Source organism: Marinobacterium sp. MBR-111 (assembly GCF_040547585.1).
Classification (GTDB): Bacteria; Pseudomonadota; Gammaproteobacteria; order Pseudomonadales; family Balneatricaceae; genus Marinobacterium; species Marinobacterium iners.
In genome coordinates, this window is record NZ_JBEPQA010000009.1 from 55,618 (window position 1) to 113,288 (window position 57,671).

Annotated in this window: 49 protein-coding genes and 5 tRNA genes (2 of these 54 only partly in view); 28 read left to right on the top strand and 26 right to left on the bottom strand. The window is 57.2% G+C overall.

Annotated features, from left to right (window positions below; all coding sequences use genetic code 11):
- Positions 1-524 carry the 5' portion of a helix-turn-helix transcriptional regulator gene (locus tag ABIE61_RS08470; RefSeq protein ID WP_091827297.1) on the bottom strand. It extends 256 nt beyond the left edge of the window, so 524 of the gene's 780 nt are visible here — the first part of the coding sequence; the start codon lies at positions 522-524; its stop codon lies off the left edge, out of view.
- 186 nt (positions 525-710) lie between these two features.
- On the opposite strand from ABIE61_RS08470, the gene ABIE61_RS08475 reads away from it, so the two are divergent.
- The 4 genes from ABIE61_RS08475 to ABIE61_RS08490 are packed head-to-tail and all read left to right on the top strand — an operon-like array spanning position 711 to position 4,497.
- A complete protein-coding gene (locus ABIE61_RS08475; RefSeq protein ID WP_354408535.1) occupies positions 711-1,850 on the top strand; it encodes an aromatic ring-hydroxylating dioxygenase subunit alpha in 1,140 nt (379 codons plus the stop codon).
- 2 nt (positions 1,851-1,852) lie between these two features.
- Positions 1,853-2,173: a 2Fe-2S iron-sulfur cluster-binding protein gene (locus tag ABIE61_RS08480; RefSeq protein WP_354408537.1), complete on the top strand. Its 321-nt coding sequence runs from the start codon at positions 1,853-1,855 to the stop codon at positions 2,171-2,173.
- Between the two features lie 24 nt (positions 2,174-2,197).
- A complete protein-coding gene (locus tag ABIE61_RS08485; protein WP_354408538.1) occupies positions 2,198-3,406 on the top strand; it encodes an NAD(P)/FAD-dependent oxidoreductase in 1,209 nt (402 codons plus the stop codon).
- Positions 3,407-3,450: 44 nt separating this feature from the next.
- The gene (locus ABIE61_RS08490) at positions 3,451-4,497 is read left to right on the top strand and encodes a TRAP transporter substrate-binding protein (protein ID WP_091827293.1); all 1,047 of its coding nucleotides are present in this window, start codon (positions 3,451-3,453) and stop codon (positions 4,495-4,497) included.
- Positions 4,498-4,614: 117 nt separating this feature from the next.
- On the opposite strand, the gene ABIE61_RS08495 is transcribed toward ABIE61_RS08490, so the two are convergent.
- The 8 genes from ABIE61_RS08495 to ABIE61_RS08530 form a co-directional block, all read right to left on the bottom strand.
- A complete protein-coding gene (locus tag ABIE61_RS08495) occupies positions 4,615-7,458 on the bottom strand; it encodes a transporter substrate-binding domain-containing diguanylate cyclase (protein ID WP_354408539.1) in 2,844 nt (947 codons plus the stop codon).
- 240 nt (positions 7,459-7,698) lie between these two features.
- Positions 7,699-7,774: transfer RNA gene (locus ABIE61_RS08500), tRNA-Lys, on the bottom strand.
- Between the two features lie 15 nt (positions 7,775-7,789).
- Positions 7,790-7,865, bottom strand: a tRNA-Lys gene (locus ABIE61_RS08505).
- A gap of 44 nt (positions 7,866-7,909) precedes the next feature.
- Positions 7,910-7,985, bottom strand: a tRNA-Asn gene (locus ABIE61_RS08510).
- Positions 7,986-8,008: 23 nt separating this feature from the next.
- Positions 8,009-8,096, bottom strand: a tRNA-Ser gene (locus tag ABIE61_RS08515).
- Between the two features lie 78 nt (positions 8,097-8,174).
- Positions 8,175-10,967 carry an EAL domain-containing protein gene (locus ABIE61_RS08520; protein ID WP_354408541.1) on the bottom strand — a complete coding sequence of 931 codons (2,793 nt, stop codon included), beginning with the start codon at positions 10,965-10,967 and terminating at the stop codon, positions 8,175-8,177.
- Complete coding sequence (locus ABIE61_RS08525; protein ID WP_354408542.1) at positions 10,951-11,925, bottom strand: ABC transporter substrate-binding protein; 975 nt, start codon at positions 11,923-11,925, stop codon at positions 10,951-10,953. Before ABIE61_RS08525 ends, ABIE61_RS08520 begins: the two co-directional genes overlap by 17 nt.
- A gap of 516 nt (positions 11,926-12,441) precedes the next feature.
- Positions 12,442-12,903 (bottom strand): C40 family peptidase, encoded by a 462-nt coding sequence (locus ABIE61_RS08530; RefSeq protein ID WP_354408544.1) that lies wholly within the window; start codon positions 12,901-12,903, stop codon positions 12,442-12,444.
- 139 nt (positions 12,904-13,042) lie between these two features.
- Here ABIE61_RS08530 and ABIE61_RS08535 point away from each other — a divergent pair, with 139 nt between their 5' ends.
- The 5 genes from ABIE61_RS08535 (at position 13,043) to acnA (ending at position 22,835) form a co-directional block, all read left to right on the top strand.
- A complete protein-coding gene (locus ABIE61_RS08535) occupies positions 13,043-14,404 on the top strand; it encodes a DEAD/DEAH box helicase (RefSeq protein WP_354408545.1) in 1,362 nt (453 codons plus the stop codon).
- Positions 14,405-14,731: 327 nt separating this feature from the next.
- Positions 14,732-16,246: a succinyl-CoA:acetate CoA-transferase ScpC gene (scpC, locus tag ABIE61_RS08540; protein WP_354408548.1), complete on the top strand. Its 1,515-nt coding sequence runs from the start codon at positions 14,732-14,734 to the stop codon at positions 16,244-16,246.
- A 158-nt stretch (positions 16,247-16,404) separates the two neighbouring features.
- Positions 16,405-17,655, top strand: coding sequence for an MgtC/SapB family protein (locus ABIE61_RS08545; protein ID WP_354408550.1), 1,251 nt, complete (start codon positions 16,405-16,407; stop codon positions 17,653-17,655).
- A gap of 23 nt (positions 17,656-17,678) precedes the next feature.
- A complete protein-coding gene (locus tag ABIE61_RS08550; protein WP_354408552.1) occupies positions 17,679-20,072 on the top strand; it encodes a Lon protease family protein in 2,394 nt (797 codons plus the stop codon).
- Between the two features lie 45 nt (positions 20,073-20,117).
- A complete protein-coding gene (gene acnA / locus ABIE61_RS08555) occupies positions 20,118-22,835 on the top strand; it encodes an aconitate hydratase AcnA (protein WP_354408554.1) in 2,718 nt (905 codons plus the stop codon).
- Here acnA and ABIE61_RS08560 read toward each other — a convergent pair whose 3' ends face one another.
- Together ABIE61_RS08560 and ABIE61_RS08565 are read right to left on the bottom strand one after the other, a co-directional pair.
- Positions 22,836-24,467 carry a methyl-accepting chemotaxis protein gene (locus tag ABIE61_RS08560; protein ID WP_354408557.1) on the bottom strand — a complete coding sequence of 544 codons (1,632 nt, stop codon included), beginning with the start codon at positions 24,465-24,467 and terminating at the stop codon, positions 22,836-22,838.
- A 105-nt stretch (positions 24,468-24,572) separates the two neighbouring features.
- Positions 24,573-25,835 carry a pyridoxal phosphate-dependent aminotransferase gene (locus ABIE61_RS08565; RefSeq protein ID WP_354408559.1) on the bottom strand — a complete coding sequence of 421 codons (1,263 nt, stop codon included), beginning with the start codon at positions 25,833-25,835 and terminating at the stop codon, positions 24,573-24,575.
- A gap of 192 nt (positions 25,836-26,027) precedes the next feature.
- Here ABIE61_RS08565 and ABIE61_RS08570 point away from each other — a divergent pair, with 192 nt between their 5' ends.
- Positions 26,028-26,933 carry a MurR/RpiR family transcriptional regulator gene (locus ABIE61_RS08570; RefSeq protein WP_354408560.1) on the top strand — a complete coding sequence of 302 codons (906 nt, stop codon included), beginning with the start codon at positions 26,028-26,030 and terminating at the stop codon, positions 26,931-26,933.
- On the opposite strand, the gene ABIE61_RS08575 is transcribed toward ABIE61_RS08570, so the two are convergent.
- The 8 genes from ABIE61_RS08575 to ABIE61_RS08610 form a co-directional block, all read right to left on the bottom strand.
- Positions 26,908-28,689: a sensor domain-containing diguanylate cyclase gene (locus ABIE61_RS08575; protein WP_206836070.1), complete on the bottom strand. Its 1,782-nt coding sequence runs from the start codon at positions 28,687-28,689 to the stop codon at positions 26,908-26,910. The two genes, ABIE61_RS08570 and ABIE61_RS08575, sit on opposite strands and share 26 nt — an antisense overlap.
- Before the next feature lie 166 nt (positions 28,690-28,855).
- Entirely contained in the window at positions 28,856-29,857 is a 1,002-nt protein-coding gene (locus ABIE61_RS08580) for a dihydroorotate dehydrogenase-like protein (protein WP_354408562.1), read from the bottom strand.
- Positions 29,850-33,494: a pyruvate:ferredoxin (flavodoxin) oxidoreductase gene (nifJ, locus tag ABIE61_RS08585; protein WP_354408564.1), complete on the bottom strand. Its 3,645-nt coding sequence runs from the start codon at positions 33,492-33,494 to the stop codon at positions 29,850-29,852. The genes ABIE61_RS08580 and nifJ overlap by 8 nt, the downstream gene beginning before the upstream one ends.
- Before the next feature lie 128 nt (positions 33,495-33,622).
- A complete protein-coding gene (locus ABIE61_RS08590) occupies positions 33,623-34,213 on the bottom strand; it encodes a CBS domain-containing protein (protein ID WP_091827279.1) in 591 nt (196 codons plus the stop codon).
- A gap of 52 nt (positions 34,214-34,265) precedes the next feature.
- Entirely contained in the window at positions 34,266-34,646 is a 381-nt protein-coding gene (locus ABIE61_RS08595; protein WP_354408568.1) for a hypothetical protein, read from the bottom strand.
- Positions 34,647-34,692: 46 nt separating this feature from the next.
- Entirely contained in the window at positions 34,693-35,112 is a 420-nt protein-coding gene (locus ABIE61_RS08600) for a hypothetical protein (protein WP_354408571.1), read from the bottom strand.
- A gap of 143 nt (positions 35,113-35,255) precedes the next feature.
- On the bottom strand, positions 35,256-35,606 hold the full coding sequence (locus tag ABIE61_RS08605) for a putative quinol monooxygenase (RefSeq protein WP_091827276.1): 351 nt from the start codon (positions 35,604-35,606) through the stop codon (positions 35,256-35,258).
- A gap of 23 nt (positions 35,607-35,629) precedes the next feature.
- The gene (locus ABIE61_RS08610; protein WP_206836084.1) at positions 35,630-36,199 is read right to left on the bottom strand and encodes a hypothetical protein; all 570 of its coding nucleotides are present in this window, start codon (positions 36,197-36,199) and stop codon (positions 35,630-35,632) included.
- Positions 36,200-36,418: 219 nt separating this feature from the next.
- On the opposite strand from ABIE61_RS08610, the gene ABIE61_RS08615 reads away from it, so the two are divergent.
- Genes ABIE61_RS08615 through ABIE61_RS08640 form a run of 6 tightly spaced genes read left to right on the top strand, consistent with a single transcriptional unit; the run spans position 36,419 to position 42,686 of the window.
- A complete protein-coding gene (locus ABIE61_RS08615; RefSeq protein WP_091827274.1) occupies positions 36,419-37,543 on the top strand; it encodes a high-affinity branched-chain amino acid ABC transporter substrate-binding protein in 1,125 nt (374 codons plus the stop codon).
- A gap of 57 nt (positions 37,544-37,600) precedes the next feature.
- Positions 37,601-38,527: a high-affinity branched-chain amino acid ABC transporter permease LivH gene (livH, locus tag ABIE61_RS08620; protein WP_091827273.1), complete on the top strand. Its 927-nt coding sequence runs from the start codon at positions 37,601-37,603 to the stop codon at positions 38,525-38,527.
- A 12-nt stretch (positions 38,528-38,539) separates the two neighbouring features.
- Positions 38,540-39,796, top strand: coding sequence for a high-affinity branched-chain amino acid ABC transporter permease LivM (locus tag ABIE61_RS08625; RefSeq protein WP_091827272.1), 1,257 nt, complete (start codon positions 38,540-38,542; stop codon positions 39,794-39,796).
- Positions 39,793-40,557: a high-affinity branched-chain amino acid ABC transporter ATP-binding protein LivG gene (livG, locus tag ABIE61_RS08630; RefSeq protein ID WP_206836087.1), complete on the top strand. Its 765-nt coding sequence runs from the start codon at positions 39,793-39,795 to the stop codon at positions 40,555-40,557. The genes ABIE61_RS08625 and livG overlap by 4 nt, the downstream gene beginning before the upstream one ends.
- The gene (locus ABIE61_RS08635) at positions 40,557-41,258 is read left to right on the top strand and encodes an ABC transporter ATP-binding protein (RefSeq protein WP_091827270.1); all 702 of its coding nucleotides are present in this window, start codon (positions 40,557-40,559) and stop codon (positions 41,256-41,258) included. The genes livG and ABIE61_RS08635 overlap by 1 nt, the downstream gene beginning before the upstream one ends.
- A gap of 12 nt (positions 41,259-41,270) precedes the next feature.
- On the top strand, positions 41,271-42,686 hold the full coding sequence (locus tag ABIE61_RS08640) for an MFS transporter (RefSeq protein ID WP_354408575.1): 1,416 nt from the start codon (positions 41,271-41,273) through the stop codon (positions 42,684-42,686).
- On the opposite strand, the gene ABIE61_RS08645 is transcribed toward ABIE61_RS08640, so the two are convergent.
- Both ABIE61_RS08645 and ABIE61_RS08650 read right to left on the bottom strand, forming a co-directional pair.
- Entirely contained in the window at positions 42,650-43,465 is an 816-nt protein-coding gene (locus tag ABIE61_RS08645) for a metallophosphoesterase family protein (RefSeq protein ID WP_354408577.1), read from the bottom strand. The genes ABIE61_RS08640 and ABIE61_RS08645 overlap by 37 nt on opposite strands.
- Entirely contained in the window at positions 43,456-44,385 is a 930-nt protein-coding gene (locus ABIE61_RS08650; RefSeq protein WP_206836104.1) for a diacylglycerol/lipid kinase family protein, read from the bottom strand. The genes ABIE61_RS08645 and ABIE61_RS08650 overlap by 10 nt, the downstream gene beginning before the upstream one ends.
- Before the next feature lie 171 nt (positions 44,386-44,556).
- On the opposite strand from ABIE61_RS08650, the gene ABIE61_RS08655 reads away from it, so the two are divergent.
- From ABIE61_RS08655 to ABIE61_RS08675, 5 genes are all read left to right on the top strand, one after another.
- Complete coding sequence (locus tag ABIE61_RS08655; protein WP_354408580.1) at positions 44,557-44,688, top strand: hypothetical protein; 132 nt, start codon at positions 44,557-44,559, stop codon at positions 44,686-44,688.
- Positions 44,689-44,763: 75 nt separating this feature from the next.
- Positions 44,764-45,651: a DMT family transporter gene (locus ABIE61_RS08660; protein ID WP_091827266.1), complete on the top strand. Its 888-nt coding sequence runs from the start codon at positions 44,764-44,766 to the stop codon at positions 45,649-45,651.
- A gap of 11 nt (positions 45,652-45,662) precedes the next feature.
- Complete coding sequence (locus ABIE61_RS08665) at positions 45,663-46,169, top strand: SixA phosphatase family protein (protein WP_354408583.1); 507 nt, start codon at positions 45,663-45,665, stop codon at positions 46,167-46,169.
- Between the two features lie 47 nt (positions 46,170-46,216).
- Positions 46,217-47,179, top strand: coding sequence for an AEC family transporter (locus ABIE61_RS08670; protein WP_242530018.1), 963 nt, complete (start codon positions 46,217-46,219; stop codon positions 47,177-47,179).
- A gap of 27 nt (positions 47,180-47,206) precedes the next feature.
- A complete protein-coding gene (locus ABIE61_RS08675) occupies positions 47,207-47,830 on the top strand; it encodes an ankyrin repeat domain-containing protein (protein ID WP_354408586.1) in 624 nt (207 codons plus the stop codon).
- 4 nt (positions 47,831-47,834) lie between these two features.
- Here ABIE61_RS08675 and ABIE61_RS08680 read toward each other — a convergent pair whose 3' ends face one another.
- Genes ABIE61_RS08680 through hemA form a run of 5 tightly spaced genes read right to left on the bottom strand, consistent with a single transcriptional unit; the run spans position 47,835 to position 52,251 of the window.
- Positions 47,835-48,257, bottom strand: coding sequence for a CoA-binding protein (locus tag ABIE61_RS08680; protein WP_354408588.1), 423 nt, complete (start codon positions 48,255-48,257; stop codon positions 47,835-47,837).
- Positions 48,247-49,011: a molybdopterin-synthase adenylyltransferase MoeB gene (gene moeB / locus ABIE61_RS08685; protein ID WP_206836119.1), complete on the bottom strand. Its 765-nt coding sequence runs from the start codon at positions 49,009-49,011 to the stop codon at positions 48,247-48,249. Before moeB ends, ABIE61_RS08680 begins: the two co-directional genes overlap by 11 nt.
- On the bottom strand, positions 49,001-49,873 hold the full coding sequence (prmC, locus tag ABIE61_RS08690) for a peptide chain release factor N(5)-glutamine methyltransferase (protein ID WP_354408591.1): 873 nt from the start codon (positions 49,871-49,873) through the stop codon (positions 49,001-49,003). Before prmC ends, moeB begins: the two co-directional genes overlap by 11 nt.
- Positions 49,866-50,951 carry a peptide chain release factor 1 gene (gene prfA, locus ABIE61_RS08695; RefSeq protein WP_354408594.1) on the bottom strand — a complete coding sequence of 362 codons (1,086 nt, stop codon included), beginning with the start codon at positions 50,949-50,951 and terminating at the stop codon, positions 49,866-49,868. The genes prmC and prfA overlap by 8 nt, the downstream gene beginning before the upstream one ends.
- Positions 50,952-50,976: 25 nt before the next feature.
- On the bottom strand, positions 50,977-52,251 hold the full coding sequence (gene hemA / locus ABIE61_RS08700; RefSeq protein ID WP_091827258.1) for a glutamyl-tRNA reductase: 1,275 nt from the start codon (positions 52,249-52,251) through the stop codon (positions 50,977-50,979).
- Between the two features lie 199 nt (positions 52,252-52,450).
- On the opposite strand from hemA, the gene ABIE61_RS08705 reads away from it, so the two are divergent.
- The 7 genes from ABIE61_RS08705 to ychF all read left to right on the top strand — a co-directional run.
- Complete coding sequence (locus ABIE61_RS08705) at positions 52,451-54,166, top strand: tetratricopeptide repeat protein (RefSeq protein WP_354408595.1); 1,716 nt, start codon at positions 52,451-52,453, stop codon at positions 54,164-54,166.
- Positions 54,163-54,738: a lipoprotein insertase outer membrane protein LolB gene (gene lolB / locus ABIE61_RS08710; protein WP_354408597.1), complete on the top strand. Its 576-nt coding sequence runs from the start codon at positions 54,163-54,165 to the stop codon at positions 54,736-54,738. The genes ABIE61_RS08705 and lolB overlap by 4 nt, the downstream gene beginning before the upstream one ends.
- A 105-nt stretch (positions 54,739-54,843) precedes the next feature.
- Positions 54,844-54,918 (top strand) — tRNA-Gln (locus tag ABIE61_RS08715).
- 63 nt (positions 54,919-54,981) lie between these two features.
- Positions 54,982-55,923, top strand: a complete 942-nt coding sequence (locus ABIE61_RS08720) for a ribose-phosphate pyrophosphokinase (RefSeq protein ID WP_354408600.1) — start codon at positions 54,982-54,984, stop codon at positions 55,921-55,923.
- 118 nt (positions 55,924-56,041) lie between these two features.
- Positions 56,042-56,632, top strand: a complete 591-nt coding sequence (locus ABIE61_RS08725) for a 50S ribosomal protein L25/general stress protein Ctc (protein ID WP_354408603.1) — start codon at positions 56,042-56,044, stop codon at positions 56,630-56,632.
- Positions 56,633-56,653: 21 nt separating this feature from the next.
- On the top strand, positions 56,654-57,241 hold the full coding sequence (gene pth, locus ABIE61_RS08730) for an aminoacyl-tRNA hydrolase (RefSeq protein ID WP_354408605.1): 588 nt from the start codon (positions 56,654-56,656) through the stop codon (positions 57,239-57,241).
- A 20-nt stretch (positions 57,242-57,261) separates the two neighbouring features.
- Positions 57,262-57,671: the 5' portion of a redox-regulated ATPase YchF gene (gene ychF / locus ABIE61_RS08735; protein WP_354408607.1), read on the top strand. 682 nt of this gene lie beyond the right edge of the window; 410 of the gene's 1,092 nt are visible here — the first part of the coding sequence; the start codon lies at positions 57,262-57,264; its stop codon lies off the right edge, out of view.

Genomic DNA, 57,671 nt, shown 5'->3' on the forward strand with positions numbered 1-57,671 from the left:
TCCGTCGAAAGACTGATATGACGCTCCAGTGTGGCGGCTATCAGTGCCGTGTTGTCCTGTAGAGCTCCCATCAGTAGACCTTTACGCTGGCGCGATTTGAGCCGGTACAGGTTCAGGCAATAAGCTTGCTCGCGGCCATGGCCTATAAACGCCAGTTTTTCACGGATGCCACAGCGCTCAATCAGGGTACGACGATACTCCGGGTCACTCAACTCTTCCGGGCGTAGCGTGAGAAGTTGTGTTGAGGGTTCATGTGCACCGGCATCCAGTAAGGCCCGGTTCGGGTCGCGCTCGTAATAGACCTCGTCGTACAGGCGGCGGCATTCCTGTGCCAGTGGCTGATCGATGGCTCCAGATGAAAACAGCGTTATGGGCGCTGTACGGCTGGCATCATAACTGATCAGAACACAATGGTCGGCACCGGTCAGTTCATGCATGCACTGCATCAGGCGGTGTTCAAATCCCTGACGGCCAATCTCACCCACAAGGCTAGCCAGGCTGTGTTGTACGGTTGTCGGGTTCATTGTCAGACCTCCAGGGCCCTGTTCTTGTTATGCATGGTATCTCTGGCGGACACCTTGAGCCGAGTATTACATGCAGTTGCCACAATTTCGAGTACAGCTCACAAGATCCTGTGAGTGCCGGGCCCTTCCCGCCCGAGTAGCCTGAAACCACGTTTAAACAAGAATAAGAACTCGGAGGGATGCCTTATGGCTCTTACCAAAGTACAGCGAGCAGCTCAGGCCGCTGGCAAGACACTGGCCAATCGACAAACCCCGTTCATCTTCAACGAGTGGTATGTGGCCGCCCTTGGTCATGAGATTGGGCGGGAACTCAAGGCTCGCACCATTCTGGGCCGTCAGCTGGTTTTTTACCGTCAGGAAAACGGCGAACCCGTGGCGCTGGATAACCGCTGCGGCCATCGCTCCTTCCCTCTATCACGCAGCAGTCTTGAAGGTGACACTATTGTCTGTGGATATCATGGCCTGCGCTATGATGCCAGCGGCAGCTGTATCGAGGTGCCATCACAGTGCAACTGCGCCGGTATCTCGATCCGCAGCTATCCACTTGTCGAGCAGGGACCCGTTGTCTGGATCTGGATGGGTGAGCCTGATCAAGCTGATCCGAAACAGATTCCCGCCATGCCGATGCTGGACGAGGGTTGGATCACCTCCTGCGACTACATGCCTCTTAAGGCCAGCTACGTGTACCTGCATGAAAACCTGCTTGATCTGACTCATCTGAGCTTCCTGCATGCCAACACCTTCGGTACACCCGACTATGCCGCCGCCGAGTTTGATACCGAAATCAGCGAAGATCGTTTTATCCTCAAGCGCTACGTGGTACCCACACGGTTGCCACCGGTTTGGGCCAAGCCCACCGGCCTTGAAGGACGGGATGCGGCACGGATCACCACGTCAGATTTCGTGTCACCGGCACTGCATATCGTACATGCTCAATTTTATGACATCGCCTTGCCTGAGTCTGAGCGCCCCGATACCCGTATCAAGACGGCCCATATTCCCACGCCCGAGACCGCGACTTCTACCCATTACTTCGTTGTTCATGGGCGCAATTTTGCCCCCGAGGACGACAGCATCACCGACTTCATGCACCAACAACTAATGGCTGCCTTCCATGAAGACATTGTGGGACTGGAAGCGATGGAAGAACTGCTCAGCAATATGTCACCTGAAGATGAGTTCTTTGAAATTTCGGTAAAGTCCGATATTGCCAGCGTAGCCATGCGCCGTTACCTCAAGCGCCGTGCCGAGGCTGAACGCAGTCAGCACTCCGCACCAGGGGCAGTTCAGTCACAGCCTGCCATCAATACAGCGGTAGAGGTGTAAACATGAGCATCCAAATCCATGTAATCGATGCCAACGGCCATCAGCAGCGGTTGCAAGCCGATCCCGGCAGCAGCCTGATGGAACTGCTGCGGGATCAATCCTCGGGCGTTGAAGGCATCTGTGGCGGCTGCTGTGCCTGCGGTACCTGCCACATCGTACTGGAGAGCGACTGGCAACCCTTGCTGGGTACAGCCCAGCCGGAAGAAGAAGCACTGCTGGACGCACTGGATGAGCGCACCTCAGGCTCACGCCTGAGCTGCCAACTGCGGCTGAGCCAAGAGATGGATGGTCTTAGCCTGCGCATTGTGCCGGCTGAATGTTGAGCCTTAACTTTCGGGAGAGTCGGCATGCAACATCTGGTTATTGTGGGCGGTGGGCATCTGGCTGCCGCCTTGATTACGGGGCTGTACAGGCAGGGTTTTGACGGTCGAGTGACACTGCTCAGCGCAGAAGACTCGCTGCCCTGCAACCGCCCGGTCCTGTCCAAGGAATACCTCAAGGGTGAACTGACAGAGGAGGAACTGGCACTGGTTGCACAACACGTCTGGGACGACCCGCGCTTCACCTGTCAACTCAATACTCGAGTCAGTGAAATTGATCGACAGCAGAAAACCGTGGTGGCCAACGGCCACCTCGTACCGTACGACCAACTGGTTCTGGCTACAGGGACAACGCCGCGTCGGCTGGATATCCCCGGTCATGAGCTGACAGGTATTCATTACCTCAAGACCCTGTCTGACGCCAGACAGTTACGCGGCGCACTGCAGCCCGGCAAACGTCTAGTCGTGATCGGTGGCGGTTTTATCGGACTGGAGATAGCAGCTGCCGCACGTCAAAGCAGCATGGACGTGACGGTTCTGGAAGCTGGCGAGCGGATTCTTGGACGTGTGGTAGCTCCTGAGGTGTCCGACTGTTTCATGCAGCTGCATCAGAATCATGCCGTTGATATCTGCACGGGTGTCGGTGTGGAGAACTTTATGGGCCAGCAAGCGATTGAGGCGGTACGTCTGACAAATGGGGAAATGTTGGCCGCGGATCAGGTTGTGGTGGGGATCGGGGTAGTCCCGGAGGTTTCACTTGCGCAGCAGGCAGGCCTTGAATGTGACAATGGCATTGTGATCGATCAATGCTGTCGCACCTCTGACCCCGCCATCCATGCCGGTGGTGACTGTGCTGTGCAGTTCAGCCCCCTTTACAACCGTAACCTGCGGTTGGAGTCGGTTCAAAACACCAGCGCCCACGCTCAGACCATCCTGGCACAGCTGACCGGGCAACCAATACCCGAGCCAGCTGTTCCCTGGTTCTGGTCAACGCAGTACGAAGCACGCCTGCAAATTGCAGGTCTGAATCCGGATTACGACCAGCTGATCGCGCGTGGTCAAGATACTCAGGCGCGCAGCTGGCTTTATCTCAAACAGGGCCGACTGGTTGCATGCGATGCAATCAATCGACCGGCGGACTTTTTGCAAGCCAAGAAAATGATCATGACGGAAACCCAAATCGACATCCCAAAAGCGGAGGATATCAACATTCCATTGAGCCAATGTATCGCCTGATTCCAGCAATTTCATCACGAGATAACAATAAAAAGGATGCACCTATGCTGACATTCAAACGCACCAAGATTGCACTGCTTGCCTGTTCCATCTGCCTGCCGGTCATGGCAGAACCGGTCACACTTCACTTTGCAACCGCGGGTCCTCCTGGCCATGTTCAGAACAGTGTAGTTCTGCCGACATGGGCGAGTTGGGTGGAGGAGGCAACGGAAGGCCGGGTCAAAGTAAAGCTAGAGTATAATCTGGGAGATCAAAGCACCTATTTTTCAATGGTGGAAGATGGTGTGGCGGACGCCGCATGGAGTTTTCACGGCTATGTTCCCGGTCGATTCCAACTGTCAGAAATGGTTGAGCTGCCCGGCCTGGGTGTCAACGCTGAACTGGCGTCACAAGCCTATTGGGAGACCTATAACCGCTATTTTTCAGACTCACCTGAACACCAGGGGCTTGTCCTGATGGGACTGTTTACTCATGGCCCGGGCCAGATCCACAGCCGCAAGCCGATCAACTCCATGAGTGATCTCAAAGGTGCCAAAATCCGTCTTGGCGGTGGTGTTCAACAGGAGTTGGGCAAGCGTCTGGGGATCACGCCAGTTGCGGCACCTGGCCCCAAGGTGTACGAGATGATGCAACAGGGCATCGTGGACGGTGTATTCATGCCGGCAGCCAGTCAACGTGATTTTCGCTTGGCCGAAGTATCGTCCCACCTGACACTGCTGCCCGGAGGACTTTATCTGGGCAGCTTTGCAATCATTGCCAATGAAGATTTCATGGATAGCCTGAGCCCTGAAGATCGTGAAGCAATCATGTCAGTATCCGGGGCACGCCTGTCAGCCATGGCCGGTAAGGCCTGGGATCAGTCTGACCGAGAAGGTATTGAAATGGCAAAGAAAGAAGGTGTGAATATACATTTTGTCGATGCCAACGATCCACTAATGAAGGAGATTCAGCAAGCGACATCAGGTATGGACCAGGCTTGGAGCAAAAAGGTCGAGCGTGATCATCCGGACGCGGCAGAAGCATTAGAACATTTGCGTCACCTGGCATTGGAGCTTAAACAAAAAATGCAGGGTACTGCCACCAGCAATTAAACACCTCAGCCCCCTCCTGATTGCACGGGAAGGGGCTTTCGTGAAAGGTTGTTAGAATCGAAGCTTAGTCACGCAAGCCCGGTTTGACCAAAGCCCAAGACCCGCACCGCGCCCGCTCTAGACAACATCCTTTCCCGCATCAACAACACGATTGCGTCCCTTGCGCTTGGCTTCGTAAACCGCTCGGTCTGCCATGCGCAGCCACTGTTCAGAGCGCTGCCCTATTTCAGGCACCAGTCGGCAATAACCGATACTGACACTCACACGAACCTCCTGACCATCAGAGGTTGGCACTCGCAGTTGCTCAATACCGCGCCTGAGTGTTTCCAGCCGCTCAGCGGCATCAGCAGGCGAATTGGCCACTGCAAAAATAACGAACTCTTCCCCGCCAAAACGAATCAGATAATCGGTTTCGCGCCGGAAGTGTTCACGCATGGTACGGCTGATTGCACGCAGGCACTCGTCTCCCACGGCATGTCCAAACCGGTCATTGACCTGTTTGAAGTGATCAGCATCCACCATGGCCACCATAAACGACAAGCCGTTGCGCTGACATACCTGGTAACAGGCTTCATAGTGTTGCTCAAAACTGGTTCGATTTCCGAGGCCGGTCAGCTCATCCGTTGTACTTGTAACAGCAAGTCGTTCATTGGCAGCTGCCAGCTCTCGGTTGAGGGCACCCAGCTTGCGATTCCAGTAAAACAGCATAAACAGGACAATGGCTGTTATCGACAGAATCTGCCACAACAGGGAGTAGTCCACCCTCTGCTGGAGCCTGACGGTACGCCACTCACTGTCCATTCGATGCAGGTCTTCACTGCTCAGGCTTAATACCAGCTTTTGCATCAGCGTACCCAGATGTTGTTCAGCCGCCGGGGTCGCCAAGGCTAGCTCAAGATCCATGGGGACTCGGCCAATAACACGAATATCAGCCAGCCCAAGGTCCTGCAGCTTCTGACTGGCCGTTGCCAAGGTGCTGATGTAACCATACCACTCCCCACGCTGCAGCCCTTGCACCCCTTCCGTTTCATTGTCTACTTCTATCAGGTTCAGACCCGGGTAGCTTCGACGCAACTCTGACAACAATGGTGAATCGCGCACAATTGCGATCGGGTGCTGGTCAATATCACTCAGACTGCCGATAAAGGGAGCCTCAATGCGACCAAGTACAATGCTTGGCAATGTGTAAAATGCAGAAGTGAGGGCAAGCCCTTCAGACTGCCCCTCTGATCGCCCAATAAGCGGCACCAGATCACATTGCCCCTGCTTCAACGCCGCGAGGGAATCTCTCCAACTCCGGGTCGGACGCAAATTAAAGGTCACCCCTGAGCGGTGGCTAAAGATATCCAACAGTGTGGCTGAAAGCCCCTGGTGCTGACCTTTGCTATCCAGCCCCTCAAGCGGCATCCAGTCAGGATGAATGCAGTAGCTGAGACTGTTGCTGCGTGTTTCAAGAAAATCCTGTTCTGCAGCACTTAGCCCCGTAAACGCCGAGTTGGTCTCAAGCTGTGCACCCAACCAGCGGTTCTCGATAGTTCGCATTTCCGTTGGCGTAATGGCGGCAAGGGCCGCATCGATGATCGGAACCAGTGGCTCAAGCTCGGGACGCAAGCCGAAGCGCAGATCCTCGCCACTCACATCGGGCAGGCTCAGCTCACCGGCGATGCGGACATCTGTAAGGCCCAATTCACGTACCCAATGATTGCCGTTTGGAAGGGCAGCCAGTACCAGATCCACCGTGCCGGAGGCCAAAGCCCGGAACATGGAGGCCTGATTGTCAAAGCTAATGACCCCTTCAGACGCCAGATCACGTACCTTGCGTTCGTAGAAGATGCCGGTACTGATAGCGATTTTCTGACCACGGAAATCATCGGGCGAGTTCAGGCGGAAGCCAGGCTTGCGGGTAAAAACCACGATAGGCACGTGGTGGTAAGGTTGTGTGAAACGCGTGAAGCTCCTGCGTTCTTTCAGATCGGAGATATTCGCGATGACATCTATTTCACCTTGTTGAAACAATTCAATCAGGACGCTCCATTGATCAACCACAGGCGTTGCCTGCAAGCCGGTCAAATCCATCACGCGTGTCAGGATGTCCACCGAGAGTCCCTGCACGCGCCCACCGTCCTCAAAACTCAGTGGCGCGTAATCGCTCATCAGTCCCACTCTCAGGGGTGCCTGTTGACGCACTGTCAGCTGCTGCGCCGGTGTAAGCTTCAAGGCCTTGTCATCCAAAGCCTTGCCGCCGAACTCCTGCCAGCGTTCGCGCAAGGCTTCAATCCAGTGCGGGTCGATGGCCGCCAGTCCTTCATCAAGCCTCTGGTACAGCTGGGGCTGATCCAGGTGAACGGCAATTCTGAAATCTTCTGTTTCCTGCCCACCCAAGGGCGCTGCAGCCAGGGGCTCGATATTCACAAACCCCTGCTGGCGAGCCATGTAGCGTAATGTCACTTCCGGGCCGATAATCCCATCAACCCAGCCAAAGGCCAATGCACGTACCAAATCCGGCTGCAAGCCATATTCCACAATCTCAAGACCGGACTCTTTCAAGAGGCCTGCGTAATAGATATCAGTCAGAGTGCCAATCCGATATCCCTTCAGGTCGGACAGCGTCTCGATGGCGGGCAGCGGTCGATTTTCATCATGCATGATAACGGTATGGCGCAGATGGTAAGGCCGAGTGAACAACATTTTGTCAGCTCGGTCTTCGCGCCATGAAATCTCATCTACCGCATCCAGCTCACCACGCAAAAAAGCGCCATAGATTTCCGACCAACTCCCGACGCGATACTCAAACTCAACACCACTGGTGCGACTCAATTCTTCGAGGATATCAATGGAGAAACCACGCAGGCCGCCGGGCCCAAGGCTTGAATAGGGTGCATTGTCAGCAACAATGCCGATGCTGACCGGAGAGTGCTCAGGCTCCGCCCTGACCTGGATCGTCAACAGGCACAGAGCCATTGTTATGAGCACAGCAAAATGAAGTTGAAAGGGCTTCATAAAATCCATTATTGATGCCACAGCCTCTTATTCACACCAGGCAACCCTGTGGTTATGGAGCCGTTAGCGGATAAAACAGCCACTATGATGTGAACAGCACAACAAAATTAGACATGCAAAGGCATATGCCAATCACGCTCTGAACATGATAACGGCTTTGGCAGGAAAAACGATGGCTTGGATCAGAAAGGAATCCGGAAATGGTGGGTCGTATAGGACTTGAACCTATGACCAATTGGTTAAAAGCCAACTGCTCTACCAACTGAGCTAACGACCCTCCGGCAGCGAAGAGTGGTGGGTCGTATAGGACTTGAACCTATGACCAATTGGTTAAAAGCCAACTGCTCTACCAACTGAGCTAACGACCCGCTCTTTGCAGTGACCATGCCAGACAGGCAAGGTCATCATGATTTGGCTCCTCGAGCTGGACTCGAACCAGCGACCAATAGATTAACAGTCTACTGCTCTACCAACTGAGCTATCGAGGAACTGTCCAAATCATCATCCTTAATGGCGGAGGGACAGGGATTCGAACCCTGGGGGCCTCTCGACCCGTCGGTTTTCAAGACCGGTGCTTTCGACCACTCAGCCATCCCTCCAAAGGATGGGCGCAGATTTTACAGTCCTGCGCCGAAGTGTCAAGCGCGAAGGCCAAATTATTTTGCAAGTTACCGAATTCACTGCCTTTTTACGGCTGTATCGCCCAGTTCTTCAAGCCTTCGCGGTGGAGCAAACAGATAGCCCTGTAGCTCATCGCAGGCCTGCTGCCCAAGGAATTCCGCCTGTTCAGGTGTTTCAACCCCTTCGGCCACCACCTTCAACCCCAACGAGTGGGCCAGCAGGATGATGGTTTGCACAATAATCCTGTCATCAGCATCAGTACTAATGTCACGCACGAAAGAGCGATCAATCTTGAGGTAGTCAATGGGCAAACGCTTGAGGTACTCCAGTGATGAGTAACCGGTGCCAAAGTCATCAATCGCCACTTCAACACCGAGTGCCTGCACCTCGGAGAGCTGCGCCACAGTGGTGTTGAAGCTTTCCACCAGCGCGCTCTCCGTCACTTCGATACAGAACTGCTCTGGCCCAAGGTGGTACTCTTCCAAAACCTCACGCAGTGCATCCACCCAGCTGCCACTCTGGAACTGGCGTGGCGACAGGTTGATAGCGACCTGCAGGCCTTTCAGCGGCGTTTGTTGCAGGTCTCGCCCCACCTGATGCAACAGCCAGACCGTCATCGACTCCAGCGCCTGGCTGGCTTCGGCAATGGGAATGAACTCAGCCGGCGATACCAGCCCCAACTCATGGCTGTGCCAGCGCATCAATGCCTCGTAGCCGCAGACTGCGCCGCCAGGCAGTACCTTGGGCTGATAGACCAGATACAGCTCGTCACGCTCAAGCGCTTCGTTCAACCCAGTTTTGATGCGCATATTGCGCTGGTTACGAGCATTGATTTGTGGATCGAAGAACGCATAGCGCCCTCGACCCTGCTCTTTGGCAAAGTACATGGCGGCATCGGCATGGCCTACCAGAGTGTCCTGATCCTCGCCATCACGCGGATAACTGACGATGCCGATACTGGAGCCGATGCGCACAGCATGCCCTTCGACTTTGAATGGGGTTTTCAGCTGATCGATCAGTTTGTTGGCGACCGCAGCCAGGCTGTCATCCCCTTCCGGCTGCGGCAGCAGTACAGTGAACTCGTCCCCCCCAAGACGGAAGGCACTGTCCGACTCCCGCAGGCAACCCTTGAGTCGCTCGGCCACCTGACACAGCAGTTGGTCTCCCACGGCATGGCCATGGCTATCGTTGACTTCCTTAAACAAGTCCAAGTCGATGAACAATAAACCGAAAGGTTCATCGTAACGCTTGCCTCGGCGAAGTGCTTCTGACACTCGGCGCATGAACTCAGTGCGATTGTAGAGGCCGGTCAGCGTATCGTGGTAGGCAAGATGATGCAGGTTGCGCTCTGCGTTTTTCTCTTCGGTGATGTCCTGAAAAATGCCAAAGTAACCATCCAGCTCACCCTTGCGATTGAGTATGGTGCTGATTGACAGGCGCACGGGATAGACCGTTTTGTCAGCTCTGCGGTTCCACAGTTCACCGTTCCATTTGCCATTGCGCTGAATGTCCTGCCACATGCGGGCGTAGAATGCCGCGTCCTGATGCTCGGATTTCTGAACTGATGGAAGCTGCCCAAGCAGTTCTTCGCGACCGTAACCGGTCATATCAAGCAACGACTGGTTCACGTCCACAATGCGGTTTTCAGCATCGGTAATCATGATCCCTTCGGCTGTGTGTTCAAAAATACGCTGGGCGATACGTGCCAGATTCTCGTTGCGCTCCTGCTCAGTCACATCGGTGGCAACAGTGCATAAGGCATAGGGCATGCCATCTTCACCCACCAGGGGAAACTTGACCATAAACCAGTTGTGCATCTCCCCGTTGACCGGAAAGTTTGCCTGAAACTGCATTGCCTTGCCTGTTTGCATCACCTCGCGATCACGCTTTGCAACCTCTCCTGCCCAGGGCTCGGGAACCAGATCAAACACGGTTGAGCCATTCTCGTCAGGTTCTCCAAGGGTTTCGATAAACCGTTCGTTGACCATGCGGTAGAACCCCTTGGGGTCCTTGATGTACACCATGGAGGGGATAAAACGCAGGATATTTTCCATCTGTCGATTGGCCTGCAGCAATTGCCCTCGGCTTTGCTCAAGTCGCGCCGCCATCTTGTCGATAGCCTGCCCGATCAGGCTCAACTCATCACGCCCCTTGAGGCCCGTACGCTGCCCCAGCTCATCGGCAGCCAATGCCGCCGCCGTATTGGTGATCAACAGCAGGCGCCGACTCACTGCTCGCTCAATCAACACCCATGCCAGGGTCGCCAACAGCACCACAGCCAATGCTACCCACACAAAGAGCCGGTCCAGCCGGTGCAACAAGGGTGCCATGGAACGCTCCAGATCCAGCTCAACCAGCACCAACCCCCAGTTGTCCTGCAGAGAGGCGCTCTGATCGAAGTAGATGTAGGGCATCAAGCCATAGAGCGTGTTTTCTCCCACGCTCTGATGCTGATAGATCGGTTGCCGAGAGGTTGTCGCTTGAGCGATCAGCTCAGGGGCAAAATGCAGTCCAAGACTGTTAAGTGGCCGACCCACTTGGGCAAGGCGACTGGAGGCAATCACCTGCCCCTGAGGATCGGTCACTAACAGGTATTTGACTTCACGATGTGCGCTGCTGGCAGCGACTTCGCGTTTTACACCTTCCAGATCACCGCGACCCAACATGTACTCGGTCGTACCCTGCAATCGATTGAGTGTGTAGCGCAGACTGTCTTCCATGTTCTGATGCAGAAGCTGGCCCAGATAGGGTTTGATCAGACCGAAGGCCAATACCAGCATCAGAAGTGCAAACAGCACGATGGTGATAGGAATGATACGCCGCAGCGGCAACTCAGTGATCAGTTTCATAGCTCGGATAATCCGCGTAGACCAGCCCTGACAGGTCAGGCAACTGTTGCATCAGTCCCTGCTCAAGCATCAGCCTTGCCAGCGCCTCTGCCTGCTTTTGCAGCTCAGGAGGCTTGCCGCTCATCAGGACTGAGGAGCGTTTCGGGCCCGGCAGTTCCAGTTGTTGCAGGCTTCTGAGTACTTCAGCGGCCGAACCGCCAATACGGGCCGTCATCACCTCGGCCGCCGGCTCTGGCGACTGATGCAGATACTCCAACGCCCGATGCCAGGCATCTATAAGATGATGGATCTGCCTGCGGTGGGATTTCAGCAGTGACTCACGCACCACCAGCAAATCCACCACCTCTCCGGGAATCATTGAAGAGTCAAACAGTATGACCGCCCCCTGCGCCACCAGCTGTTGACGGACGGGTTCAAACGTCACCACCGCATCCACCTGCCCTTTTAGCCAAGCTTCATGGTGTTCGTTAACTTCAAGGTGAACAATCTCCACATCCGTGGCGTTCATCCCATGCAATGCAAGCGCACGTGACAGCATATAGGCACCCAGTGCAGTCGCTTCTACCCCGACGCGCTTGCCACGCAGGTCTTGTATCTGCTTAAAACCTGGACGCGCCAGGATGACATCAGCCCCGTTGGATATGTCCGCCACCTGAACAATCACCGGCCTCAGGCCTGCTTCACGCAGACTGATCACTTCATCCAGTGTCAGCGCTGCCGCGTCAATGGCACCGTTGCGGTAGGCACGCATAACCTCACTGGCCGACAGGAGTTCAACCAGCGCAACGTCATCTCCCGACAGATAGCCCTGTTCGCGTGCAAGATAAAGCGGCTCATAACCGGGCCAGAGATTTGTGCCCAGCTTGATAGGGGATAAAGGGGGCGACAGACAGCCTGCTGTCACCAGAAAGGGGATCAGCAGCAGACACAGTATTTGCAGTCGTCTCTTCAGCCGCATCCCGGCAACTCTCCATGACTAAATATGACGACAGTTTACCGCAAACAGGCAGTCAAGTCCTCGCTGCCGGAACCAAAACGGGATGCTCGATACCAAAGTTCCATACCCTGTGAATTACTCTACAGACCCGAGTCGAATTGCCTTCATGCATACATGTTATGCACTAAAGTATTCACAATCCACAAGCCTTTTCGATGCGGTTGATAACCTGATCCGTTTTGCTCACATATTCTGTGCAAAACCTCATGGATAAGTTCGGGAAAGTGTGCAAAACAAAACAATAACTCTCTGTAAATAAAAGATATTTCAAAAGCGTACAATTCTTGATCGAGATAGGGATGGTTTTCCTCAGGCCTGTTTTGTCAACCCCAATCCAGGCACCAATTCCGTTAAGTTAACGCTTTATCTGAAGTAGAGCATGATTTTTATTCACACCCAGACAGGATCATAAAACACCCCTCCTTGGGCCTGTGCATGAAACCTGTATGGGCTGAGGATGAAAGTCCAGAATGTTCCTCAGGGACGCCGCGCCATCCACCACGCGTCTTCCCAGTATGGGTTATCCAGCCGCGAGATCATCACGCCACGACTGGTAGACGCGTGGATAAATTCGCCATTGCCGATATAGATGCCGGCATGTCGCTGCTTCCAGCCAGTCTTGAAAAATACCAGATCAGCCGGTTGCAGCTGATGCCGCTTTACCGGAGAACCTATACGGGCCTGTTTTTCGGTTGTACGGGGTAACTGGGTGCCATTTAGATCTGCATAGACCCGCCGGATAAAGCCGGAACAGTCCACACCTGAACGGTCCTGGCCACCGTAACGATAGGGGGTACCTGCCCACTGGCTGTAGTGGTCAAGGAGTTGCTGTCGCTGTGGATGATGCAGATCAGCGGGCGTATGGCCATAACGCGGAGCGCTGCTGCAACCCGCCAGCAGCAGCGCCATGAGTGTCAGCAACGTAAGTGAGCGTGGCATGACCGTCTCCTGAAGTATTCATGTTTAATGTTTAACCACTCAAGGCATTCAAGGTCAAGCCAATAACCCGCTTCAGTGCAGCTCTATCACGCGCTTTCTGCTAGTATGCTCGCAACTGATTTCAAGCGAGAAAAAACCCGTGTTTGCTGACCTGATGCTGCATGACCGCCTGCTCAAGGCGATCGATAAACTTGGCTTTACCCAACCTACAGCCGTACAGCTGGCGGCACTGCCCCCGGCACTGGAGGGCAAGGATCTGATCGTGGGCGCCGAAACCGGCAGCGGCAAAACGCTCGCCTTTGTTATTCCCATGTTGCAGCACTTTCTGGATAACCCATCGCCCAATACCGGTACCCGTGGCCTGATACTGACCCCCACACGCGAGCTTGCCGAGCAGGTGTGTCAAAGCGTCAAGGATCTGGCCACTTTTACCCGCGTCACCACCATGACCGTCTGTGGCGGCACCGGCTTTAAGGAGCAGGCCGCCGAGATGCGCAAGAACCCGGAAATTCTTGTGGCGACTCCGGGCCGTCTGATGGAGCACCTTGAGCGTGAAACCCTGGATTTCGGAGATCTGGAATTTCTGATTCTGGACGAAGCTGACCGCATGCTGGACATGGGCTTCCGTGACGAGGTGCTGGCGATCACCGAGATCTGCCGCAAGGATCGCCAGTCGATGGTGTTTTCCGCCACCCTGACCCATCCCGGTGTGCATGACCTGCTACCGCAGGTGTTGAACGAGCCGGAACAGCTGCTGCTGAACACGCCGCAAAACGCGCAGGCCAATATTCAGCAGCAGATCATTCTGGCCGATGACGACAAGCACAAGGAGCGTCTGGTGGAGTGGCTGCTGGCCAACGAAACCTATGACAAGGTGATCATCTTCACTAACACCCGCGTCAAGGCGCAGTGGCTGGCCAAGAGCCTGCAGCGCCAGAACCGCCGCTCCGGAGTCCTGCACGGCGAGATGAGTCAGGATGAGCGCAAGCATGTGATGGGGCTGATGCGCAGCGGCAAGATCAATATCCTGGTTGCCACCGACGTGGCCGCCCGTGGCCTCGATATTCAAGGGCTGGATATGGTGATCAACTTCGATATGGCACGCAAGGGTGACGAACACCTGCACCGCGTCGGCCGTACCGGACGCCAGGACAAGCCGGGGTTGGCGATCTGTTTGATCGAGCATACCGAATGGAATTTGATGTCCAGCATTGAGCGTTACCTGCGCATCAAATTCGAGCGCCGCACTTTGAAAGGTGTGGAAGCCAACTACAAAGGGCCGAAGAAGCTGAAAGCCTCGGGCAAGGCTGCCGGTACCAAAAAGAAAAAGAGTGACGGCAAGGACGGCAAGAAGTCAGCCGCCAAATCCGAGGGCAAACAGCGCCTGCGTGATCGCAAACAGGTGGGCAAGCGCCGTACTACCGCAGCACCCAAGCCCCCTGCCGATCTGGTCGATGGCTTTATGCCGTTGAAGAAAAAACGTTCCGACAGCGACAGCTGATCCCGCGTTGTACTGCCACTGATGCCGGCCCGCTGCTTCCTGCAGTGGCCGGCTTTCACCATCGCCTCCACCCCGACCTGTCCCCAGCGCATCAGAGTTCTCACCCAAAGAGCGATCGCTCTTTGTTGTTATAATCGCAACTTAATTTCGCAAAAACGACAACAAAAAGCATTATTTTTGCCCAATCCAGGCCACTGTTTTACATAATTGCAACAATCAAACTACATACATTCCCGCATTCACTGCTAGAATCCGCCTCCACCAGACTGCATAAATATTAATCACTATCAGAATATGCAGGCTTGTTGACAACAAACAGGAACGACCATGTCTTCAACTTCACGAATTTTGTGTTCGCGTTTGCGTGAGCGCATCATGAGCGCCGAGCAGGCTGCTGAACTGATCTCTCCCGGCGCCAACGTCGGCATGAGCGGCTTTACCGGTGCCGGTTATCCCAAGGCTGTACCCGCGGCGCTGGCCGAGCGTATTCGCCATCACAATGCCACCGGCGGCAAACCGTTTCGGATCAATGTCTGGACCGGTGCCTCCACTGCTCCCGAGCTGGATGGCGCACTGGCGGAAGTGGACGGTATCGAAATGCGCCTGCCGTTCCAGAGCGACCCTATCTGCCGCGGACGGATCAACAGTGGCACGATGGAGTATGTGGATTACCACCTGTCTGAAGTGTCGCAATACGCCTGGTCAGGCTTTCTCGGCAAGATGGATATCGCCCTGATCGAAGTCGCCGGTATCCGCGAGGATGGCAGCCTGATCCCTTCTTCGTCCGTCGGTAACAACAAGACCTGGATCGAGCAGGCCGACAAAATCATTCTTGAGGTCAACGCCCAGCAAAACGCCAAGCTGGAAGGGATGCACGACATCTATTACGGTACCGCCCTGCCCCCCAATCGCAAACCGATCATGCTGACCCATCCGGCGGATCGCATCGGTGAAGCCTATCTGCACTGCCCTGTGGATAAAGTGATTGCAGTGGTGGAAACCTCGGCGGCGGATCGCAACTCCCCGTTCAAGGCACCGGATGCCACCTCCAGGCGGATAGCCGAGCACATTCTCGAATTCTTCCAGCGCGAGATCGAAATCGGTCGCCTGCCGAAAGAGTTGCTGCCGATTCAGTCCGGTGTGGGCAACATTCCCAATGCGGTACTGGAAGGATTGGATGCAGGCCCGTTCAAAAACCTGACAGCCTTCACCGAAGTGATTCAGGACGGCATGCTGAAGATGCTCAAGTCCGGTACCCTGGGCGTTGCCTCGGCCACCGCCTTCTCGCTGAGTCCCGACGGCATCCGCGAGTTCGATGAGAATATCGACCTGTACCGCGACAAGATCATTCTGCGCCAGCAGGACATCTCCAACCATCCGGAGCTGGCCCGTCGGCTCGGCATCATCGCCATGAACGGGCTGATCGAAGCCGATATTTACGGCAACGTGAACTCGACCCACATTATGGGCAGCCGGATGATGAACGGTATCGGCGGTTCAGGGGATTTTGCCCGCAACGGCTATCTGTCGATCTTTGTCTCGCCCTCCACGGCCAAGGACGGCGCGATCTCCTCCATCGTACCGATGGTGTCCCATGTGGATCACACCGAACACGACGTGAAGATCATCGTCACCGAACAGGGTCTGGCGGATCTGCGCGGACTGTCACCCCGCCAGCGTGCCCATGCGATCATCAACAACTGTGCACATCCGGATTTCCGCGAACGCCTGCTGGACTATTTCAACCGCGCCTGTGCCAGCGGTCGCGGCATGCATACGCCACACCTGCTGGATGAAGCTCTGAGCTGGCACCAGCGCTATGAAACCGAGGGGCGGATGTAACCCGCCCCTCCATCCCGATGCTCTAAGCGTTTGGCGCCCCTCCTGAGGCGCCTTTTTTTTGCCTCGTATTCCCCGACGTCCGGACTCCCGTTCCGTACAGGATCTGTTACCCTGTAGTGAGTCAATCGGGCTGCCTTGGCAGTCCTGCAGGAGGGTACATGGACAACTCTCAACTCTTGCTGTTACTGGTGGCGCTGGCGCTGGGCATGTTGATCGGGCTGCAGCGCGGCTGGCACGAGCGCAATACACCCGCCGGCGGTCGTATTGCCGGAATCCGCACCTTCGGTCTGCTGGCCCTCAGCGGCGCACTGGCCGGATTGCTGACAACGCCACTGGGACCCGGCATCGCCATCGCCATGGGGCTGGCAGTGACGCTGCTGCTGGGGCTGGCGCACTGGCTCGATTCGAATGATGACCACGACTACGGCATGACCACCGTTGTGGCCGGGATCGTCACCTACCTGACCGGCCTGCTCACCGTACTGGGCGACCTGAGCCTGGCCGTTGCCGTGGCGGTCATCACCACCATCGTGCTGCACTTCAAGCAGACACTGCATCAGGCGCTGGAGCACCTGAGCGACAGCGAGATGCGCGGTATCCTGCAGCTGGCTCTGATCTCGGCTGTACTGCTGCCGGTACTGCCCAACCAGAGCTACGGCCCTTGGGATGCACTTAACCCCTACGAAATCTGGCTGATGGTAGTGCTGATCGCCGGTATCAGTCTGGCAGCCTACTTTGCCATGCGCCTGACCGGGCCCGACAAGGGGGTGATGATTACCAGCATTCTGGGAGGGCTGGCATCCAGTACCGCACTGACCCTGAGTCTGGCACGCATGAATGCCCGCGTGCCCATGCCTCGGCTGCTGGCCTGTGGCATTCTGCTGGCCTCGGCCATCATGTATCCACGCATTCTGCTCGAAGTGGCTGTGATCAACCCCGAGTTACTGCCGCCGCTCCTGCCTCCGATGCTGGCCATGATGCTGGCCTGCGTAATCAGCGCAGTGTGGCTCTGGATCAAACGAGAACCCTATGCAGAAGTGGATACCAGCAAGCTCTCGACACAGCCCTTCCAACTGATCCCGGCCCTTCAGTTCGGCCTTTTATTGGCGGCCATCCTGCTGATCGCTCACGGCATTCGAGAGCATATGGGCGAGCAGGGGCTGTGGCTGGTGTCCATTGTCGCCGGCCTGACCGATGTTGATGCCATCACGCTGACGCTGGCTCGCATGGCACAGGACAGCATCGGCAGCGAAACGGCCGTCACCGGAATTACCCTGGCCGCGATCACCAACACATTGGTCAAGGGTGGTCTGGCACTGTTTGCCGGCCATGCTTCACTGTGTCGCCCGCTCTGGCCCGGCTTGCTGTTCGCAGTTGCCCTGGCACTGCTAACCTTATGGATACTCTGAATCCGCAATCAATGGATGCTGACATGCACGAGACCTTGCTGAAACCCGAACAGTTGCGCCATCGCTGTGACCTTGAAGCGCTGGGCATCACCTCAACCACCGATATCACGCCAGACTACTCGGTTCTGGGGCAATCACGGGCGCTGGATGCGATTCAGTTTGCCATCGGCATGGATCATCCCGGCTACAACATTTTTGTCAGCGGCTCTACCGGCGTCGGCAAACGGGAGCTGGTATCCCGCATCGTCAGCGCCGAGGCCGCCAGCGGTGAAGAACCGAGTGATTGTTGCTACATCCACAATTTCGACCGCCCCAACCAGCCGTTCAAACTGATCATGCCCCGAGGCATGGGGCAAAACCTGCATGAAGATCTTCGCAAGCTGATTGAAGTCCTGCTGCTGCGTGTTCCGGCGCAGTTTAAAAGTGATGAATATCGTAACCAGCTGCAGCAACTGAACGACGAGTTTCAGGCGCGAGAGGAGCAAAACTTCAAGGCACTGGGGCAGAAGGCGCGCGAGTCCGGTATCACCCTGATGCGTACCCCCGGGGGCTATACGCTGGGACCGGTACGTGACGGCAAGCTGATGACGCCGGATCAGTTCAACCAACTGCCGGAGGAGGAACGCGCCAAAATCAAGGCGGCGGTGGACGAGCTGAACGAGGAGCTGACAGAGCTGGTACATGAAGTCCCCAAAATGCACCAGGAGCATCAGGCACGCATTCGTGAGCTGGAGCAGGAAACCACCCAGGGCGTTATCGATCCGGCACTGAACAACCTGCGCCAGAAGTACGGCAGCCATACCGAAGTGCTCGACTTCCTCGATACCATCCATCAGGACATGATCGAGAATGTGGACGACTTTTTCCCCTCGGAAGAAGAGGAGCGTGCCCCGCTGCACAAACGTGCCCGCTCCGGTAAGTTCCGCCGTTATCAAATCAATGTGCTGGTGGGGCATGAGAAAAACGGCGGTGCGCCCGTTGTCTACGAGGACATTCCCAGCTACCAGAATCTGATCGGTCGAATTGAGTACGAAGCTCACTTCGGCACTTTGAGCACCGATTTCAGTCTGATCCAGCCCGGTGCTCTTCACCGCGCCAACGGCGGCTACCTGGTGGTGGATGCCCAGAAACTGCTCTCCTTCCCTTTTGCCTGGGAGGGCTTGAAACGTGCCCTGCGCAACCGTGAGATTCGCATCGACCCGCTGGAAAAGATGTACGGCATCAGTGGCACCCGCTCGCTGGAGCCGGAGCCGGTTCCGCTCAATGTGCGCGTGGTGCTGATCGGAGACCGGCGCCTCTACTATCTGCTCAAGCATTACGATCCGGAGTTCACCACCCTGTTCAAGGTCTATGCCGACTTCGCCGAAGGCTTTGATCGTGACCGCGAGAACCTGCAGGGCTATATCGGCCTGATCGCCATGCTGGTACGTGAAGAGGGTCTGACGCATTTTGACCGCAGTGCGCTGGAAGCGGTGATCGAACACAGCTCGCGCCAGATGGACGACAGCGAAAAGCTGTCGCTTAACCGCGGGCAACTGATCGACCTGCTGCGCGAGTCCAGTTTCTGGGCCTTGCGCCAGGGCGCATCACAGACCGGTCGCAGCCATGTGCAGAAAGCGATTGAGCAGCAGCGCTACCGCAGCAGCCAGTATTCCGAACTGCTGCAACAGCAGATCGAACGCGGCACCCTGATCGTCAACACCAGCGGCAGCGCCGTTGGGCAAGCAAACGGTTTGTCGGTATTCCAGCTGGGCGATCAACGCTTCGGCAAACCCAGTCGAATATCGGCCACCGCCAGAATGGGTACGGGGCGCATGCTGGACATCGAGCGTGAAATCAAACTGGGGGGGCCGCTACACTCCAAGGGGGTGATGATCCTCGGGGCTTGCATCGGTGCCCGTTATGCCCGTAACCAGCCGCTTTCACTCAACGCCAGTCTGGTGTTCGAACAGTCCTATGGCCCGGTGGATGGCGACAGTGCTTCAGCCATCGAGCTTTGCGTGCTGTTGTCCGCCATCACCGGTTTACCGCTGAAACAGAGTTTTGCCGTTACCGGCTCGATCAACCAGCATGGTGAAATTCAGGCAATTGGCGGCGTCAACGAAAAAATCGAAGGCTTCTTTGAGCTGTGTTGCTCCCGTGGGCTGGATGGCAGTCATGGCGTCATCATTCCGGCCAGTAACGAGCCACACCTGATCCTGAGTGAAGAAGTGGTGGATGCCTGTCGCGAAGGGCAGTTTTCCATTCACGCTGTCAGCCAGTTGGATCAGCTGATTGAACTGCTGTTCGGACGAGAAGCCGGGGCTGCCGACCGTGAAGGGCGTTACCCACCCTCTACGGTAAACGGCATGGTACAGCTGCAACTGTCGGACTGGGCAGAACAGGCGCGCAAGCTCGCCGCCAAGGGAGATGACTAGTCTTGTAAACCTTTCACTCACGCCACAGGCAGGAGGATTCAAACGATGAACGCAGATGAGGTGACACAAACCCTTACACTGGGGTCGAAACAATATACTTACAGCAGTCTGAAACAGGCTGCCGACTCATTGGGTGATATCAGCCGACTGCCCTGTTCACTCAAGGTACTGCTGGAAAATCTGCTGCGCCATATCGATACCGATGCGGTACAGCTTGAAGATCTGCAGGCACTGGTGGACTGGCAGCATCAAGGTGGCCACTCCGAGCGTGAGATCGCCTACCGCCCGGCTCGTGTATTGATGCAGGACTTTACCGGCGTTCCCGGTGTGGCTGACCTGGCCGCCATGCGTGATGCCGTTGCAGCGCTCGGGGCCGACCCACAACAGGTCAATCCGCTGTCGCCGGTGGATCTGGTGATCGACCATTCGGTGATGGTAGACCATTTTGCCAGCGCCGATGCCTTTCATGACAACGTCAAACTCGAAATGGAGCGCAACCACGAGCGTTATGCATTCCTGCGCTGGGGTCAGACCGCGTTTGACAACTTCCGCGTTGTACCACCGGGCACCGGTATCTGCCATCAGGTCAATCTAGAGTATTTGGGTCAGACGGTTTGGCGTGAGGAACGCGACGGCACAACCTGGGTTTACCCGGACACACTGGTGGGGACCGATTCCCACACCACTATGATCAACGGCCTTGGCATTCTGGGGTGGGGCGTGGGCGGCATTGAGGCCGAGGCCGCGATGCTGGGACAGCCGATCTCCATGCTGATTCCCGAGGTTGTAGGCTTCAAGCTCACCGGCGCACTGCGCGAAGGGATCACCGCCACCGACTTGGTCCTGACCGTGACCGACATGCTGCGCAAACATGGGGTGGTGGGCAAGTTCGTCGAGTTCTACGGCGACGGTCTGGCGCAGTTGCCACTGGCCGACCGTGCCACTCTGGCCAATATGGCGCCCGAATATGGTGCTACCTGCGGTTTCTTCCCGGTAGACGAGGAAACCCTGCGCTACCTGCGCCTGTCAGGCCGCAGCGAAGAACAGGTCACACTGGTCGAGGCCTACTGCAAAGAACAGGGCCTGTGGCGCAACGCAGGCGATGAGCCGATTTTTACCTCAACACTGGAGTTGGACCTGGATACCGTAGAAGCGTCGTTGGCAGGCCCGAAGCGGCCTCAGGATCGAGTCTCGCTGAGCCAGCTGAAATCCCGTTTTGACGAACTGATGGCGCTGAACCTCAGTGCCCCTCCAGCCGATGCAGTGAGCGATCTGGAAGACGAGGGTGGACAACCCGCCCCCGGTGCGTCCGGTGAAGTGGACGTGGAATACGCCGATGAGCGATTCAAGCTTCGGCACGGCGCAGTCGTGATTGCGGCGATCACCTCCTGCACTAATACTTCCAACCCCGGCGTAATGCTGGCGGCCGGCCTGTTGGCACAGAAGGCGGTGGCAAAGGGGCTGACGCGCAAACCCTGGGTCAAAAGCTCGCTGGCACCCGGCTCCAAGGTTGTGACCGAGTACCTGCAGGCGGCCGGGCTGAACAGGGCACTGGATCAACTCGGTTTTAACCTGGTGGGATACGGTTGTACCACCTGTATCGGCAACTCCGGCCCGCTGCCGGAGCCGATCGAGATCGCCGTGCGTGAGCAGGATCTCACCGTTGCATCGGTACTGTCCGGCAACCGCAATTTTGAGGGCCGCGTACACCCGGCCGTGAAAACCAACTGGCTGGCCTCGCCGCCGCTGGTGGTTGCCTTTGCGCTGGCCGGTCGGGTGGATATCAACCTGGCCGATGAGCCGCTCGGAACAGACCGAGATGGCAAACCGGTCTACCTGAAAGATATCTGGCCCAGCCAGGCCGAAATTGCCGAAGCGCTGGAGCAGGTCAACACCGAAATGTTCCACCGTGAATACGCTGCGGTCTTTGATGGTGATGCCCAGTGGCAGTCGATCGAAGTGGCCACTGGCAACACCTATGACTGGCCCGATTCCAGTTATATCCAGCAGCCCCCCTTCTTTACAGACATGAGCCGAAAGCCCGAGCCGGTCGAGGATATCATCCGTGCTCGGGTTCTGGCATTGCTGGGTGATTCGGTCACCACCGACCATATCTCGCCTGCGGGCGCGATCAAACCAGACAGCCCTGCCGGTCGCTACCTGCAGCAACTGGGCGTAGCGCAGAAAGACTTCAATTCCTATGGCTCTCGTCGTGGCAACCATGAAGTGATGATGCGTGGCACCTTTGCCAACGTACGTATTCGTAACGAGATGCTGGACGGGGTAGAAGGGGGTGAAACCCGCCATTTCCCCAGCGGGGAACAGTTGTCGATTTACGATGCAGCCATGCGCTATCAACAGGAAGGACGAGAACTGGTGGTAATCGCCGGTAAGGAGTATGGCACCGGCTCGTCACGCGACTGGGCCGCCAAGGGTACGCGCCTGCTCGGCGTGCGAGCGGTAATCGCCGAATCGTTCGAGCGCATACACCGCTCCAATCTGCTGGGCATGGGGGTATTGCCGCTGGAGTTTGTCAATACCGACCGCAGGCAGCTGGCGCTGACCGGCGAGGAGGAGATCAGCCTGACCGGGCTGGATCAGCTCAAACCACAGCAGCAGTTGACCTTGAAAATCCGTTATCCTGACGGGCGCGATGTTCAGGCCAGCGTGCGCTGCCGCATCGATACCGGCAACGAGCTGGCCTACTTCCGCCATGGCGGGATTCTGCACTATGTGCTGCGCCGGATGATCGGCGCTGCCTGATCAGGTTCGGAAGTGCACCACCATATCGTGCATTTCGACCGCCAGCCGTGACAGTTCGCGGCTGGCGGCACTGGTCTGGTTGGCACCGGCTGCGGTCTGGGTGGACAGATCACGGATGTTGACCAGATTCTGATCCACTTCACGGGCCACTTGTGCCTGCTCTTCGGCGGCACTGGCGATCACCAAATTGCGGTCATTGATCTGGCCAATTGACTGGAAAATCTCTTCCAGGGCGGTTGAGGCCGTATTGGCCCCCTGCAATGTGCGTTCGGCGCGCTCACGGCTGGTTTGCATCGACTGCATCACGTTGTCGGTACCTTCACGCATCGCCTGAATCAAGCGCTCAATCTCCGAGGTGGAAGACTGTGTACGCTGTGCCAGCGTGCGCACCTCATCCGCCACCACAGCAAAACCGCGCCCGGCCTCTCCCGCCCGCGCCGCTTCGATCGCTGCGTTCAGCGCCAGCAGGTTGGTCTGCTCCGCTACATTGTGGATCACATCCAGAATCTGACCGATGTTGCGACTGTGCTCGGCAAGCTCACCGACCTGTTTAGCTGTATGCGCCACATCTTCCGCAACCGCATGGATGTCGGTAGTGGTAATACGCACCCCTTCACGGCACTGCACCGCCAGTTGATTGGATGCCTGCGATGCTTCGGAAGTGGTCACCGCGTTGACGGCCACATCATCCACCGCCGTGCTCAACTCTGTTATGGCCGTGGCGGCCTGCTGTAACTGATCACTCTGTTGCTGCAGGCCGCGCTGGCTTTCATCGGTCACCGAATTAAGCTCTTCCGCCGCCGATGCCAGCTGGCTGGATGACTCCATCAGCGAGCGGATCATGCTGCGCTTGGTCTGCTGCATCTCCTGCAACGAACGGAACAGATCACCGATCTCATTACGGCTTGCGGTATCAATTGCACGGGTCAGGTCGCCCGATGCGATCGCCTGAAAATGGCTTTGCGCCAGCAGCAGCGGGTCGATCACCTGACGCCGCACAAACCACAGGCTCAGACTCACCAGCAGGAGTGCCAGCAAAGTCACCGCTATCGCTTCTCCCGTGGCCAGATGGTAGGTGCCTTCCGCCGCTTCCATGCGCTTGGCGTTGTTGATACGCATCTGTTGCTGAAACTCCAACAGCGCCGCATAGTAACCCTCACTGGCGTCCCGGGCTTCCAGGTTCGCAGCCAGGAATGCGTCGCGGTTACGGGCCTCCAGCGCCTTGTTCAGACGTTCAATCGCCTGTTGGAACTGTGTGAAACGGCGCTCCATCTGCTGCGCGATCGGCCGGATCAGGTCAGACTTTTGCGTAACAACAAAGGGCTGGAACAGCTCGGCCGCTTCCCGCGCAAAGCGCACCGAAGCATCATGACTGAAGCGGGCATTGTCCAGATTACCATTCTGGTATTCGGCTTCGGCACCTATCACCGCGAGTCGGGCACGCAGCACAGTGATCAGGGTGTTGGTGACGGGCACCGTTTGTTCACGCGTGATCCGATCCAGTTCGGCCAATGCACGATGGGCATCACGGGCGGCCAGCCAGGCGTTGATACTGGTCAGAACGAGTACGGCACTGAAGGTCAGCAGAATGACCAGCAGTGCCGTACGAATTTTTACATGGTTGAGTTTCATGAGGGCCTTCTAAACTGTTGTTTAAATGCGACTGTAAACGATTAGGATTTTCGCGTATTCAGTCGCAGAAGGCACAACTCAAATCAGCAACGCTGTGTTGCAGCCTCAGGCTGCTTCCTGGCCCTGCTGCGTCAGCCAGTGATTGATGGCACCAATACCCTCCAGTACCGGCTGTGCAACCTGTTCCAGATCGGCATCCGGCTGCAGCGCCAAGTCGCCATCAAAGTTCACATAGGAAAGCCGCGCGACCAGTTCCTGCGCCGGCATGCCGAATGCCGTGCCCGGCAGCAGGGCAACACCGGCCTCTTCCAGCAGCGCTGTGCAGAGCTGATCCGAGCCGTGGATTCCACGTCGTGCCAGCTGGTCACGCCAGGCGGCAAAGTCCGGGAACAGGTAAAAGCCGCCTTCAGGTGAAGCAGTGGCAACACCCGCCTCGTTCAACCGGGCTGCAGCCGCGTTGCCGATCAGGCTCAAGACTTCACGCTCACGCGCTACATAGGCCTGAACATCCGGCCCAAATGTATAGGCCTCGATGGCGGCATACTGCACCGGAGAGCTGACGCAGGACCAGGTCTCGGATGCCACACCAAGCAGACGCGGCAACAGATTTCCCGCCAAGGCTTCCGGCACATGCATCACGCCCAGGCGCCAGCCACCGGCTCCACACCACTTGGACAGCCCTCCGGTTACCAGTGTGCCTTCCGGATAGTAGCGCGCCAGTGAACGATGCTGGCCTGTATGGTTGAGCATGCCGTAGATCTCATCACTGATCACCAGAATGTTGTAGCGTCGCATCACACCGGCCAGCGCCTGCAGTTCGGCTTCGCCGTAGGTGGTGCCACTGGGGTTGCCTGGATAGTTTAGCACCAGAATCAGCGGCAGTTCAGGCTGCTCACGCGCGGCACAGAACTTCTCCAACTGCTCGGCGCTCAGTCGCCAATGACTTTCTGCTGTGGTCTGCAGCCGATGTACCGCATGACCAGCCAAATGCGCCTGCGGCTCATAGGAGACCCAGCTGGGAGAAATCAACAGCACTTCGGCGCGAGTAAACGCCGCCATCACTGCATAAATCAGCAGCTTGCTGCCCGGACCTATCAGTACACGCTCAGCCTGCCAGTCCACACCATCCTGTTCTCGATGAAATGTGGCTACAGCTTCACGCAGAGGCTTCAGCCCTTGCACCGGCAGGTAGGATTTTTCTGCGGCGTGCTCGCTCAGGCGTGTCGACACCTCCGCCGGCACCGGAAAGGGTGACTGGCCAAAACCGAAACGAAACACCTTGCGGCTGGCTTCAAGTGCACCGGAGCGCTCGTTGATCAGCAGTGTTTCAGAGTGGTTGATGGGGCGAAGATAGGCATCGACTGACATGATTGCGGGTCCTGTGGGTATTGATATGTGGGGTAATATGGACCAGCTGAAAATCTTTTCAATAATCGACTATCATATGGAAAATTATTTTCATATTTCAGATGGATTTTCCACCAAATTCCTTATTTATCTTTTATTTTCATAAAGATATGAATATGAGGCAAAAACGGGATAAAAAGGAATAAAAATGCGATGAGTACCCCTTTCACCTTTCCACCCGGCTCGCTGGCTCAGCTGCGCAAGCTGCCATCCCTGCTCAAGCGCGGCGAGTTGCAGCTGCCAATGGGCAAACGGCTGCTGAACGCGCTCTGTCTGATGCTGGATGATCCTCGCCTGGTCGCGACCCAAAGCATCACCGAGCTGGCACAAGCTACGGGGGTCAGCCCCGCCTCCCTGACCCGGCTGGCCAAGCTGCTGGGCTTTACCGGTTTTGTGCAGTTTCAAGCCCTGTTCCGTCAGGCACTGAGCCAACCGGGACGCTACTACAGCGCACAGGCCAGCGCACTGGTGAGCGGTGATCAAAATGCAAGTATATCCAGCCGGGTCGGTCAGCATCTGCAGCGTCAGATCCACAACCTGACCCAAAGCGCCGGCCAACTGAATGAAGAGCAGCTGCTGACGGCTGCCGGGATGCTGGTCAAGGCGCGCCGTATCCGTGTGGCGGGGCGGCGCCAGTCATTCGGCTTGGCGGTAATGTTCAGTTACATGCTGGGACTGATTCGCGATGATACGGCGGTGGTCGGCGCGGCCGGAGAAGGTCAGGCGCAGGCGCTGGCCGAGCTAGGCAAGCGCGACCTGCTGGTGATGTTCGGTTCCGAGCCGTACAGTCGGGATTCGGTGATGCTTGCCCAGGTGGCACATCAATATGGCCTACCCCTGCTGACCCTCACCGACAGCCATCACTCCCCCCTGGCACAGCTGGCCGATTGTACCCTGATCAGCTCTGGCGACAGTCCGCTGTACACCAACAGCATGATCGCGAGCCAGTTTTTGAGTGAAACCCTGTTGTTGCAAACGGCCCGCCTGCTCGGTGAAGATGCGGTGAAACGGCTGAGCCTGCGAGAGGAGTTAATCAATCGACTGAATGACGAATTTTAATACCGGCTTCAGCCAGACCTTCCGTCTGATCCACAACTTCAAGGATGGACTGAGTCTCCAGTACCTCAGTGTAAAGCCGATAACCGTTACGCCCATCCTGTTTGGCCGCATAGAGCGCGGCATCAGCCTGCCGCAGCACCTCTTCATGGTCTTCGGTGTGGGTCAGACTGGCACCAATACTGAAGGTCATGCTCAGGGATGCACCGCAGGGTGTTCTGACTACCTGACCGCGGATTACTCGCAGCAGACGCTCACAGATATGTTCGACCAAGCCCCTGTCTGCATCACGGATCATGATCAGGAATTCGTCCCCCCCCCAGCGTGAGGCCGCGTCATACTCACGCAACACCGAACGCAACACCGTCGCCACCACCACCAGGGCTTCATCGCCGACAGCATGACCGTAGCGATCATTGATCTCCTTAAACAGGTCCAGATCGATCCAGATGATGCCCAGTGGACGACCTTCGCGGGCACTGCGCTTGAGCTCTTCCCGCAAACGCTGATCCATGCCGCGTCGGTTCAGCAAGCCGGTCAATGGGTCGGTCTGGCTGAGCTGGTTCAGCGCTTCGGTCCGCTCCTGTACTTTCTGCTCAAGGTTAGTGCGCGCCTCGTATACCTCACGACTCATTTTTTCGAACTCTTCCACCAGCCGTGCGACTTCACCACTGGCACGCACGTTCAGTGGCTCGCCGGTGTATTCTCCCTTACGGAAACGTCGAATGGCCCGGTCCAGCGCCTGAAGAGGCTCCAGCACCACCCGGCCCAGTACAATGTGAAACACCAGTACCGTAATCAGCAGCGAAATACCAAATATCATCAGAATGGAGTTGAACCGACTCAGCGGCAGCAAGCGGTGCAGATCCATCAGGGTGACTTCATACCAATCAATATCAGGCAGATATGCCACCCCGGCAAGATAGCGTTTGCCATCGAGGGTGACAAACCGACTGATCACTTCCTGGGGGTCTTCCTTCACCTGCGCCATGGCCTGCTTCAACTGTGTGTAGTCTTCGCCCGGCATCATCACGCTCAAACGGCTCTGTTCATTGTCATTCTTGGTGAGACTGGCAAAATCGATCATCGACTGATCGCGATAGAGCTGGATCGCGCCCTGATGATTCACGAACAGACTGGTGATGCCCTCTTCACCGCTGTCGACAATGTCATTGAGGAAACTACTGAGATTGAGGCCGGTACCGGCAACTCCCAGAACCTCACCCGAGGGATTACGCAGCAGCACATCCACCCATAGCTTGGTAACGCCGAGGTGAGCATCAGGGTTAACATTGATATGCAGGTCGCGGTTCTGCTCGATCAAATCGAAGAACCAGCGATCTGCCGGCTCAGAGGCACTGAGCCGGTAACGCATCTGGTCGCCGGCAAACTCGTTTTCGGCATTGTTGTAATAATAGTGCCCATTGCGCAATATACCGAGGAAATAGTTGCTGTCGGTAAAGCTTTCGCGGTAACGCTCCAGCTCCATCAAGCCATGATACTCGGCGAGGATGTTATCCGGGTCTTCCAGCCATTCGATCAACACCGGTGAACTCGACAGCTGACGTGCAAGCACGATCTCACGCAGCAGCGGTTGCAGCACCCGCTCCTTATCGTAAAGAACCTGCTTTTCAACGTATCTGAGCGCCCACTCCGTAATGATCCGTTCTGCCAGGGTCTGAACCGAGATCCAGACAGCAGCGGCTGACGCAAGAATCAGTACGACTGCGAGGAGGCTGAGCCTTGATTTAAGATTCAACCAGCACTTCTCCCCTTCCTCGACCCTGAGGGTGTGTCACTATTTGGTGACATATGAATGTATTGAATGACTATAGATGATAACTGATCGGTTAACCGAGAAAAGTAAAAAATCCGCTCAATGAAAAATCTTTTCCCTTTATAAGACATTTCTTTCGCGCATTGCCTCAAGGGCACCACTGATCCAGTGTATCCAGATAGTTGGCCCGCTCCCAGCCGGAGGGGTCCTCGGCACGGGCATAACTGACACTGCCGCGCAGCTGATCCAAAGATTCATATTCATGTTGATCCAGCCAGTTCAGGATCGTGTCCCGCATCTGCTTCAGCACACCCTCTCCCTGCTGCATCAGCACGCTGGCCAATTGAGCGACTTCGGCACCGACGAGCTGAGTGCGAATAACATCTTCACCGGTATGCACGCCACCGGTAATCGCCATATCCAGCGCCACCTGAGCACGGATGATTGCAGCCCAGCGCAGACGCTCATTCAACTCGGCCGGGCTGGACAGCTGCAATTGGGGTTTTATCTTCAGCGTATCCAGATCCAGCGTTGGCTCAATAAAGCGGTTGAACAGGACCACCGCATCAGCACCCGCTTCACGCAACAGGTTCACCATATGCACCGGGCTGGAAAAGCGGGACGACAGCTTCACCGCCAGCGGCAACTGCGGTACGGCTGACCGTACTGAGGTGAGGATATCCAGATAACGCTGTTCCACTTCGGCGCCACTCTCGCGTACCGAAGCCGCTATATGATAGATGTTCAGCTCAAGTGCATCGGCGCCGGCCTGTGCCAGTTGCACGGCATGCTCTGCCCAGCCGCCTCGGCTGACCCCGTTGAGGCTGGCGATCACCGGTACTTTCAGGCGCGACTTCATACTCTGCAGCCGTTCGAGATAGTGTTCTTCAGCGGTACGGAAGGCATCAGGTACGGGCAGGAAATCATCCGATTCAAAGTGCCCTATTTCCTGTTCATACAAGAAATGATGCAGCAGCTCATGGTCACGGCTGCACTCTTCCTCAAACAGGCTGTGCATGACAATGGCCGCGGCTCCTGCATCTTCGAGCCGACAGGCGCCATCCAGTGTGGCTGTCAACGGTGAAGCTGAAGGCACCAGTGGACTATCCAGTTCAAACCCCAGATAGCGGGTATGCAATCGCTTACTCATTCTGGCCTCCTGTTTCCGGCTCTGTGCCGGCAGGCGCACTCTCTGCCGATGCACTTTCTACGGCGGACCAGCTCAGTCCGGCCAATTGTTCATAGCGGTGGTAGCGTTCGTTAACCTCCCTCTGGGCCTGCTCCAGAAACACCTTGGACGCTTCGGGGTTGGCCCGTGCAAGCATGCTGAAACGCGCCTCGGAACGGGCGAACTGAGCATAGGGGATGGAAGGCGGTTTGGAATCCAGTTTGAGCGGATTCTCGCCCTGCTCGGCCCGGCGCGGGTCGTAGCGGAAGAGTGGCCAGTGACCGGATTCCACCGCCAGGCGCTGATGCTCATGGTTGTCGCCAGACAGATTAAAACCATGCGCAATACAGGGTGAATAAGCGATGATCAGTGAAGGACCGTCCCAGCTTTCAGCCTCCTGAAAGGCGTGCAATGTCTGCATATCCTTGGCGGCATAGGCAACATGAGCGACATAGACGTGCTCGTAATCCATGGCGATACGGGCTAGATCCTTCTTCGCCACCGGCTTGCCGCCGGCGGAAAACTTGGCGACGGCACCGCGCGGCGTTGCCTTGGAAGTCTGGCCACCGGTATTGGAATAGACCTCGGTATCCAGCACCAGAATATTGACGTTACGACCGGACGCCAGCACATGATCAAGCCCACCGTAGCCAATATCGTAGGCCCACCCATCACCACCGATAATCCAGACACTGTGACGACACAGTTTGTCTGCCAGGTGATAGAGCTCATGCGCACGCAAGTCATCCATTCCCTGCAGGCGCTGGCGCAGCCTCGCAACCCGCTCCCGCTGGGCACGGATACCGGCCTCATCGTTCTGATCAGCCTGCAGCAACTCCTCCACCAGGTGCGCTTCCAGTCGGTCACTCAAGGCCTGCAGCAACTCAATAGCGTATTCCGTTTGCTTGTCCAGCGCGGCCCGCATGCCGAGGCCAAATTCGGCGTTGTCTTCAAACAGGGAATTGTTCCAGGCAGGTCCACGCCCTTCCGCGTTCATCGTCCAGGGAGTAGTCGGCAGGTTGCCGCCATAAATAGACGAACAGCCAGTGGCGTTGGCAACCAGCATGTGATCACCGAACAGTTGGCTGAGCAGCCGAATGTAAGGCGTTTCACCACAGCCGGAGCAGGCGCCACTGAACTCGAACAGCGGCTGCATCAGCATGGATCCTTTCATGGTGCTGGCCTTGAGTCCGGTACGGTCAAATTCCGGCAGCTGGCGGAAAAACTCCCAGTTAGCCCGTTCACGTACCAGGATATCGTCCTTGGGAACCATGTTCAGTGCCTTGCGGCTCTGGTTCGATTTGTCATGAATTGGGCATATCTCGACACAGAGGGTACAGCCAGTGCAGTCATCCGGCGAGATCTGATAACTGATCACGGTACCCTCAGGGAAGTCTTTCGCTCCCTTGATCGGCACTGCCTTGAAGCCCTCGGGCGCTCCTTTCACCAGTGTCTCGGGGAACGCCTTGGAACGGATCACCGAGTGCGGACAGACAAATACGCACTTGCCGCAGTGGGTACAGAGCTCCTCTTCCCATTGCGGCAACTCAAGTGCCAGATCCCGCTTTTCATAGGCCGCCGTGCCACTGGGCCAGGTACCGTCGATGGGCACCCGGCTGACCGGTATCCGGTCGCCGCGCCCAGAAATCAACTCTGCCGTGACTTCGCGCACAAAAGCAGTCGCGTCAGCAGCATTCACTTGGTGCATCGGTATCAGGCTCTGTGCCTGATCCGGCACGTCAAAGGGCTGCAAATGTGCCAGCGCATTGTCGATGGCTGCAATATTCATCTGTGCAATACGCGCGCTGCGCTTGCCGTAGGTGGACTCAACAGCGGCTTTTACCTGCGCAATCGCCTCATCCCTTGGCAGAATATCGGTCAGCGCAAAAAAGCAGGTCTGCATGATGGTATTGATGCGTTTGCCAAGCCCGACATCAGCCGCCACTTGATAGGCATCGATCAGCCAAACCTTCAGCTGCCTGTCGATCATCTGCCGCTGCACCGGCTGCGGCAGCGACTGCCAGAAAACTTCTCCCGTCAGAGGCGTATTGATCAGCACGGTGGCTTTCGGTTTTGCCTTTTCCAGCATCGGATAGCGATCCAGAAAAACGGGCTGATGACAGCCAACAAAATCAGCCTCACCGCTTTGAACCTCGTAGGCCGAGCGTATTGGCTCAGGACCAAAACGCAGATGCGAGACGGTGACCGCACCGGATTTCTTCGAATCGTAGACAAAGTGCCCCTGCGCAAACCGACCTGGCTTTTCTCCGATAATGCGAATGCTGTTCTTGTTGGCGGATACCGTTCCGTCTGCTCCCAGGCCGTAAAAAACGGCCTGCACCTGCTGTCTCGCGGCACGGTTGCGAAAGCTTTCATCCCAACGCAGGCTCAGGCGCGTGACATCGTCGTCAATACCGATGGTAAATTCACGCTTGCCTTCCGGGCGGGCCAGATGGTCGAACACCGCCTTGACCATGCCGGGAGTAAACTCCTTTGATGACAGGCCAAAGCGCCCACCCAGAATGCGCGGCAGTCCAGTGCCCCGCCAGGCATCTTCGCTGCAGGCGTTGAAAACAGCTGTGGTGATATCCTTGAGCAGCGGCTCGCCATCCGAGCCAGGCTCCTTGGTGCGATCCAGCACCGCAATGGCACGCACAGTGTCCGGCAGCTGTTGCAGCAGCCGCTCAGAGGCAAAAGGCCGGAACAGGCGTACGTTCAGCAGCCCAACCTTTTCGCCTTCGGCATTGAGATGTTCTACGGTTTCAACCACCGTCTGGCTGGCTGATCCCATCACCACAACGACCCGTTCGGCATCGTTGGCTCCGCTGTACTCATACAGCGAATATTGGCGGCCCGTAACCGCTGCAAAGCGATCCATTGCGTTTTGCACAATGGCCGGAAAGGCGTCGTAATAGGGGTTACACGCTTCGCGTGACTGAAAAAAGAGATCCGGGTTTTGTGAGGTGCCGCGAATAAAGGGGTGCTCGGGAGACAGTGCTCGGTCACGGCAGGCCCTGATCAAACCGGGATCGATCAGCTGCTGCAGCTGGGCCGTTGTAACCAGCTCTACCTTGCTGATTTCGTGGCTGGTACGAAAGCCATCGAAGAAGTGCAGCACCGGCACCCGCCCTTCCAGCGTGGCCATCTCGGCAATGGTGGCAATATCCATCACCTCTTGCGCATTGCCTGAAGCCAGGATAGCAAAGCCAGTGGTGCGTGCAGCCATCACATCGCTGTGGTCACAGAAAATTGACAGTGCGTGAGTTGCCACCGAGCGCGCCGCAATATGAAACACCGTCGGCGTCAGCTCACCGGCAATCTTGAACATGTTGGGGATTTTCAGCAGCAGCCCCTGCGAGGCGGTGAAGGTGCAGGTTTTGGCTCCGGCCTGAAGTGAACCGTGTACGGCACCAGCGGCACCGGCTTCGCTCTGCAGCTCAATCACTTCCGGCACACTGCCCCAGAGATTGGGGCGCCCCGCATTGCTCCAGCTGTCAGCCAGCTCACCCATCACCGAAGCCGGCGTTATCGGATAGATGGCGATGACATCATTGAGCTGGTGGGCGATGGTGGCAGCTGCTTCGTTGCCATCCATCATCCGTGTTTCTGACCTGGCCATGCCCAACTCCTGTTATCCGGGATTAAGCGTTCAGTATGGCAGATCCTGTAGTAGCCGAGATTGACCTGTGCCAACCTCAGCTACGCTCATTCAACGCCCCGTGAACTTAGGGCCCGTGAACAAAGGGATCAAACAGACTCTCCACGACCGAAAAGCACATCCACAAGATCCCGGAAACTGGACGCCTGAAGATTGATTTCGACCGGCACCTGCAAACGACGGGCAATTTCACTGGCAGAAATAATGCCGCAGATCTCCTGTGACTCCGGGTCAACCACCAGCATGTGCATGCTACCTTCATGACGCAGCGTCTTGAGCAGATCGCCGATGGTACCCTGTTGCAGGGCTGACAATGGCACTCCGCGCAGCTTGTCACGACTGACCATCACGTCCTTGATACTCAGGTCCTCACGCTTGAGGCCCAGGCTGGTAGCTTGGCTGAGCACCTTGCGACTTTCCAGATCGATCACGGTCAGAATGCCGCGGAAAGCCTTGCTGCTGTCGGTGACGATGACCGAACGCACATGCACCTTGCGCATCGCCTGGGTGGCATCACTGATGCTTTCGGTCAGATTCATGGTCAGTGGTGGTGTTTGACGAAAATCGGTCATCACCAGTTGTGCCGGTGAATCCAGGTTGGTGATGGCGTGATCTGCACCTTCAGCAAGGCGGGTGTAGTCCTCAAGGCCGATGGTTTTCAACTCATGGTAGTTCTTCATGTTCTTTTCCTCGCGCTGTACCAGCGCTCCGTTCGGTAATCCAGATCGGCCTCTAGCCGATAGTGTTATGGCTGCCACAAAAGCAGGCGAACGGCGGTGCGCGTGACCGGTAAGAAGCCTCAAAGGTTGATTCCCTTTGATCAGCTATTTCGTCGAGACAAGGAGCAGGCAGGCTGTCACAGGAGGTGTGTAATGGCTGCGGCAGAAACAAATCGGTGTCAGTCTGGGTGTTATCCAGCAGCAAGTCGGTACTGATGACGGCAAGGCTTTCGTCTCCCGGTTTGGGGACTGCACCGCCCTCAAAACCGTAAAACAGCAATACTGCCAAAAAAAACAGAACAGTCGGCTTTCCGATCGTTCTTGCCGAAGGCATCTCGGCAACATGAAACCAACAGGCAAATTTTGATCGCAACGGATCAACCTCAACAGACAAAGGTGTCAAATTCAGGATAGGCCTGTCAGCTTGAGTGTCAATAGGGTTACCCCTGAATAACACGCCCGCGGTACACCATCAGTGGGGTTCTGGACCCATCCGGCGCTGCCACAGAGTCGGTCGGCTCGTCCTCTTCAACGAGCGGATGTGCAACAGCCGGCGTGTCGCGATACCCCAGGCGTTCCAGCAACTGCTCCGCCTGGTCAGGCAACAGGGTTTCCATCAGTGGATAAATCAGCTCGGGTGTAAAGGAAAAGCGCAGTGGTGCCAGACTGGCCAGCTGAGCCACCGCGTTTTCATTGTGCAGCCCATTATATGCAACACCCAGCAGTTGCCCCTTGGACAGCACAACCTGAGCCGCATGGTTATCTGCACTGACCACAAACAGGGTGCCTGTTGCCCGCAGTTGAACAAGTTCAAAGAGTTGCGCTGTCAGTCCACCGAAATCAGCCGCAAGTGTGCCCATGGTCGCCTCCATTTATCCATGACCGCTAACTTTACTCGGATACAGAAGGACTCAAGCAAGAAACGGACCAGTCCCACTCGCCGCTTTTCAGCGGCTGAAACGGGTCCGCCGGCCGGAAAGTTGCACCTGAATGGTGCAAAGACCTATCCGAACTGGGGCGCGTCGAAGTTTTCCGGCTCGTCGGTGTATATACAAACATTCCAGTCTTCGGCCAGACCATCTTCGGCCTTGCAGTAACGTTCGAAGAATTCGACGATTTCCCTGCGCTGGCAGTGCGCTTCAAAGCTTTCCATATCGCTCCAGATTTCGTGGAACACAATCGGAAAACTGGTGCCTTCGGCAAATGGGCTGCTGATCTGACGCGTCACCGTGTACTGCACACAGGCATCTTCACGGTGGGCGTTGGGTTCCAGCATCTGTAATGCGCGAAACAGCTCGGCTTCCTTGCCGGGCCGAGGCTTGAACTGGGCAGTGCAATAAACCAGTGAGGACATGCCGCCTCTCCTTACTTTGGTGTTCAGGGTTGGGAAAAAATACGGTCCAGTTGAGCTGTGTAGGGCCTAACACTCTGCTTGTCTGCCGCCGGTACCTGCGCCAGTGTGCGCGCAATACTCACCGCCTGCTCCATCTGCTGACGCATCTCCGGTGGCACTAGCTGCAGCATTTGCGGATCCATTCCCTGCATCTGCTGTGCCAGCTGCAGGATTTCAGGGCTTTCCGCCTCGGCCTTGATCGCACCGTAAGCGAGCACAACACGGTCACCGGTCAGCGCCCAACTCTCCGCACTGGTAAAGCCATATTGGCGCACAATCCGACCCAGCTCGCTGTAGTCATCAGTTGATTCTCGCTGCAACACTTTTACCCCCCGGGTGTGGGGGTCAAACAGCTCACCGTTGCGCGGCGTGATTTCACGTTCGAGGAAGCTTTGCTTGCCTTCGGCCTGCAGCTTTTCACCCAGCTGCCGCACCGGCCCCAGGCTATCGATATAAGCCTCTATCGCCGCTTCACCCAAACTGTCCGCTTGCACTCCCAACGGGAGTGCAAGCAGGAACATGAACAGAAAACAAGATGAGAAATACGCGCGCATAGGCACCTCCCGGGTGTTAAAAGTGGCAAGGGTTTTGCTGGTTTCAATCGCGGCCCCGTATGATGGCGCGAGTGTAGCAGATCCTGCAGGTGCCACCTATCGAGGTTACGCAGATATAAAAAAACTGTGTAATAATCAAACCGATAGTCACCAACAAATATAACAGGCGGCACCTCAGCCGGGACGGCCGCCCTGACTAGAAGCCCATAGGGGAATAACATGAAGCAGACGTTCGGATCTTTCGGAAAAACCCTGCTGGCGGCAGGTTCACTGCTGGCCGCAGTCTCCAGCGTACAGGCTGAATCTCTGAAAATCGGTATTGCAGGCCCTGTTACCGGCCCCGTTGCCCAGTATGGTGACATGCAAAAGATCGGCGCGATGATGGCGATCCGCCAGATCAATGAGGCCGGTGGCATCAACGGTCAGACGCTTGAAGGCATTATTTACGATGATGCCTGCGACCCCAAACAGGCTGTGGCCGTCGCCAACCGCATCGTCAATGATGATATTCGGCACGTAATCGGCCACCTCTGCTCCAGTTCAACCGAACCGGCCTCGGATATTTACGAGGAAGAGGGCGTATTGATGATCACCGCCGCATCCACTTCTCCCACCATTACCGAAAAGGGATATGAGCTGATTTTCCGCACCATCGGCCTGGACAGTCTTCAGGGCAGCCTGGCGGCGGCGCATATCCGTGATCACGTCAAACCGGAGCGGCTGGCCGTTATTCACGACAAACAGCAGTACGGTGAAGGCCTTGCCACAACCGTTAAGGATCTGCTGGCTGCCGATGGCATCGAAGCCGAGATGTTTGAAGGTGTTACCCCTGGAGACAAAGACTTCTCGGCGCTGATCGCCAAGCTCAAGCGCAACAATATTGATTTCGTTTACTACGGCGGTTACCACCCGGAGTTGGGGCTGATTCTGCGACAGTCCCGTGAAAAGGGCTTTGATGTACCGTTCATGGGTCCTGAGGGGGTAGTGAATTCGGACTTGGCTGCCATTGCAGGCGAGGCGATGGAAGGCGTACTGGCCACCGCCCCGAAAAGCTTTGACCAGAACCCGGAAAATGCCGCGTTGACCGAAGCCTTCAAGGCACGAAATGAAGACCCTTCAGGTCCGTTCGTGTTCCCGGCTTATGCCGCAATACAGGTTATGACCGACGCCATCAAGGCCACTGGCGAAACCGACCCCTATGCGCTGGCAGAATATCTTCGAGCCAACCGCTTTGATACCACCATCGGCGAGATTGGTTTCGACGCAAGGGGGGACCTGACCGAATCCACCTTCATGGTGTACCGCCTCCACGCCGATGGCAGCAAGACCGCTCTCAGCGAATAAACTCCGTCCCGTCTGAGCCCCGTCTACCTGACGGGGCTCGCAGCCTGGAGAATGCAGATGAGTGAAACCGCCCTCTATGTCCTGCAGCAGCTGATCAACGGACTGACCATCGGCTCAACCTACGCCCTGATCGCCATCGGTTACACCATGGTGTACGGCATTATCGGCATGATCAACTTCGCCCACGGCGAGGTCTACATGATCGGTACCTATACCGCTTTCATCACCATCATCGGATTGGTCACCATGGGGGTGGGTTCATTACCGATCATCCTTTTGCTGGCACTGATCACGGCGGTGATTATTTCATCCACCTATGGTTATGCAATCGAGCGGGTGGCCTATCGGCCCCTGCGTGGCGGTCCGCGTCTGATACCTCTGATCACGGCGATTGGCATGTCGATTTTCCTGCAAAACTATATCCGACTGGCCCAGGGTTCACGCGATCTGGCGATGCCCTCGCTGATTTCGGGCGGTATCAGCTTCGGTGATCCGGCCCTGTTTGAGGTGAGCATTTCATGGATGCAGATGATCATCTGGAGTGTGACGCTGGTCTCGATGACGGCACTGGCACTGTTCATTTCGCGCTCACGCCTGGGACGTGCCTGCCGCGCCTGCGCTCAGGATTTGAAGATGACCAATTTGCTCGGAATCGATACCAACCGCATCATCGCGCTTACCTTTGTCATCGGGGCGGCACTGGCGGCTGTAGCTGGCGTACTGCTGGGACTCTATTACGGCACCATCAACCCCTACATCGGCTTCATGGCAGGCCTCAAGGCCTTTACCGCTGCGGTACTGGGGGGTATCGGTTCCATTCCGGGTGCCATGCTCGGCGGCCTTATTCTGGGCGTCACCGAGGCCCTCACGGCTGCCTTTTTCCCGTCCGAGTACAAGGATGTGGTGGCCTTCAGCCTGCTAGTACTCATTCTTCTGTTCCGCCCCACCGGCCTGCTCGGCAAGCCGGAAGTGGAGAAGGTATAGGAGGGAGCCAATATGCAGAGAGCACTTTTCCCGGCACTGTTTTCCGCGCTGGTCACCTTCCTGCTGACCTGTCTGGTGATCGGTGTCAAGCTGGAGCAGGACGGCCCTGAACTTACCGTAGTCAATGCCGATGCCGCCACCTGGGGCTGGATCGCGTTTGCGGTTGTGGCCGTCTTTCTGGTGCAGCTGTTTCATCAACCCCTGAGTGCCTTGAAACAGCGCCTGCCGACCCCGCACATCAGTGCGCTGCTGCCACGAGAACAACTGCGCAGTCGGCTCACCCCCTGGCTGATTGCACTGGTAGTTCTAGGCCTGTTCATCTGGCCTTTCATGGTGTCTCGCGGTTCGGTGGACCTGGCCACCCTGGCGCTGATCTATGTCATGCTGGGGCTTGGCCTCAATATTGTGGTGGGCTTCGCCGGGCTGCTGGATCTGGGGTATGTGGCCTTCTATGCCGTGGGCGCCTATACCTACGCATTGCTGTCGGAATATTACGGCCTTTCCTTCTGGGCCTGTTTGCCCATTGCCGGGCTGATGGCCGCCACGTTCGGGTGTATTCTGGGCTTTCCGGTACTGCGTCTGCGCGGGGATTATCTTGCCATTGTGACGCTGGGATTCGGTGAAATCATCCGTATTTTGCTGAACAACTGGACCGATGTCACCGGTGGCCCCAATGGCATCAGCGGCATCGAAAAACCTACCCTGTTCGGGCTGGAGTTCAGTCGCCGAGCCGCCGAAGGCAGCCAGACGTTCCATGAATTTTTCGGCATCGATTATGACAGCAGCCACCGAGTGGTTTTTCTGTACCTGGTTGCACTGCTGCTGGTGTTGTTCACCATCTATGTGATCAATCGGGTGCAGCGCATGCCGATCGGGCGCGCCTGGGAAGCGCTGCGCGAAGACGAAATAGCCTGTCGTTCGCTGGGCTTGAATCCGACCGTGATCAAGCTGTCGGCCTTCACCATGGGCGCCTCCTTTGCCGGCTTTGCGGGCTGCTTCTTTGCCGCTCGGCAGGGCTTTATCAGCCCCGAGTCATTCACGTTCATCGAATCAGCCATCATTCTGGCCATTGTGGTGCTGGGTGGAATGGGCTCACAGCTGGGCGTCATTCTGGCCGCCATTGCCATGACCATTTTGCCGGAGCTGGCGCGTGAATTTCAGGAATACCGCATGTTGATGTTTGGTGGCGTGATGGTCCTGATGATGCTGTGGCGCCCGCAGGGCCTGTTGCCGATGAAACGCCCCCAGCTGGAGCTTAAAACCTCATGACCAATCTGCTGGAAGTCTCGGGCCTGATGATGCGTTTTGGCGGCCTGCTGGCGGTAGATAACGTCAGCCTTACCGTCAAGCCTCGTCAGGTACACTCAATCATCGGCCCCAACGGGGCCGGCAAAACCACTGTGTTCAACTGCATCAGTGGTTTCTACCGCCCCAGCGGCGGCCAGATCCTGTTTCGCGATCAGCCGATTGAACGGCTTACAGGCCATCGCATCTCGCGGCTTGGCCTGGTTCGCACCTTTCAGCATGTGCGTCTGTTCAACAGCATGACCGTGATTGAAAATCTGCTGGTCGCCCAGCATCGTCACCTCAACACCAACTATTTTGCAGGTCTGCTCAACACGCCGCGTTACCGCAAGCGGCACACCGAAGCGATGGCGCAGGCCGTGTTCTGGCTGGAACAGGTGGGGCTGCTGGCATTCGCCAACCGCGAAGCGGGCTATCTCTCCTACGGGCAACAGCGTCGACTGGAGATCGCCCGCTGCATGGTGACACGTCCAAGCCTGTTGATGCTGGACGAGCCGGCCGCAGGTCTCAACCCGAAGGAGACCTCTGAACTGGACCAGCTGATCCTGCGTCTGCGAGACGAGCACGACATTTCGGTTCTATTGATCGAGCATGACATGGGACTTGTCATGGGGATCTCCGACCATATTACGGTGATCAATCAGGGCGCACCTCTGGCCGACGGCACTCCACTTGAAGTGCGTGAAAATCCGGATGTAATTAAGGCCTATCTGGGAGAGAGCTGATGCTGAAACTGGACAAGGTCTGTACCTACTACGGCAAGATCCAGGCACTGCACGATGTCACGCTGGAAGTGAACCGTGGTGAAATCCTGACTCTGATCGGCGCCAACGGTGCCGGCAAAACAACCCTGATGATGACCATCTGTGGTGACCCCCGTGCCCAGAGCGGCCAGATCACGTTTGACGGTAAACCCATAGAGCAGCTCAAGACTTCCGACATCATGCGCAAGGGGCTGGCCGTGGTACCGGAAGGACGTCGCATTTTTCCGGGCATGACCGTGGAAGAGAACCTGTTTATGGGCAGTTTCTTTCGATCCCGTGGCGAAGCTCAGGCTCAGCTCGACCATGTTCTGGAGCTGTTCCCTCGTTTGAAGGAGCGTTTCAATCAGCGCGGTGGCACCATGTCCGGGGGGGAGCAGCAGATGCTGGCCATTGGCCGTGCATTGATGAGCAAGCCCCGCCTGTTGCTGCTTGATGAGCCTTCACTGGGTCTGGCGCCGCTGATTATTCAGCAGATTTTCGGCATCATCGAAAAACTCCGGGATGAGGGCGTCACCATTTTTCTGGTGGAGCAGAACGCTCATCAGGCGCTCAAGATTGCAGACCGGGGCTATGTACTGGAGAATGGGCGCATTGTGATGAACGGAACCGGTAACGCCCTGCTCAACGACGACAGCGTTCGCAAGGCTTATCTCGGCGGTTAACGGACAGGACTGATGCGCTTACTGATGATCTCGCTGCTGGCTCTCTTCGCCAGCCTCACATTGCTGATTGTCGGCAATTCCTTCCTGATTACCCTGCTAGGGTTGCGCTTTAGTCTGCTCGGTATTGATGCTTCCACCATCGGTATGGTGATGGTGTGCTATTCAGCCGGGTTTGTGGTGGGTTCACTGTATGCGGACAGAATTGTACGCCGCGTGGGCCATATCCGCGCCTTTGCCGTATTTGCCGCCCTGGCTGCAATGGCGGCGCTGATCTATCCGCTGACCTACAATGTCTGGTATTGGGGCATTCTGCGCGGTATCGGCGGGCTCACCATCGCGGCGCTGTTTATCACCATAGAAAGCTGGTTCAGTGCGGTGGCCACCAACGCCAACCGCTCCAAAATCTTCTCCATGTACCAGATTGCGGCCTACTCGGCTGCCGCTGGCGGCCAACTGCTGATCGGCAACGGCAACCCGATCAACTATGCCCTTTTTACCCTGTCGGCACTGTTTATCATTGCCGGCATCATCCCGTTGTCACTGTCCCGCATGCATTCCCCCGAGATCAGTGAAGCCACTCAGAAAATGTCGCTGTTACAACTGCTTCGGCTGGCACCACTGGGTGTTGTTGCCGCTTTTACTGGAGGCATTTTCCTCGGTTCCTTCTACTCACTGGTACCGCTGTTCGCCAGCCTGACAGGCCTTGAAAACAACCAGATATCAATCTACATGTTTGCCTCCATTCTCGCGGCCATGCTCTGTGCCTGGCCCATTGGCTGGATCTGTGACCGGGTGCAGCGCAGCTATGTGCTGCTGGTGATCTGCGTGCTGGCAGGCCTCGCCAGCGCCGCCAACGCGCTCACCGTCAATGACCCCTTCACTTGGCGCCTGATCGCACTCTGCGTGCTGATGGGGCTGGCCTCTACGGTGTACTCAATCGCCGTGGCGATCACCAATGATATGATGGACAGCTCCCAGATTATTGCCGCCAGCTCAGGCCTGTTGCTCAGTTATGGCCTTGGCAGTGTACTGGGACCGCTGCTCAGCTCAGCGCTGATGGAACGGTTTGGCCCCGAGGCCCTGTTCCATACGCTCGCCGTTGCCCTGGTCAGCATGGCAGTGTTTACCCTTTATCGGCAGTATCGTGTACCGCCCATGCCGGTAGATGCACAGGAACACTTCATTCCAGCCATCCCGGATGTACATGTCATTCCCGAGATCGACCCGCGTAATGAAGAGTTCGTGGACACACCGATCGAAGAGCTGTTCCGGGAGGAACCGACATCGCCTGAAGTCGAAAGCGGTGACGAAGGCGAACTCATGGCCAAGCCTGAGCCACCTGTGGCGGAAAGTGAAAGCACAGATTCCACAGAAGCAGAGAGGCCTCACCCTCAGACCGATGAGGACTCACCCCGCAACGGCAACTGAAAGGCTTCGGCGCAGCCGAACCCGTTACTGCTGGATGAACTGTAATCCCAACGTTCCAGTTGCAACTGTCGGCGCAGAGATTGCCACTCAATCAGGTTGAACGAGTTTGGCTTGCCGTCACGGACCCGCCGCGAAATTGCAGTCCCGGCCTGAGCGGTCCAGCACTCTGAGTGAACCCCGGGGTAACGCCGTTCAAGGGGAGCACAAAAGGGATAGTGGATATGGCCGCCCAGATACAGCACCATCCCGGCGTCACTCCACTGCCGTACCGCTGCTTCCGCGCCCTCAGCGACATTGCGTTCATCACCTTCCAGTACCCGGTCAACGGGATGATGCCCCATCACGATTTTAAGTGATGCCGAGCTGCGCCTCAGCCGTTGTTCCACATGCGCAACCATTTCCGGCTGGAAGCAACCGTCCACGTGTCGGTCAGGTCGAGTCGTATTGACCCCAATGACCAGCAGATCTGCATCTGTATACTCAGGCGCCAGATTGGGACCAAAGCTTGATCGAAAGTGGGCATAAGGGGCCCAGAATCGCTGCCAGAGATTAAACAGTGGAATATCATGATTGCCCGGGACCGCCAATACAGGCGCAGCCGGCAACTGCGCCAGAAAAGACTCGCATCGTCGAAACTGCCCCCGCCGCGCCCGCTGCGTGATATCGCCACTGAGCAGCACAAGATCAGGCTGCAGGTTGCATATAGTGGCGGTCAGTGCCTCGATTACCTCAGGCCGCTCAGTACCAAAATGCAGATCCGACAGTTGAATCAGCCGCATCGCCTGCCTCCTGTGGGCACCAGACACCGGTAGGCATCATGTCGGGTTTCCAATACCAGCGGAGAACGACAGCGGTGCAGCTCACCATCCACCGCGACGGTCAGTCTGCGCCTTCGGGTCGAGACCCGCAGGCATTCGGTCAGGAAACAGTCGAGTTCTTCCAGTCGCTTAAGCTCACCTCTAAGACTTGCCCACAGGTATCGGCACAGGGCCAGCGGACTGTCCGAGCGCATGACAAACACGAGCATCTTGCCATATTTCAGAGCCTCTACCTCCGGCAGGTCAAAGCTCTCAAGCTGAGTCGGGCTGACACTGGCCAGTAACATGGGCGCGGTTTCGACATGTTGCTTTCCGTCATGCTCAAGGCTGAGCCTTCGCCCCCGTGCGCGCGTCAGGAACACCCAGATTCCACTCAGCAATGAGACCAGACGATTGCGGCCGGTCACCGCACTGACCTGCTCTCGCGCCGCAATGATTCGAGGGTAGACGCCGATGCTGGCACTGACGCAGAAAGGGATGTCATTGATAAAGGACAGCGGACAATGCTGCTCCCGCCCATGCAGCAGAACATCGAGTGCGGCCTCGGTATCGACCGGGATGTTTCGGTCACGCGCAAAGAAATTGAATGTCCCGCAGGGAATCACACCGAGCGTCACATCACTGCCTGCCAATGCAGAGACTGCTGCATTGAGTGTTCCATCGCCACCGGCAACAACCAATATGGCCCCCGTTTCAATACAACCCCGGACCTGCTGTTGCAGTTGCGGCAGCAGCGCCGTCTTGGGCCTCAGCCGTTGCAGGGACTGAAGGCAGTTTTCGGGAATCCGGCGCCGAATCAGCTGCTCCAGATCAGCGTCAGCCTGGTCACCCGCCCGGGTATTGATACAGATCCGAAACTGACGCCTGGCATCTCCACTCATCAACAACTCCTGGTACTCAAGGACCGCCCTGCACCCTGAAGCTCTGGATGTCAGGCGCTGTTGGCACCAGCTTAACTGAATGCCTGTCGTTACGACCAGTCTCCGCGAAGGTTTAGCCGCGACGGTTTAGCCCTGCCGGCTTGACCACTTACATACAATGGTGGATGATAAATGGCTATCAGCGAGGACCCTCTCATGCAGCCTGTCTGTTGCGCACCCACCATCATGCGACGCGTCGAAGCCTTTGGTATCTCGCCAAAGGTGCGATACCGTGCTGTGCTGCCGAGCCCTGATCTTTCCTGATCCCATTGAACCAAGGCCGCAGCTGTTTCTGCGGCCTCTGTCGCTGAAACCGCGGTCTAATGACACGGAGCGGTTATGTCATCGGTCCCCATTGCCTATCTAGCCGTGGTCCTGATCTGGTCCACGACACCACTGACCATTGCCTGGAGCAGTGAAAGCGTTGACCCGGTCATGGCCGGCTGGGTCAGAATGTTGATCGCCTCTTTGCTCGGACTGGGTTTGCTACGGCTGTTGCGAATTCCACTGCCGCTGCACCGCGAGGCACAGACTACTTATGCCTGCGCCTCTCTTGGCGTATTCGGAGCCATGTGCTGCACCTATATCGCGTCACGCTACGTGCCTTCCGGGCTGATTTCGATCATGTTCGGCCTGGCACCGATTCTGTCAGCCATTCTCGGACAGTGGATACTTAAGGAGCCTGCTTTGCGGGCGTATCGCTGGATCGCTTGTGCACTCGCCTTTGCCGGGCTGGGTGTGATCTTTACCAATGAGTTGGCACTGGGAGGGGACAGCCTGCCGGGCCTTCTGCTGTTGTTTCTGGCCGTACTGCTGTTCAGTCTGAGCGCAGTGCTGGTCAAGCGCACCGGCACCCAGACTCACCCCCTGGCGCATACCGTAGGCGCCCTGCTCTGGTCGCTGCCCGGTTTTGGCCTGACCTGGTGGCTGCTCGGCGGTGAACCGCTGGTGATAGATCCGGACAGTCGTTCGTTCTGGGCTATCCTGTATCTGGCAGTTTTCGGCTCACTGGTCGGCTTTGTCAGCTACTTCCATGTCTTGCGCCATTTGCCGCCCAGCACGGTGGCGCTGGTCACGCTGATAACCCCAATCTTCGCCCTGCTGCTTGGACACCTGCTGAATGACGAGCCCCTGACCGCAAGCCTGTGGCAAGGTTGTCTGCTCGTGGTTGCCGGGCTGGCTCTGTTCTTTTGGGGCCACCGATTACCATTGCGCCGGCCTGCCTGAGGAGACTCTTGATGAAAATCCTGACGCTGATTCGTCATGCAAAATCCAGCTGGGCCGACCCTGCCCTGGCCGATTTCGAGCGCCCACTGAACCACCGGGGACAGCGCGACCTGCCGGGGCTGGTGCAGCGCATGCAGCGGCAGGGCCCCAGGCCCGATCAGCTGCACTACAGTCCAGCCTTGCGGACGCGCCTGACGGCAGAGCCATTGAAGGACGCCTTCAACCTGAACGATGACGAAATCCTGTGCAGTCCGACCCTATATGAAGCCGATGCATTCACCCTGCTGGACGTGCTGCAAAGGCTGCCGGACCCCGTCAACCACACCATGCTGGTGGGGCACAATCCGGGGCTGCTGGAGCTGGTACAACAACTCTGCCCCGAGGCACCCGAGCGCCTGCCGACCGGGGCCATCATTCAGCTGCAGTTGATGATCAGCCACTGGTCCGCACTGCAGTGCGGGTGTGCCCGTAAGCTCTGGCTCGACTATCCAAAGCTGCACCGTTCCGCCAGAAAATAATGCCCTGATCCGCTAAAATCAGCCCCCTTGATACATTCAGATGGAGAGTGGTTTTGAACCTCTACCTCGAAACACTGGGTTATACCGCCAATATTGTTGCACCGATCTTCTTCATCCTGTTTCTGGGCTACCTCCTGCGTCGCCTGCAACTGATTGATGATGCTTTCGTTGCTACCGGCTCCAAACTGGTATTCGTGATTACCCTGCCCGCACTGGTATTTATGTCGATTGCACGCATGGACTTCCATGCCGTATTCAATCCACAACAGCTGGGCTATGTACTGGTCACCATTCTGCTCTCTTTTGGCCTGATCTGGTGGCTGGCTGCACGTTGGATCAAGGCGCCCGAAGATCTGGGCGTATTCATTCAGGGCTCCTTTCGCAGCAACTACGGCATCATCGGCCTTGCCGTCAGCTTCAACCTGTTTGGTCAGGATGGACTGGCTCAGGCTTCGCTGCTGCTGGCGCTGGTAATCCCACTGTTCAATGTGCTCTCCATCATTTGCCTGAGCATTCCCATGCAACGCAGCGAAGCGATGCGCCTGAGCGATACCCTGCTGGAGATTCTGAAAAACCCGTTGATTCTGGCTGTGCTGCTGGCCCTTCCGGTATCCTGGTTTGGATTGCAGCTGCCCGAGGTTGTGGCCCGAACCGGCAACTACTTTGCCAACCTGACCCTGCCTCTGGCCCTGCTCACCATTGGCGCTTCACTCAACCTGAAAAGTCTGCACGACACCTCATCGCAGGCATTCTGGGCAACCGCACTGAAACTGGTTATTCTGCCGCTGGTGCTGACACTGGGAGCCTGGCTGTACGGCTTTGAGGGGCAAGAGCTGGCAATCATGATGGTGCTGTTTGGCTGCCCCACCGCTGCCGCCAGTTTTGTCATGGCCCGCGCGATGGGCGGCAATGCTCAGCTGGCCGCCAATATCGTACTGACAACCACACTGGGGTCGGTGCTGACACTCAGCGGAGGAATCTATCTGCTGCGCCTGCTGGGCGTGATCTGAGGCGGACACAAAGGGGTAAAAGTGGATATGCTGAAATCACTGTTTACATCTCACTATGACAAGCTCGCCGCCGCCATAGTGAAGGGCGATGAAGAGCGCACTGTCAGACTGCTGGGCAAGCTCTCGGCAGACGCGCTGCAGCAGGTTGATAACGATGGCCGACCGCTGCTGGAACTGGCCATACGGTCACGCCAGCCGCGCATTCTGCAGCTGCTGCTTCAGCGTACTCCCGCACCACTGCCAAAGGCATCCTGCGGCACACCATTGACCGTATTGGCACTGCGGCAGACTGAAACGAGTCTTCACCTGCTGTCGGCACTGCTCAGAGCCGGAGCCGACAGCAACCTTATCCATACCGGTCGTCCCCTGCTGCATCACTGTATCGAGCATTGTCGAGATGCTGAGCTGATGCTGCACCTGAGCCGGCTGCTGGAACACGGTGCTGACATCAACCAGCCTGACGATACCGGCACCACATTGTTGCTTCGGCTGTTACCCACAGGCAACCTGCCATTGCTGCAGTTTCTGCTGCAGTCCGGTGCCAAGTGCGAGCCTCAATGGCTGGAAAGCATGGAAGACCCGACGCTGCTCTCTCAGCTGCGCCGGACTCTGGATGACATCAAGATTCGGAACATGATGCTGGGCCGCTAAGGCCTCAGGCGGCGGGGGCTACCACCCCCAAACGGGGAATCTCGATTGCAGGGCAGCGGTCCATGATCACTTCAAGCCCCGCTGTTTCGGCACGTTCAGCCGCATCTTCATTGATCACGCCCAGCTGCATCCAGACCGCTGGGGCACCAATCTCGATCGCCTCATCCACAACGTATCCGGCATCCACTGAGTTGCGGAAAATGTCGACCAGATCCACCTTGCCCTCAATCTCGGCAAGCTTCGACACAACCTTCTGCCCCATCAGCTCCTGTCCAGCCAGCGCCGGGTTGACCGGAATCACCTCATAGCCACTGGCCAGTAGATAGGACATCACTTGGTAACTGGCACGGTGGGATTTGGCACTGGCACCCACCAGCGCAATACGATGGCTGCGTTCGAGCAGTGTTTTAATCTTGTTATCCTGCATCACGCGTTTTCCTTTTACAGACTGGACATTCAGGGTCAGGACGCAGCCTGAGGCTGCGCCATTGCATACGTTTTCCATCCAACAGCAGCAACCTGCCGGTCAGAGGCTCACCAATACCGGCCAGCAGTTTGAGCGCTTCCATCGCCTGCATGCTGCCGATCACGCCCACCAGCGGAGGGAACACGCCGGACTCGCTGCAGGTAAGTGACGCTTCATCACCCTCTTCATACAGGCAGCGATAGCAGGGCGACTCGGCATCACGCGGATCATAGGCACTGATCTGGCCATCAAAGCGGATTGCAGCACCGGACACCAGCGGCACGCCGGCGGCAAAGCAGGCACTGTTGAGCGCAAAACGGGTGGCAAAGTTATCGCTGCAATCCAGTACCAGATCCACTTCACGCACCTGACGCTCCAGCGCTTCACCCTGCAACCGCTGATCCACTGCCGTAATCCGGACAGACGGATTGATCGCTTTCAGGCTGGCCTCGGCCGAGCTGACCTTGGCTTCACCGCAGGCCGCTTCGGCATGAATAATCTGACGCTGCAGGTTGGTCAAATCTACTCGATCATCATCCACCAGCACCAGTTCACCCACACCCGCCGCGGCCAGATAGGCAGCCGCCGGGCCACCCAGCCCTCCGAGACCCACGATCAGAATGCGCGCGGCCTGCCAGGCATCCTGACCGGCAATATCCACCTCCGGCAGCATGATACTGCGACTGTAACGCAGCAGCTGATCATCACTGAGCATTGTCACCTCGCAGGACTGTATCACCGGGCCAGCAGCCACCACTGACACGATCATTGCCACCGTAGTCGCGGACACTGAACACCTGTGCATATCCCAGCTGCTGCAGCAACCGGCGCACTGCCTGCGCCTGATCGTAGCCATGTTCCAGCAGCAGCCACCCTTGCGGGCTCAGGTACTGACGGGCTGCCGCCGCGATCTGTTCGATATCAGCCATTCCCTTGCGTTCGGCAGTCAGGGCGCTCAAAGGTTCAAAGCGTACGTCACCCTGTTGCAGATGCGGATCATCCGGATCGATATAGGGTGGATTGCTGACGATCATGTCAAACCTGCCGTCCAGCGGTTCGCACCAGCTGCCCTGACGAACCTCAACATTAGCCAGTTCATATTCGGCCGCATTGATCTGGGCCAGCTTAACGGCATCCGGCTGCAGGTCGGTGGCCACCAGCTGCCATTCGGGTCGCTCACTGGCCAGCGCCAGTGCCAGTGCACCGGTTCCCGTACCCAGGTCTGCAACCCGGGCAGGGCCGGCATCCAGCCGCAGCAGCGCCTGTTCTACCAGCACTTCGGTATCCGGGCGTGGAATAAGGGTGGCCGGACTGACCCGCAGACGCAGGGTCCAGAAGTCACGGTAGCCCAGCAGATGCGCCACCGGCTCACCGGCCCTGCGCCGCTCAAGCAGTGCCAGAAAGGCCTGCTGCTGATCAGAAGTGAGGCATTTTTCCGGCCAGGTAAACAGCCAGCTGCGCGGTTGTTGCAGCACATCGCACAGCAGTAATTCGACATCCAGGCTTGCACTGTCGCTGACCGCTTCAAGATCGGCCGCACGTGCCAGCGCAGCCGCAACTGTCAGGCATTTATTCACCGGACAAGGCACCCAACTGCTCGGCCTGATACTCGTTGCGCAGCGGCTGGATTACCTGATCCAGGTCTCCAGCCATCACTTCATTCAGGCGGTAGATCGTCAGATTGATACGGTGGTCGGTGAGACGTCCCTGCGGAAAATTGTAGGTACGGATACGTTCGGAGCGATCCCCCGAGCCGACCAGACTTTTTCGGGTGCTGGCCTGTGCCGCCTGTTGCTTGTCCAGTTCCGCCTGCTTCAGGCGTGATGCCAGCAGCCCCATCGCCTTGGCGCGGTTCTTGTGCTGTGAGCGCTCCTCCTGACACTCCACCACAAGCCCGGTGGGCAGATGGGTAATGCGGATTGCGGAGTCGGTTTTGTTGATATGCTGGCCACCAGCACCCGAGGCACGGAACGTATCCACACGCAAATCGGCCTTGTTTATCTCGATCTCGGCGGATTCGTCCAGCTCCGGCATGATCGCAACGGTACAGGCCGAGGTGTGGATGCGCCCCTGCGATTCGGTCTCGGGGACACGCTGCACGCGGTGGGCACCAGACTCAAACTTCAGCTGAGCATAGACATCCTGACCGACCACTCGGCTGATGATCTCCTTGTAACCGCCGTGCTCACCCTCGTTGGCACTGATTACCTCGACCCGCCATCCCTGACGCTCGGCGTAACGGGAGTACATGCGAAACAGATCGCCGGAAAAAATTGCGGCTTCATCACCGCCGGTACCAGCACGAACTTCCAGGAAGACGTTGCGGTGATCATCGGGATCCTTCGGCAGCAGCAGAATCTGCAGCTCGGCTTCCAGCTGTTCGATACGCTCGCGGGCCGACTCGATCTCTTCGCGCGCCATCTCACGCATCTCAGCATCGTCTTCCTGCAGCATCTGTTCGGCGGAGGACTGGTCCTCTACCGCCTGCTGCCAGCGTGAAAAACTCTGGGCCACCGGCTCCAGCTCGGAATATTCGCGGGAGTAGTCTCGGAAACGGGCCTGATCGGCGATCACTTCAGCATCGCTGAGCAGCGCAGCCAGCTCCTCAAAACGCTCGCAAAGGGACTCAAGCCGGTATTGTATGGAGGCTTTCATCGTGACGCAGACTCCTGTTGCTGTCTCATGAACCGCTGTGGTCGGGGGGTGTAAGCTGATACAGTTCCTGTACCAGTTGCAGCAGCTCTTCACGCCCTTCGGCGGACGCCTGGCGCAGCTGAACGGTCGGTTGATGCAGCAGTTTATTAGTCAGTCCGTGGGCGAAACGCTGCAGCACGTCTTCAGCCGGTTTGCCATTGGCCAACATGCGCATGGCTTTCTCCAGCTCCTGTGCTGCCGTTTCATGGGCACTCTGTCGCAGCAGGGTGAGGGTATCAACCGCATCCAGCTCACGCAGCCGACGCATGTACTCCAGCGTGCCGGCTTCAATGATACCTTCGGCATCACGGGCCGCACTCTGACGCTCACGCTGGTTTTCCTCAATCACTTCCTTGAGGTCATCAACGGTATAGAGGTAGACATCGTCCAGCTCACCCACCTGAGGCTCGATGTCACGCGGCACCGCAATATCCACCATAAAGATCGGCCGGTGCTTGCGCTTTTTCAGCGCCGCTTCCACTGCCCCCTTGCCCAAAATCGGCAACTGGCTGGCAGTGGAGGCGATCAGAATATCGGTCTGGGGCAGCTCGTCGGGGATCTGTCCCAGCTCGATGGCACGCCCGTTGAACTCCTCGGCAACGGCCAGCGCGCGTGCAAGTGTGCGGTTTGCCACCGTGATCTGCTGCACGCCGGCACGCTTGAGATGGCGTGCAACCAATTCGATGGTCTCGCCGGCACCGATCAGCAGCGCCCGGCTTTTGCCCAGATCGGCAAAAATGTGTTGCGCCAGGCTAACGGCCGCATAGGCCACCGAAACCGGGTTTTGGCCGATGGCGGTCTGAGTACGCACATTTTTGGCCACCGAAAATGTGCTGCGGAACAGCCGCCCCAATTCAACGCTGACCAGCCCTTCCGCCTGAGACACCGAGAACGCAGACTTGAGCTGTCCCAGTATCTGCGGTTCGCCCAGCACCAGCGAGTCCAGCCCGCAGGCCACGCGCATCATATGGCGTACCGCTGCATCGTCCCAATAGGCGTAAGAACAGCGCTGCAGCTCCTCTACGTCAAGGTCGTGATAACGCCCCAGCCATTCCAGCAGAGCACGGCTACCCTCCAGCTCGGTAGTAGAGCAGTAGAGTTCGGTCCGGTTACAGGTGGACAGAATCGCCACTTCGGAAAGCCGGGCATGCAGCCGCGCCTCATGCAGCGCCTGAGCCAGTTTTTCCGGTGCGAACGCCACCCGCTCGCGTACTTCGACCGGTGCCGTTTTGTGATTGATACCTAACGCCAGCAGAGCCATAGAAGGTTCGTATCACCCCATTACAGACAAGCGCGTAATCATACACCTTTGCCGCGTCCGGATTAACCCACCCGTGGCAGTTCTGCGTACAGAGCAGGACAACCCGCCGTCGGACAGCTGCAGATGGCATGACAGCCCCGACTCAATTGCTCTATAGTGAGATTTCCAACCCACCAGGATCGGAAACGTGCATCAGTTTATGAACAAACCTCTGCTGATCAGCCTGATCACCAGCCTGCTGATCACCGGCTGCAGCCAAATGGACAGGACGCCCTCTTCCGCCAATGCGGATACTCTTGAGCTGGCGCCAACCATCACCTATATCAAGGGCGAGCTCAACGCCGACAGCCTGTACCAGCTGTTAAGTGCCGAGCTGGCCGGCAAGCAGGGCCGCTTTGACCTTGCTCTTGAGCACTACCTGAACCAGACGCGGCTGACCCGAGACCCTGCGGTAGCCGAGCGCGCCACGCGTATTGCCCAGTTTCTGCGCCGCACGGATGCCGTCATGGAGACCAGCCGGCTGTGGAGTGAAATCGAGCCTGGCAACATTGAGCCACTGCACATCCGGGCCAACATCCTGCTGCATGAGCGCCAATTTGAGTTAGCCCTTCCCCTGCTCGAACAGGTATTGGAGCAGGGTGGTGACGAGGCACTGACCCTGATCGCAGCTCAGAGCGAAGAAATGCCGGCCGAAGTTGCCGAGCACTACTATGACTTGCTGACTAGACTCAACCGACAGCAGCCAGAGCAGCTCGACTATCTGCTGACTCGGGTACTGCTTCTGCGCCAGCTGGATAGAACCACAGCAGCTGCCGAGCTACTGGACGCCGGTCTGCGCGTGGAGCCCGACCAGGCTGAACTGGTACTGCAGCGTGCCGAGATCTATCGCCAACAAGGGCAGCCGGCCCAGGGGCTCAAACTGGTCCAGCGCGCCCTGCGCCAGGAACCAGAACATACACGTCTGGCCGCCTCACGCGCCCAGTTGCTGCTGCTGTCTGGCCAAACTGAAATGGCCTGGGAAGCGATCCAGCAACTGCTGCAACAGCAGGAGGACAATCAACAGCTACGCTATTATTTCGCTCTTTTGTTGCTTGAGAACAACCGGCCCGAACAAAGCCGTCGACTGCTGCAACAGCTGCTGGACCAACAGCCTGACAACTCGGCACCACATTTCTATCTTGGGGTCATTGCTCAGCAGCAGGAGCAGCGAGAGCTGGCTTTGGAACATTTCCTTCAAGTCGATCAGGGCCCCAACCTGATTCAGGCCTACGCCCGCGCCCTGAGCCTGTTTGAAAGCGCCGATGATCAGGCCAGAGTCACCGCACTGATCGCAACAGGTCGAGAAAGTCATCCGGATCAGCGAGAAGATCTGATCATCCTGCAAGTCGAGTGGCTCGACCGGGTCGGCCTGCGCCCCGAGGCACTGGCCATTCTGAACCAGTCGCTGGAGCAGTCTCCCGACAGCGTTAACCTGCTGTACACCCGTTCCATGCTGACCGACTCCGAACAGTCACAACAAATGATCAGCGACCTTCGCCGTGCACTGGTCCTGTCTCCGGACAACCCGATGCTGCAGAATGCCCTCGGCTACACGCTGACCCTCTACACAGACGAACTGGAAGAGGCGCACGCCCTGATCAGCCGCGCACTTGCACAGCAACCGGAAGATGCCGCCATACTGGACTCCATGGGCTGGGTTCTGCACAGGCTGGGGCGCAATGAGGAAGCGCTCCACTTTTTGCAGCAGGCCCATTCGCGCTACCCCGAACCAGAAGTAACGGCTCATCTGGTGCAGGTACTATGGGCGCTGGACCAACAACAGCGAGCAACCGAACTGCTGCTGCAGGCACTGGAACAACAGCCAAATGACTCACACCTGCTGGAAGCCGCCGATATGATCGGAGTCACGCCATGAGGCCCCTTTTACCACTGCTGCTGGTATTGTTTCTGGGTGGTTGCAGTCAGTTGCAAACCCGTGAGCCGGCAATGCCCACAGATTCACGTCCGGTACTGCAGCTTGAAAGCTGGTCACTGGAGGGGCGCATCGGCATTCGCCATGACGGCGAAGTCAACAGTGCCAATCTGAGCTGGAAGCAGCAGCCGGCTGCCTATCAGATAGCCCTGACCGGCCCGCTTGGTCAGGGGGGGCTGCGCATCGAGGGCCGAGACAACAGTGTCAGTCTGCAGCAGTCAGGGTCTGACGAAATCTACCGGGCAACAACGCCCGAAGCCCTGATGCAGCAACTGCTGGGCTGGCACCTGCCCCTGTCCCATGCACGCTACTGGGTACGAGGCGTACCCGACCCTAGCCTGCACTGGCAGGCGTTGAAGGACGAGCAGGGTTTCAGCCAGGCTGGCTGGAAGGTTGAATATGACCGTTACACTCGCGCCGGCACACTGGTGCTGCCGGAGAAGATACGTCTGACCCGCCCGGATATGCGCATTACACTGGTTGTTAACCACTGGACGACCGACCTGCAGCCTTGAGCCGATCGAATTTGGCAACAAATTTGCCACAGGGGTTGATTTCGACAGGCTCTTTGTTGAGAATATGCGCCTTCTTGGAGCGTGGTCCACACCACAGGAGACGACAGGGGTATCGCCAAGCGGTAAGGCACTGGATTCTGATTCCAGCATGCGGAGGTTCGAATCCTCCTACCCCTGCCAAACACCATGACAGACTTCCTCTCTACTACATCTAACTCCGACGCAATCGAGAAGGTAATCGCCGTGTCTAAAATGATGGTCTTCACCGGCAATGCAAACCCGGAGCTGGCACAAAAAGTTGTCGAACGCCTGGACATTCCCATGGGCAAGGCACAGGTTGGCCGCTTCAGTGACGGCGAAGTAAGCGTCGAGATCCAGGAAAATGTTCGTGGCAAGGATGTATTCATCATCCAGTCAACCTGCGCGCCCACCAATGACAACCTGATGGAACTGATTGTGTTCGCTGACGCCATGCGTCGCGCCTCGGCCACCCGCATCACGGCTGTTATCCCCTATTTCGGCTATGCCCGCCAGGATCGTCGTCCGCGCTCTGCGCGTGTGCCGATCAGCGCCAAGGTCGTAGCCAGCATGATCGCCAACGTGGGCATCGACCGCGTACTGACGGTCGACCTGCACGCCGACCAGATTCAGGGCTTCTTCGACATCCCGGTGGACAACGTTTACGGCTCCCCGGTTCTGCTGGATGACATTGTTGATCAGCAGTATGAAGACATCATCGTGGTATCACCTGACGTGGGCGGTGTAGTACGTGCCCGCGCCGTAGCCAAGCAGCTGGACTGCGACCTGGCGATCATCGACAAGCGTCGCGAGCGTGCCAACGAATCTCAGGTAATGAACATCATCGGTGATGTATCCGGTCGTACCTGCATTCTGGTCGATGATATGTGCGATACCGCCGGCACCCTGTGCAAGGCAGCCAAGGCACTGAAAGACAAGGGCGCAGCCCGTGTGGTGTCCTACGTGACCCACCCGGTACTGTCCGGCCCGGCAATCAACAACGTTATCGGCTCTCAGCTGGATGAACTGGTTGTTTCAGACACCATCCCGCTGTCCGAGCAGGCGCAGAAGTGTGACAAGATCCGTCAGCTGTCACTGTCGCCGCTGTTGGCGGAAGCGGTACGCCGCGTCTGCAACGAAGAATCCATCAGTGCCATGTTCCGCTAACCGGAACGGGTACTGACACCGGCACTGCCGGTCAATCGAAGGCCCAACCGGGCCACCCACATGCTGCATGCTTCTGGTCGCGGGGGTATGCAGCTTTAATATATAAGGTATATAAAACATGGCTAATTTTACTGTAAACGCTGTTGCCCGTGACGATCAGGGGAAAGGTGCGAGCCGCCGCCTGCGTCGTGAAGGTCTGGTACCGGGCATCATCTACGGCTCTTCCGAGCCGAAGGCGATCTCCGTGATCGGCAAGGACCTCTACCGCATGCTGCTGGAAGACGGCTTCTACTCCTCCATCCTGACTCTGAATCTGGATGGCCAGGACCAGCCGGTTATCATCAAGGATCTGCAGCGCCACCCGTCCAAGCCGGTTGTTCTGCACGCTGACTTCCAGCGCATCGATGACAACCAGAAGATCAAGCTGCAGGTTCCGCTGGCATTCGTGAACTTCGAAAAGTCCGCTGCTGCCAAGGCTGCTGCCAAGTTCGCTCAGGAAGCTGCAACCGTTGAAATTTCCTGCCTGCCGAAAGACCTGCCGGAAGTACTGGAAGTTGAACTGAGCAAGATCGAAATGGGCCAGACCGCTCACCTGTCCGACATCACCCTGCCGGAAGGCGTCGAGATCGTTGCCCTGCGTCGCGGTGAAGACCACGACCAGAGCGTGGGCTACTGCTACGCACCGCGTGGCGCCAAAGCCGGCAAGTAAGCGCAGACCTCAGGCACAGGCATGAATGACAGGATTCAACTGATCGTTGGCCTCGGCAACCCCGGGGCAGAATACAGCCAGACCCGTCACAATGCCGGTGCCGAGCTGGTGGAGCAGCTTGCTGCCCACCAGCACACCTCCTTGCAACCGGAGAAAAAATTCTTCGGCCTCTATGGCAAGGTGCTGATCAATCACCAACCGGCCCATCTGCTGATTCCGACCACCTTCATGAATCGCAGCGGACAGGCACTGTCAGCACTGGCCAACTTCTACAAAATTCCTGCCAGCGACATACTGGTCGTGCACGATGAGCTGGATATCCAGCCCGGCACCGCTCGCTTCAAACAGGGCGGCGGCCACGGCGGCCACAACGGTCTGCGCGATATTATCAGCAAGCTGGGGAATGACCGTAATTTCTATCGCCTGCGCCTTGGCATCGGCCACCCGGGCAGCGCTGCCCAGGTTTCCGGTTTTGTACTGAGCAAAGCATCGGTTGCCGAGCGCGACAAGACACAGGCTGCCATTGATGAAGCGCTGCGCGCGCTGCCCCTTGCCGTCAGCGGCGACTGGGCACGTGCCATGAACCAGCTGCACAGCTTCAACGGCTAACCACAACACAGGATCTGATCATGGGTTTCAAATGCGGTATTGTCGGACTTCCCAACGTCGGCAAGTCCACGCTCTTCAATGCCCTGACCAAAGCGGGCATCGACGCCGAGAACTTTCCTTTCTGCACCATCGAGCCGAATGCCGGCGTTGTTCCCATGCCGGACCCGCGCCTGAATGCACTGGCCGAGATCGTCAAGCCCGAGCGTGTTATCCCGACCACCATGGAGTTTGTGGATATTGCCGGTCTTGTTGCCGGCGCATCCAAGGGCGAAGGTCTGGGCAACAAGTTCCTGGCCAACATCCGCGAAACCGATGCCATCGCCCATGTGGTGCGTTGCTTTGAAGATGACAACGTCATCCACGTAGCCAACCGCATCCACCCGCTGGAAGATATCGAAACCATCAATATGGAGCTGGCCCTGGCCGATCT

Excerpts from the sequence above, each read along its gene's own strand:
- ABIE61_RS08610 (WP_206836084.1), bottom strand. The coding sequence starts at position 36,199 with ATGCGCGCGTATTTCTCATCTTGTTTTCTGTTCATGTTCCTGCTTGCA.
- ABIE61_RS08550 (WP_354408552.1), top strand. The coding sequence starts at position 17,679 with ATGCACGAGACCTTGCTGAAACCCGAACAGTTGCGCCATCGCTGTGAC.
- ABIE61_RS08640 (WP_354408575.1), top strand. The coding sequence starts at position 41,271 with ATGCGCTTACTGATGATCTCGCTGCTGGCTCTCTTCGCCAGCCTCACA.
- ABIE61_RS08480 (WP_354408537.1), top strand. The coding sequence starts at position 1,853 with ATGAGCATCCAAATCCATGTAATCGATGCCAACGGCCATCAGCAGCGG.
- livH (WP_091827273.1), top strand. The coding sequence starts at position 37,601 with ATGAGTGAAACCGCCCTCTATGTCCTGCAGCAGCTGATCAACGGACTG.
- ABIE61_RS08645 (WP_354408577.1), bottom strand. The coding sequence starts at position 43,465 with ATGCGGCTGATTCAACTGTCGGATCTGCATTTTGGTACTGAGCGGCCT.
- ABIE61_RS08475 (WP_354408535.1), top strand. The coding sequence starts at position 711 with ATGGCTCTTACCAAAGTACAGCGAGCAGCTCAGGCCGCTGGCAAGACA.
- ABIE61_RS08675 (WP_354408586.1), top strand. The coding sequence starts at position 47,207 with ATGCTGAAATCACTGTTTACATCTCACTATGACAAGCTCGCCGCCGCC.
- ABIE61_RS08565 (WP_354408559.1), bottom strand. The coding sequence starts at position 25,835 with ATGTCAGTCGATGCCTATCTTCGCCCCATCAACCACTCTGAAACACTG.
- ABIE61_RS08650 (WP_206836104.1), bottom strand. The coding sequence starts at position 44,385 with ATGAGTGGAGATGCCAGGCGTCAGTTTCGGATCTGTATCAATACCCGG.
- ABIE61_RS08490 (WP_091827293.1), top strand. The coding sequence starts at position 3,451 with ATGCTGACATTCAAACGCACCAAGATTGCACTGCTTGCCTGTTCCATC.
- ABIE61_RS08600 (WP_354408571.1), bottom strand. The coding sequence starts at position 35,112 with ATGGGCACACTTGCGGCTGATTTCGGTGGACTGACAGCGCAACTCTTT.
- acnA (WP_354408554.1), top strand. The coding sequence starts at position 20,118 with ATGAACGCAGATGAGGTGACACAAACCCTTACACTGGGGTCGAAACAA.
- ABIE61_RS08655 (WP_354408580.1), top strand. The coding sequence starts at position 44,557 with ATGGCTATCAGCGAGGACCCTCTCATGCAGCCTGTCTGTTGCGCACCC.
- ABIE61_RS08615 (WP_091827274.1), top strand. The coding sequence starts at position 36,419 with ATGAAGCAGACGTTCGGATCTTTCGGAAAAACCCTGCTGGCGGCAGGT.
- ABIE61_RS08660 (WP_091827266.1), top strand. The coding sequence starts at position 44,764 with ATGTCATCGGTCCCCATTGCCTATCTAGCCGTGGTCCTGATCTGGTCC.
- ABIE61_RS08665 (WP_354408583.1), top strand. The coding sequence starts at position 45,663 with ATGAAAATCCTGACGCTGATTCGTCATGCAAAATCCAGCTGGGCCGAC.
- ABIE61_RS08570 (WP_354408560.1), top strand. The coding sequence starts at position 26,028 with ATGAGTACCCCTTTCACCTTTCCACCCGGCTCGCTGGCTCAGCTGCGC.
- ABIE61_RS08605 (WP_091827276.1), bottom strand. The coding sequence starts at position 35,606 with ATGTCCTCACTGGTTTATTGCACTGCCCAGTTCAAGCCTCGGCCCGGC.
- lolB (WP_354408597.1), top strand. The coding sequence starts at position 54,163 with ATGAGGCCCCTTTTACCACTGCTGCTGGTATTGTTTCTGGGTGGTTGC.
- ABIE61_RS08625 (WP_091827272.1), top strand. The coding sequence starts at position 38,540 with ATGCAGAGAGCACTTTTCCCGGCACTGTTTTCCGCGCTGGTCACCTTC.
- scpC (WP_354408548.1), top strand. The coding sequence starts at position 14,732 with ATGTCTTCAACTTCACGAATTTTGTGTTCGCGTTTGCGTGAGCGCATC.
- ABIE61_RS08485 (WP_354408538.1), top strand. The coding sequence starts at position 2,198 with ATGCAACATCTGGTTATTGTGGGCGGTGGGCATCTGGCTGCCGCCTTG.
- ABIE61_RS08560 (WP_354408557.1), bottom strand. The coding sequence starts at position 24,467 with ATGAAACTCAACCATGTAAAAATTCGTACGGCACTGCTGGTCATTCTG.
- ABIE61_RS08725 (WP_354408603.1), top strand. The coding sequence starts at position 56,042 with ATGGCTAATTTTACTGTAAACGCTGTTGCCCGTGACGATCAGGGGAAA.
- ABIE61_RS08495 (WP_354408539.1), bottom strand. The coding sequence starts at position 7,458 with ATGGCTCTGTGCCTGTTGACGATCCAGGTCAGGGCGGAGCCTGAGCAC.
- hemA (WP_091827258.1), bottom strand. The coding sequence starts at position 52,251 with ATGGCTCTGCTGGCGTTAGGTATCAATCACAAAACGGCACCGGTCGAA.
- ABIE61_RS08580 (WP_354408562.1), bottom strand. The coding sequence starts at position 29,857 with ATGAGTAAGCGATTGCATACCCGCTATCTGGGGTTTGAACTGGATAGT.
- ABIE61_RS08705 (WP_354408595.1), top strand. The coding sequence starts at position 52,451 with ATGAACAAACCTCTGCTGATCAGCCTGATCACCAGCCTGCTGATCACC.
- ABIE61_RS08590 (WP_091827279.1), bottom strand. The coding sequence starts at position 34,213 with ATGAAGAACTACCATGAGTTGAAAACCATCGGCCTTGAGGACTACACC.
- ABIE61_RS08520 (WP_354408541.1), bottom strand. The coding sequence starts at position 10,967 with ATGAAACTGATCACTGAGTTGCCGCTGCGGCGTATCATTCCTATCACC.
- ABIE61_RS08680 (WP_354408588.1), bottom strand. The coding sequence starts at position 48,257 with ATGCAGGATAACAAGATTAAAACACTGCTCGAACGCAGCCATCGTATT.
- moeB (WP_206836119.1), bottom strand. The coding sequence starts at position 49,011 with ATGCTCAGTGATGATCAGCTGCTGCGTTACAGTCGCAGTATCATGCTG.
- ABIE61_RS08525 (WP_354408542.1), bottom strand. The coding sequence starts at position 11,925 with ATGCGGCTGAAGAGACGACTGCAAATACTGTGTCTGCTGCTGATCCCC.
- livG (WP_206836087.1), top strand. The coding sequence starts at position 39,793 with ATGACCAATCTGCTGGAAGTCTCGGGCCTGATGATGCGTTTTGGCGGC.
- ABIE61_RS08545 (WP_354408550.1), top strand. The coding sequence starts at position 16,405 with ATGGACAACTCTCAACTCTTGCTGTTACTGGTGGCGCTGGCGCTGGGC.
- ABIE61_RS08635 (WP_091827270.1), top strand. The coding sequence starts at position 40,557 with ATGCTGAAACTGGACAAGGTCTGTACCTACTACGGCAAGATCCAGGCA.
- ABIE61_RS08530 (WP_354408544.1), bottom strand. The coding sequence starts at position 12,903 with ATGCCACGCTCACTTACGTTGCTGACACTCATGGCGCTGCTGCTGGCG.
- nifJ (WP_354408564.1), bottom strand. The coding sequence starts at position 33,494 with ATGGCCAGGTCAGAAACACGGATGATGGATGGCAACGAAGCAGCTGCC.
- prfA (WP_354408594.1), bottom strand. The coding sequence starts at position 50,951 with ATGAAAGCCTCCATACAATACCGGCTTGAGTCCCTTTGCGAGCGTTTT.
- pth (WP_354408605.1), top strand. The coding sequence starts at position 56,654 with ATGAATGACAGGATTCAACTGATCGTTGGCCTCGGCAACCCCGGGGCA.